Here is a 54,793-nt window from a genome sequence, read left to right on the forward strand (position 1 = left end):
ACAGTTCGTGCGTGACCTGTCGTTCGAGAACATCCTTGCCCAGAAGGGCAGCAACGGCGAAGTGCAGCCCGACGTTCAGGTTCAGGTGAACCTCGACGCCAAGAAGCGTTCGGCCGAGAACCAGTACGAGGTCATCCTCAAGCTGAAGGTCGAGTCGAAGTCCAAGGGCAGCGACGCGATGCTGTTCATCCTCGAAATGGACTATGCCGGCGTGTTCCACATCGAAAACGTCCCGGAAGAGCAGCTGCACCCGTTCCTGCTGATCGAATGCCCGCGGATGATCTTCCCCTTCGCGCGCCGCATCGTCTCGGACGTGACCCGCGACGGTGGTTTCCCGCCGCTGAACCTCGAGATGATCGATTTCGTCGCGCTCTATCGCAACGAGATCGCGCGCCGTCAGCAGGCCGCGGCCAGCGGCGAGCAGAAGCTCGACGCCTGATCGCTCAGCCGCGCGACCAGAGCGCGGCCTCTCCGAGTTTCTCGACAAAGGCGGCGTGAGCCGCCTTTTCTTCGTCGGTGATCCGCGGCGACAGCGGCTCCGGCCGGCGCTGCGGACGCCAGTTGTCATCGCCGCCATCGGATCCGCCGCCCTGGCGCACCGGGCTGAGAACCAGATCGGGCTGCTTGCCGCCGATCAGCTCGAGATAGACATCGGCCAGGATCTCACTGTCCAGCAGCGCGCCGTGCAGCGTCCGCGACGAGTTGTCGATGCCGAACCGCCGGCAGAGCGCGTCGAGCGAAGCCGGCGAGCCGGGAAACTTGCGCCTTGCGATGGCGAGCGTGTCGACGGCGCAATCCTTCGGCAGGAGAGGGCGCTTCGACCAGCCGAGCTCGGCGTTGAGGAATTTGACGTCGAAGGTGGCATTGTGGATCACCAGCTTCGAGTCCCCGATGAATTCGAGAAACTCGTCGACGATCTGCGCGAAAAGCGGCTTGTCACGCAGGAAATCGTCGCCCAGCCCGTGCACCTCGAACGCCTCCTGCGGCATCGAGCGTTCGGGATTGATGTATTGGTGGTAGGTCTCGCCGGTGGGCACGTGATTGTAGAGCTCCACCGCGCCGATCTCGACGATCCGGTCGCCGGTCTCCGGCTCGAAACCGGTGGTTTCGGTGTCGAGTACGATCTCACGCATGTCGCCGCCTTTCGATATCCTGCATCACAGCCTGCACCTGAGCCTTGGCGTGCTCAAACGTGTCGGTTTCGATGACATAATCCGCCCGGGCGGATTTTTCATCATTCGGCATCTGCCGCGCAAGGATCCGCTCGAGATCCTCGGCACTCATACTGCCGCGCGCCATAACCCGCTCGCGTTGAAGATCGGGCGGGATCGAGACGCATGCGACTGCATCCATCGCGGCATCCCCGCCGGTCTCGAAGAGCAGCGGCACGTCAAGCACCACGATACGGGCGGGATGCGCGGCGATGAAATCGGCGCGGTCCTTCTGCACCAACGGGTGCACGATGGCTTCGATCCGGGGCAGGGCGGTCGGATCTTCGGCGATGATCTCGCGCAGCCGGTCGCGCGAGATCGCACCGTCCTCGATCGCGCCAGGAAACTCCGCCTGCATCGGCGCCACCGCGGCGCCGCCTTCGGAATAAAGCCGATGCACTGCCGCATCGGCATCCCACACGGCGCAGCCTTGCTCGGCAAAGAAGCCCGCCGTCGTTGATTTGCCCATGCCGATCGAGCCGGTGAGACCGAGAAGGAAGCGCATCACAGGATCGCGGCGCGGGTCGCGTCGTCGACTTCTGGGCGCTTGCCGAACCAACGCTCGAACCCGGGCACCGCCTGATGGATCAGCATCCCCAGACCGTCGACGCAGGTGCAGCCCTGCTCGCGTGCCACCCGCAAGAGACGGGTTTCGAGCGGCGTGTAGACCAGATCCGTGACCACGGTTCCGGGCTGCAAACCGTCGAGCGGCACCCGCAGCTCCTGCTTGCCGACCATGCCCAGCGAAGTCGAGTTCACCACCAGAGCCGCATCGTCCATCGCGTTTCCGGCCTGAACCCATTCGACAACGCGGATCCGCGCGCCGAATTCCTCACGCAGCTGCTCGGCACGATTGCGGGTGCGGTTCGAGATGCGGATTTCGGGCACGCCGACCTCGAGCAACGAGGCGATCACCGCGCGCGCGGCCCCGCCTGCGCCCAGAACCATCGCCGGTCCGGCCTGCGGATCCCATCCCGGCGCGCCCTGGCGCAGGTTCTCGATGAATCCGTAGCCATCGGTGTTGTCGGCGTGGATCTTGCCGTCCTTGCGGAAGATGATCGTGTTCGCCGCGCCGATCAGCGTCGCCCGGTCCGAGACCAGATCCGCGATCTCCATCACCTTCTCCTTGTGGGGAATGGTGACGTTGACGCCGACAAAGCCCAGATCGGGCAGGGTGCGGAACGCGGTCTCGAGCTTGTCCGGCGCGATATCCATCGGAATGTAGTGCCCCTGAAGCCCGTAGGTCTTGAGCCAGTGGCCGTGCAAAAGCGGCGAGCGGGAATGCGCAACCGGGTGCCCGATGACCCCGGCCAGTGGAATTCGCGTGTCGGTCATGCGGCAATGATCTCCCGGGCCTGCAAAAAGGCGATGAGCTCGAGCAGCGGCAGCCCGAGAATGGTGAAATGGTCGCCCTCGATGCGGGCGAAGAGGCGCACGCCCTCTTCCTCGAGCTTGTAGCCACCAACCGAGTGGCGCACGCTGTCCCAGTTCCGGGCGATGTAATCGTCGAGATAGGCGTCCGAGAAATCGCGCATCACTAGACGAGCGACGCCCACATGACGCCAGATCGGCTCGCCGTCCTGGTAGATCACGGCACCGGAATAGAGGTGATGACGCTCCCCGCGCAGCCGGATGAGCTGTTCGCGGCACGCGTCAGGCGTTTCGGGCTTGGCGAACACCTCTCTTCCCAGCGCAAGGACCTGATCGCAGCCCAGAACGAAGGCGCCGGGGTTCTTCTGCGACACGCGGCGCGCCTTATACTCCGACAGCGCGTCCGCCACGTCGCGCGGCGAGGCACCTTCGGCCGCCAGTGAGTCGCGGATGGCGGATTCATCAACGCGCGCGGGCTCGATTCGGTGCGGAACCGCCGCTTTCCGCAGCAGCTCGGCCCGAATTTCGGACCCGGAGGCCAGGATGAACGGCAGAGTCATGTGGAAAAACCTGTCGAAAGCTTTGGGGTCTTGTCGGGGGATGGTTCTGAGGAAAATCACTCCGACATGCAAGCACGGGGAAAACCCGGCCGTTTCACGGCGCCCCGAGGTGATTCCTGAGTCTGTGGGCATGGATAACTCGCCTTTGGGGATGTACCCCGTGCTCCCCGGCCTGTCCCAGAGTTTTCCCAAGACCGTATATTTCAAACAAGGTTATGATTGTGAACGATAATTCCGTTTAGTTTGCGCACTTCTCGTATCGCGCCCCACAATCTTATCCACAGGCCGTGCCGATCGGGAAAACTTTGAGAGAACTCAATAATCCACCGGACTCGAGGGGGCCTAAACCAAAATCATCCTTTCTCTTTCTTTCTTGAGATAAGGGAGGCCCCCACCTCACGCCCTCGATCTCTCAGCAAGATTGACTCATCGGGCCGCGATGGCTAAATCCGAGTCCGACGCCCGTCCGGGCTGATCACTTCCCAGAGAAAGACAGTTTTGAGGCCGACGAATACGCTTGGCCCGAAAGGATTCAGCATGAGCAGCGAAACGCTCAACCTCTCTGACCTCAAGGCGCAGAGCCCCAAGGATCTGCTCTCGATGGCCGAGGAGCTCGAGATCGAGAACGCCTCGACCATGCGCAAGGGCGAGATGATGTTCCAGATCCTGCGCGAGCGGGCGGATGAAGGCTGGGAAGTGTCCGGTGACGGGGTTCTCGAGGTGCTCCAGGACGGTTTTGGCTTCCTGCGCTCGCCGGAAGCGAACTATCTGCCCGGTCCCGACGACATCTACGTGTCGCCTGAGATGATCCGGAAGTACTCGCTGCGCACCGGCGACACCATCGAAGGCGAAATTCGCGCGCCAGACAACGAAGAGCGCTACTTCGCTCTGGTTGATGTCTCGAAGATCAACTTCGAAGATCCCGAGCGCGCCCGTCACAAGGTTGCCTTCGATAACCTGACGCCGCTCTATCCAGATGAGCGGCTGAAGATGGAGATCGAGGATCCGACCATCAAGGATCGCTCCGCCCGGATCATCGACCTCGTGTCGCCGATCGGGAAGGGCCAGCGCTCGCTGATCGTGGCGCCGCCGCGGACCGGTAAGACGGTTCTGCTGCAGAACATCGCCACCTCGATCGAGAAAAACCATCCCGAGTGCTTCCTGATCGTCCTGCTGATCGACGAACGCCCCGAGGAAGTCACCGACATGCAGCGGTCGGTGAAGGGCGAGGTTGTCTCCTCGACCTTCGATGAACCGGCGACGCGCCACGTGGCAGTGTCGGAAATGGTCATCGAAAAGGCCAAGCGCCTTGTGGAACACAAACGAGATGTTGTGATACTTCTTGACTCGATCACAAGACTTGGCCGTGCCTTCAACACTGTCGTGCCGTCTTCGGGCAAGGTTCTGACCGGTGGTGTCGATGCCAACGCGCTGCAGCGCCCGAAGCGTTTCTTCGGCGCGGCGCGGAACATCGAGGAAGGTGGCTCGCTGACCATCATCGCGACCGCCCTGATCGACACCGGCAGCCGCATGGACGAGGTGATCTTCGAAGAATTCAAGGGCACCGGCAACTCGGAGGTCGTGCTGGATCGCAAGATCGCGGACAAGCGCGTCTTCCCGGCGATCGACATCCTCAAGTCGGGCACCCGCAAAGAGGATCTGCTCATCGACAAGGTCGATCTGCAGAAGACCTTCGTGCTGCGTCGGATCCTCAACCCGATGGGCACCACCGACGCCATCGAGTTCCTGCTTTCGAAGCTCAAGCAGACCAAGACGAACTCGGAATTCTTCGACTCGATGAACAGCTGACGCCGGCCGGGAGGCAGGTTTGGACACCATCTTTGCGCTTGCAAGTGCGCCGGCTAAGGCCGGCGTAGCGGTCATCCGTGTTTCCGGCCCGTCTGCCTGGCGGGCGGCGGAGCAATTGGCGGGTGAACTGCCGAAACCGCGCGAGGCCGTGCTGCGACGGTTGAAGGACCGCGCCGGCCAAGTGCTCGACGAGGCGCTGGTTCTGCTTTTTTCCAAGGGCGCGAGCTTTACCGGCGAGGCTGTCGCGGAATTCCACGTTCATGGCAGCGTCGCCATTCAGCGCGCTGTGTTGCGCGAGCTCGAAGAGATGGACGGGCTGCGCATGGCGGAGGCTGGCGAATTCACCCGCCGCGCGCTTGAGAATGACCGGCTGGATCTGACCCAGGTCGAAGCGCTGGCGGATCTCATCGAATCCGAGACCGAAAGCCAGCGCGTTCAAGCGCTCCGGGTTTTTGCCGGTGCGTTGGGAGAGCGCGTCGAAGACTGGCGCCGCGATCTCGTCCACGCGGCGTCTCTGCTTGAGGTCACCATCGATTTCGCCGACGAAGAGGTCCCGGTCGACGTCTCCGGCGAGGTTCGGGAATTTCTCGCGCGTGTCATCGCTGGTCTGGATCGCGAAATTCGTGGCATGGACGGGGCCGAGCGGATCCGCACCGGTTTCGAGGTTGCCATCGTCGGGGCGCCGAATGTCGGCAAGTCGAGCTTGCTCAATGCGCTGGCAGGTCGCGACGCGGCCATCACCTCGGAAATTGCCGGCACCACGCGCGACGTGATCGAAGTGCGGATGGAGATTGCCGGGCTTCCGGTGACGCTTCTTGATACGGCGGGGCTGCGGGAGACGCAGGATCCCGTCGAGCAGATTGGCATCGCGCGGGCGCGTGATCGCGCCATGACCTCTGATCTGCGGGTGATCCTGAGCGACGAACGCGGTATGCCGGACTTTGACGTGTCGGACGGCGACATCGTGTTGCGCTCCAAAGCTGATCTTGCCGGAGAGGCCGAGGGCATTTCTGCCAAGACGGGGCAGGGGCTTGATGCGCTGATTTCCGAGATTGGCGAACGCCTGTCCGACAAGGTTCAGGCGGCGGGGCTGGCAACGCGGGAGCGTCATCGCGTGGCCTTCCTTGAAGGTCGTATTGCGCTGGAAGACGCCATATCGCTGCTTGCGCGCGGTCCGGACAGCTACGACCTGGCGGCCGAGGAGATTCGGGCGGCAATCCGCGCGCTCGAACTTTTGATCGGTCGCATCGACGTTGAGAATCTGCTAGACGAGATCTTCTCAAGCTTCTGCATCGGTAAGTGAGGAGTGTTTCACGTGAAACATCGTGATTTCGACGTTGTCGTCGTGGGCGGCGGACATGCGGGCGCGGATGCCGCGTCTGCGTCTGCGCGCATGGGGGCACGAACCGCACTGGTGACGCTGACCGAGGCCGGAATTGGCGTCATGTCCTGCAATCCTGCCATCGGAGGGCTTGGAAAAGGCCATCTCGTGCGCGAAATCGATGCGCTTGATGGCGTCATGGGCCGCGTGGCAGATCAGGCTGGTATTCAATACCGCCTTCTGAATCGTCGCAAGGGCCCAGCCGTGCAAGGACCACGCGCCCAGGCGGATCGCAAGCTCTATCGCGAAGCGATGCTGCGTGAGATGAAGGCCACGCCAAATCTCACCATCGTCCAAGGCGAAGTCGTCGACCTGATGATGTCTGGCGACACGGTCGAGGGCGTGATCCTGGACGATGGATCCGAGCTGCGCTGCGGTTCCGTTGTCCTGACCACGGGCACCTTCCTGCGTGGCGTGATCCATATCGGAGATAAAAGCCGCCCCGGTGGGCGCATGGGGGATCGCCCTTCCGTCCGGCTCGCCGAGCGGATCGACCATTTTGGGCTTGAGCTTGGGCGCCTGAAAACCGGCACGCCGCCGCGGCTCGATGGGCGCACCATCGACTGGTCGCAGCTCGAAGAGCAGCCGGGCGATGAAGAGCCGGTGCTGTTCTCGTTCCTGTCCCAGGCACCTGCCGCGCGGCAAATCAGCTGTGGCATTACTCACACGAACGAGCGCACCCACGAGATCATTCGCGACAACCTTGATCGCTCCGCGATGTATGGAGGGCATATCGAAGGTGTCGGGCCGCGCTATTGCCCGTCGATCGAGGATAAGGTCGTGCGCTTCGCCGACAAAACCTCGCACCAGATCTTTCTCGAGCCCGAGGGGCTGGACGATCACACGATCTATCCAAACGGTATCTCGACCTCGCTTCCCGAAGAGGTTCAACTCGATTACGTGCGCTCGATCTTCGGTCTTGAACATGCTGAGATCCTGCAGCCGGGCTACGCGATCGAGTATGATTTCGTAGATCCGCGGTCGCTCGACCTGCGGCTTGCAGTCCGGAATGTCGGCGGGCTTTTCCTGGCTGGTCAGATCAATGGGACCACGGGCTACGAAGAGGCCGCGGCGCAAGGTCTGGTGGCAGGGGTGAACGCCGCGATGGACGCATTGGGGCAGGGGAGTGTTCATTTTGGGCGCTCGGAGTCCTATATCGGCGTGATGATCGACGATCTGACCTCGCGGGGCGTGAGCGAGCCCTACCGCATGTTCACGTCGCGCGCCGAGTTCCGTCTGTCGTTGCGGGCCGACAATGCGGACCAGCGTCTGACGCCCCGCGCCATTGAACTGGGCTGCATCTCTGAAGAGAGGCGTGCTGCGTTCAGTGAAAAGCTCGAAAAGCTGTCCTCTGGTCGAGAACTGCTTGAATCCCGTCAGTTTGCGCCGAAGGATCTTGGAACGATGGGGATCCAGGTGTCTCCGGATGGTCAGAAGCGCAATGGTTTTCAGCTCCTAGCGTTTCCCGATGTCACCATGAAGACGCTCGTGGCCGGCGAACCTGCCTTCGAAGGCATGGACGCAGAAATCGCGCAGCAGCTTGAACGGGATGCGCTTTACGCGAATTACATTGCCCGGCAGCAGAAAGACGTTGATGCCCTGCGTCGCGATGAGGCGATGACCATCCCGCGTGCGTTTGAATTTGCCGCGGTGGAAGGGCTTTCGAATGAGCTGAAGCACAAGTTATCGCTCGCGCGTCCGGAAAATCTCGCTCAGGCGGCGAAGGTTGACGGCATGACGCCAGCGGCACTGTCGCTCCTGCTTCTTCGACTTCGCCGCCATGGACAGGCAAAATCGGCATGAGCCTTCTCGACGCGCGTCTGCCAAAACTCGATGTTTCACGTGAAACACAAGAGCGGCTTCACCATTTCGCATCGATGCTCGAGAAGTGGTCTCCGAAGATCAATCTCGTCGCCAAGAGCACGCTGTCGGACGGATGGAATCGCCATATCATAGATTCCGCCCAGGTCTTTGATCTGCGCCAGCAAGATACCGGGCTCTGGGCCGATCTCGGGGCAGGGGGCGGTTTTCCCGGCCTTGTGGTCGCGATCCTTGCCCATGAGCTCGCACCCGAAATGAAGGTTGCACTGGTGGAGTCGGATCAGCGCAAGGCCGTCTTTCTGCGATCGGTCCTGCGCGAGACGGGTGTCAGCGCCGATGTAAAGGTCGCGCGGATCGAACAGCTCGCGCCGTTGGAAGCAGATATTCTGAGCGCCCGTGCGTTGGCAGACCTTCCGACGCTTTTGTCTTTCGCAGAGCGTCACCTCGCGCCGACAGGGCAGGGGGTGTTCCTGAAAGGTGCAAACTGGGAAAAAGAAGTCGCCGCGGCGCGGGAATCGTGGAAGTTCGATCTCGCACAGCGTACAAGCATTACAGATCCAAATGCAGTCGTTCTGACCATCGGAGAGCTGACACATGTCTGATCCGTCGCGGCCTCGTGCCCCCAAGATTATCGCCATCGCCAACCAGAAAGGCGGCGTCGGAAAGACCACGACGACGATCAATCTTGGCGCCGCATTGGCCGAGAAAGGGCTCAAGATCCTGGTGGTCGACCTTGATCCGCAGGGGAACTCGTCGACCGGTCTCGGGATCGAGCCTGATGACCGCCAATACACGACGTATGAACTTTTGCTCGACGATGTCGCGCTCGACGATGCGATCCTGCCGACGGATCAGGAGAACCTTCATCTGATCCCGGCGACCGTGGACCTCAGTTCGGCGGATATCGAGCTGGTTTCGAACGAGAAGCGCAGCTTTCTACTGCACGACGCCCTGCGCCAGACCGAGATTGACCAGTTCGGGTTCGATTACGTGCTGATCGATTGCCCGCCTTCGCTCAACCTGCTGACGGTCAACGCGATGGTTGCCGCGCATTCTGTTTTGGTGCCGCTGCAAAGCGAGTTTTTCGCACTGGAGGGCCTGTCGCAACTCATGCTGACCGTGCGCGAAATCCGGCAGAGCGCGAACCCGGACCTGCGGATCGAAGGCGTGCTTCTCACCATGTATGACGCCCGCAACAACCTGTCGCGGCAGGTCGAAGATGACGCGCGCGACAACCTCGGAGATCTGGTGTTTTCGACCGTGATCCCGCGGAACGTTCGTGTCAGCGAAGCGCCGTCCTACGCCATGTCGGTGCTGAATTACGACAGCCAGTCGAAGGGCGCAGCCGCCTATCGCGAGCTTGCCGATGAGTTGCTGCGCAAAGACGCGCGGCTCGCCGCCTGAGAATAGAAAAGAAGAAAGAGCAGAGATGGCAGAGAAAAAGGAAGCACGCCGGGGTCTGGGGCGCGGGTTGTCCGCGCTGATGTCGGATGTCGATATTGCACCTGCCCGCGAGCAGGAAAGCATGACGCCGAAGACCCCGGACCGCATGGTCCCAATCGAGAGCCTTGTCCCGAACAAGGATCAGCCCCGCCGCACCTTTACGCCCGAGCAGCTGCAGGAGCTGTCGGAGTCGATCAAGACGAAGGGTATCATCCAGCCGATCATCGTGCGCCCGGCGCCGGGGGCAGCGGAAGGTCAGTTCGAGATCGTTGCCGGTGAACGCCGTTGGCGCGCCGCGCAGATGGCGAAGCAGCACGAAGTCCCGGTCCTCGTGCGCGAGCTCGATGACCAGGAAACGCTCGAAATTGCCATCATCGAAAACATTCAGCGCGCGGACCTGAACGCGATCGAAGAGGCGGCGGGCTACAAGGCGCTGATGTTCCGGTTTGGCCATACGCAAGAGAAGATCGCCGAGGCGCTCGGCAAGAGCCGCAGCCACATTGCGAACCTTCTGCGCCTTCTGAACCTGCCCGACAGCGTTCAGGATTACGTGCGCAATGGCGATCTAAGCGCCGGTCACGCGCGGACACTGGTGACCGCGGAAAATCCCGATGCCATTGCGCGCGAGATTATGGCGAAGAAGCTGTCCGTGCGGCAGGCGGAGGCTCTGGTTCGTGGTGCATCCGAGCCGAAACGGCCGAAGGTATCCTCGTCGGCGCCCCAGGCGGTCGAGAAAGATGCCGACACGCGAGCGCTCGAGGGCGATCTTTCGGCGGCGCTTGGCATGAAGGTCTCGGTGGCTCACAAGCCGGGCACCGAGGGTGGCAAGCTCATGATCTCCTATGAGAGCCTCGAAGAGCTTGATACGCTCTGCATGGTCCTCAGCGCATCGCGCTGAGAGGCGGCAAGCGATAAGAGAAAAGCCCCGGGCCGAATGGCGCCGGGGCTTTTTCATGTCTGATATGGGCGATGTGAGATCAGAGAAGCTCAGCGGTGAGCGTGTTGAGAAGCATCCGGCCCTGTTGCGTTGCGCCGAAGCGCGCCTCATTGCGCCAGATCAGGCCAAGTTCAACAAGCGGGTCGAGAGACAGTGCGGCGGTGCGCTTGGGGTCAATCATCCGAGCACGCTCGAGATCTAGACCCTCGCTAAGTCGCAACCCCATCATGAGGTATTCTGCCCAGACATCTTGCAGCATTAGGGACTCCACCTCCTGATCGGCAGATCCAGCTTCGGCGGCCTTGATCCAATCGCCAGGTGCACGGCGCGCCACGGTGGCGGAGCGCTGGCCGTTGACCGTCACCCGACCATGCGCGCCGGGGCCGATGCCGACGTAGTCACCGCCGCGCCAGTAGACCAGATTGTGACGGGATTCATCGCCTTCACCGGAGTGGTTCGAAACCTCGTAAGCCGGCTTTCCGGCCGCTTCGCAGATCTCCTGCGTGGCGAGGTAGAGGTCGGCGCCAAGATCCTCGCTCGGAAGATCGCGTAGCTTTCCGGCCTGCGCACGATCCCAGAATGCGGTGCCTTCCTCGATTGTCAGCTGGTAGAGCGAGAGGTGATCGGCAGCGAGGTCGAGTGCCTCGCGCAGTTCGACCTCCCAGTCGGACAGGCTCTGACCCTGCCGGCCGTAAATCAGGTCGAAATTGACCCTGTTGAAGGTCGATTTGGCGATCTCGAGGGCGCGCACCGCGTCGTCCACGTCGTGCAACCGACCGAGGCGGCGCAGATCGTCAGGCCGCAGCGCCTGGACCCCGAGCGAGACCCGGTTGACGCCTGCCATGGCGAAGCCTTCGAACTTGTTGATCTCGACCGAGCGGGGATTTGCCTCGAGGGTGATCTCGATGTCATTGGCCCAGGCCCAGTGATCGCGCGAGGCATCAAGCACAGCGCGCACGGTCTCGGGGGCCATCAGCGAGGGGGTGCCGCCGCCGAAATAGATCGAGCGCAGAACCCGCCCCTCGGTCTGGCGACCGTAGCGGGCGAGTTCGCTGACCAGTGCCGCGGCCCAGCGGGTCTGATCCACGTGCGACACGACATGGCTGTTGAAGTCGCAATAGGGGCACTTGGCCTCGCAGAACGGCCAGTGCACGTAGAGGCCGAAGCCTCCGTCTCTCCAGGTCTCAGCCAAAACAGCCCGTCACGAACTTGGCGAAGGCATCGGCGCGGTGGCTGATCTTGTTCTTCTCCCAGCGATCCATCTCGCCGAAGGTGATGTCGTAGCCCTGCGGTTCGAAAACCGGGTCGTAACCGTGGCCTTGATCGCCGCGCATCGGCCAGACCACGCGGCCCTCCATCACGCCGGGGAACACTTCGTCATGGCCGTCGGGCCAGGCCAGCACCAGCGTGCAGCAGAAGCGCGCGGTCCACGGTTCGGGCTTGCCGGAGGCGGTGAGTTCGTCATGCGCGCGGGTCATGGCCATCACGAAGTCGCGGCCATTGCCGGTCTCGGCCCAGTCGGCGGTGTAGACGCCGGGCGCGCCGTCGAGCGCGTCGATGGCGATGCCGCTGTCATCCGACAGCGCGGGCAGGCCGGTGGCCTGTGCCGCGGCGTGGGCCTTGATGCGGGCGTTCTCGACGAAGGTGGTGCCGGTCTCTTCCGGCTCCGGCAGGTCCATCTCGGCCGCGCCGACCACCTCGACACCGTAGGGCTTGAGGAGATCGGCGATCTCCTCAAGCTTGCCGCGGTTGTGGGTCGCGACAAGGAGCTTCTTGCCCTCGAACTTGCGGGTCATGCCGTGGCGGCCTTCTGTGCCTCGACGAGCTGCGCCACGCCGGATTCCGCGAGGTCGAGCAGGGTGCCCATCTGGTCGCGTGAAAAGGTCGCGCCCTCGGCCGACATCTGCACCTCGATGAGCTGGCCGTCGCCGCGCAGGATGAAGTTGCCGTCGACCCCGGCTTCGCTGTCCTCGGGGTAGTCGAGATCGAGCACCGGCTGGCCGGCGTAGATGCCGCAGCTCACCGCCGCCACCGGCGAGATCAGCGGGTCGGTGATCACGTCACCGGCCTTCATCAACTTGTTGACCGCGAGGCGCAGCGCCACCCAGCCGCCGGTGATCGCGGCGCAGCGGGTGCCGCCATCGGCTTGGATCACGTCGCAGTCGACGCTGATCTGGCGCTCGCCAAGGGCCACGCGGTCGACGCCGGCGCGCAGGCTGCGGCCGATCAGGCGCTGGATCTCGACGGTGCGTCCGCCTTGCTTTCCGGTGGTGGCTTCGCGGCGCATCCGCGATCCGGTGGAGCGCGGCAGCATGCCGTATTCGGCGGTCACCCAGCCGAGGCCAGAACCTTTGATGAATGGAGGCACGCGGGGCTCAAGCGAGGCGGTGCAGATCACATGCGTGTCGCCCATCTTGATCAGGCAGGATCCTTCGGCATGTTTCGTGACGCCCGTCTCGATTGAAACGGGGCGCATTTCGCTTAAATCTCGTCCTGACGGTCTCATGGAAGTCCCTTTCTCGGTTGCGCCCGGGATACTGGTGCCCCGCTATCCCCGCAACCCCGATTGACGGCACGGAGGGGGGGCTTTTAATGGCCCAAGGACGCGGAGAGGCACGGATGAAAGAGGGCAACAAGCTATTCGATGAAATGAACGATCGCTCGCGCGAGGTGTTCCGCAAGGTCGTCGAGAGCTATCTTGAATTCGGCGAGCCGGTGGGCTCGCGCACGCTGACGCGGTCGCTGAGCGAGAAGGTCTCGGCGGCGACGATCCGCAACGTTATGCAGGACCTTGAATATCTCGGGCTGCTCGACAGCCCGCATGTGAGCGCCGGGCGGATCCCGACGCAGCTGGGCCTGCGGATGTTCGTCGACGGGCTACTCGAGGTGCGCGACCTTGATCTGTCGGACCGCGAGAAGCTCGACGCCACGCTGGGCCCGGGCGGCGACGACATGGGCGGCATCCTCGACCGCGTCGGCTCGGCGCTGTCGGGCGTCACCCATGGCGCCTCGCTGGTGCTGACGCCCAAGCACGAGGCGCCGATCAAGCATATCGAGTTCGTCAGCCTCGGCCATGACCGGGCGCTGGTGGTGCTGGTCTTTGCCGACGGCCATGTCGAGAACCGGCTGTTCCGTCCGCCGCCGGGCCAGACGCCAAGCTCGATGCGGGAGGCGGCGAATTTCCTCAACGCGCTGATCGAGGGCAAGACGCTCTCGGAGCTGCGCGGGGTGATGGCCGAGCAGATCAAGCACCGCCGGCAGGAGATAGACACGCTGGCCGCCGACCTGATCGAGGCGGGCATCGCCACGTGGGAGAGCGATGCGGACAATTCGGCGCGGCTTATCGTGCGCGGCCGGGCGAATCTGCTTGGCACCGAGGCCGAGACCGAGGAGCTCGACCGCATCCGCAGCCTGTTCGACGATCTCGAGCGCAAGCGGGACATCGCTGAATTTCTGGAACTGGCCGAAACAGGCGACGGGGTGCGCATTTTTATCGGCTCCGAGAACAAACTTTTCTCACTTTCGGGTTCCTCTCTGGTGGTGTCTCCCTATATGAACGCGGATCGTAAGATCATCGGCGCGGTGGGCGTGATCGGCCCGACGCGCCTCAACTACGGCCGGATCGTCCCGATCGTGGATTACACGGCACAGCTGGTCGGCAAGCTGATTGCCGAGCGGAGCTAGAGGTGAAGAATGGCAGACCCGAAGAACGACGAGTTTCTCGATGACATCGAAGCCGCCGAGGCCGAGGCCTACGCGGACGAGGCCGAGGAGATCGACACCGAGGCAGCGGAGATCGATGCGCTGCGCGCCGAGCGCGACGAGTTCAAGGACCGGTTCATGCGGGCGCTGGCGGATGCCGAGAACGCGCGCAAGCGCGCCGACAAGGACCGCCGCGAAGCGCAGCAATATGGCGGCTCGCGTCTCGCCCGCGATCTGCTGCCGGTCTATGACAACCTGCACCGCGCCCTTGGCGTCGCCCGCGAGGAAAACGCCGCCGATGCGCTGATCGAGGGCATCGAGCTGACGCTGCGCGAGCTGACCAACACCTTCTCGAAGCACGGCATGACGACGATCTCGCCGCAGGTGGGGGACAAGTTCGACCCGCAGCAGCACGAGGCGATGTTCGAGGCTCCGGTGCCGGGCACCAAGGCGGGCGAGATCATCCAGGTGTCCGCCGAGGGCTTCTATCTCTACGACCGGCTGCTGCGCCCCGCACAGGTCGGCGTGAGCTCGATGCCGGCGAGCTGATCTCTTCGTTCCCGGCGCGGGAGGGGGGCGCTGCCCCCCATCCGCCTGCGGCGGACTCCCCCCGGGATATTTTCGGCCAGAAGAAAGCCGGGGGTCTTTGAGAGATGTTGTGCGTGAAGCGGTCCCGTCGGGGCCGCTTTTTTCATGTCTCGAGGCTGGCCTTGAGGTCGTAGAGCGCCTGCAGGGCCTCGCGCGGGGACAGGTCGTCGGGGCTGAGGGCGCCGAGTTTTTCTTCCAGCGGCGAGGGACCGACGGGGCGCGCGGGCTGCGGGGCGGCCTCGGCGGCGGCGGAGAACAGCGGCAGGTCGTCGATCAGCGCCTTGGGGGCGGCGCGCTCGCGTTCGCCCTGTTCCAGCGCGTCGAGGATGGTCCGGGCGCGGTCGGTGACGGCGCGGGGCAAGCCCGCGAGCTGCGCCACCTGCACGCCGTAGGAGCGGTCGGCGGCGCCCTCGCGCACCTCGTGCAGGAAGATCACCTCGCCGTCCCATTCCTTGACCGCGACGGTGGCGTTACGCACCCCCTCGAGCTTGCCGGCGAGCACAGTGAGTTCGTGGTAGTGGGTGGCGAAGAGTCCGCGCACCCGGTTCACCCCGTGCAGGTGTTCGAGCGTGGCCCAGGCGATGGAGAGGCCGTCATAGGTGGCGGTGCCACGGCCGATCTCGTCGAGGATGACCAGCGCGCGGTCGTCGGCCTGATTGAGGATGGCGGCGGTCTCGACCATCTCGACCATGAAGGTGGAGCGGCCGCGGGCAAGATCGTCCGAGGCGCCGACGCGGCTGAAGATCTGGCTGACAAGTCCGAGATTGGCCGAGCGGGCCGGCACGTAGGACCCGATCTGCGCCAGTAGCGCGATCAGCGCGTTCTGCCGCAGGTAGGTCGACTTACCGGCCATGTTGGGGCCGGTGAGCAGGGTGACCGAGGCGGCGTCGCCCTGTGCCGAGAGACCGCAATCATTGGCGATGAAGGGGCTGCCGCCCTGTGCTTGAAGCGCGCGTTCGACCACCGGGTGGCGGCCGCCCTCGATGGCGAAGGCGCGGCTCTCGTCGACCTGCGGGCGGCACCAGTCCTGGGCCCGGGCGAGATCGGCCAGGCCGAGGGCGAGGTCGAATTCAGACAGGGCGAGCCCGGTTTCCGACAGCGCGGGCGCCTCTGCGAGAATGGCGTCCCTGAGGCTGGAATAGAGCCGCTTCTCGATGTCCAGAGCCTCGTTGCCGGCATTGAGAATGCGGGTCTCGAGCTCGGTCAGTTCGACGGTGGTGAAGCGCACCTGGTTGGCGGTGGTCTGGCGGTGGATGAAGGTCTCGTTCAGCGGCGGCGACATCATCTTTTCCGCGTGGGTGGCGGTGGTCTCGATGAAGTAGCCGAGCACGTTGTTGTGCTTGATCTTGAGCGCGTTGACCCCGGCTTGCTGGGCGTATTGCGCCTGCATGGCGGCGATCACGCCGCGGCCCTCGTCGCGCAGCTTGCGGGCCTCATCGAGCGCTTCGTCAAAGCCGGGTGCGATGAAGCCGCCGTCGCGGGCGAGCAGCGGCGGTTCGGCCACCAGCGCGGCGTCAAGCAGGGAGAGTAGATCTTCGTGGCCGCGCAGCGCATCGCGGGAGGTGGCGAGAAGCGCAGGCAGGGGGGCCTCGTCGAGCGCTTGCGCGATCTCCTCGGCCTGGGCCAGCGCGTTGCGCACCGCAGCGAGGTCGCGCGGGCCGCCGCGGTCAAGGCCGAGACGCGACAGGGCGCGGTCGAGATCGGGCACCTTGCGCAGCAGATCGCGCAGAGCACTGGCGAAGGGCGTCTCGATGCCCCAGTCGAGCGCATCGAGGCGGGCGGAAATCACCGAGAGCTCGCGCGAGGGGGAAGAGACGCGGCGCTCGAGCAGGCGCGCGCCGCCCGGCGTCACGGTGCGGTCGATCACAGAGAGCAGCGAGCCCTGCCGACCGCCATTCATCGACTGGGTCAGTTCGAGATTGCGGCGGGTGGCGGCGTCGATCTGCAGCAGGCGCGAGCCGGCGTCGCGCTGCGGCGCGCGCAGCAGCGGCAGGCGGCCTTTCTGGGTGATGTCGAGATAATCGACCAGCGCGCCCATCGCCGCCAGCTCGGCGCGCTCGAAGCTGCCGAAACCGGACAGGGTCTGCACGCCGAAGAGGGTGCAGAGGCGGGCTTCGGCGCCGGCGCTGTCGAAGGAGGCGCGGCCCAGCACGGTGGGGTAAATGCCGAGATCACCGAGCACCGCGCGCAGTTCTTCCTCGGCGGCCTCGGAGACCAGCAGCTCGGAGGGCGCAAGCCGCGCCAGCTCGGCCCCGATGCGGGCCTGGCCAAGCGGCATCACGTGGAACGCGCCGGTCGAGATATCGGCCCAGGCCAGCGCCCATGCGTCTCGAACCTTGCCCAAAGCGGCCAGAAAATTGTGCCGCCGCGCCTCGAGCAGCGACTCCTCGGTGAGCGTGCCGGGGGTGACGAGCCGCACCACCTCGCGTTTCACCACCGATTTCGAGCCGCGCTTCTTGGCCTCAGCGGGGCTTTCCATCTGCTCGCAGACCGCGACGCGGAAGCCCTTGCGGATCAGCGTCAGGAGATAGCCCTCGGCCGCATGGACCGGGACGCCGCACATCGGGATGTCGTCGCCCGCGTGCTTGCCACGCTTGGTCAGCGCGATGTCGAGCGCCTCGGCGGCGGCGGCGGCATCGTCGAAGAACAGCTCGTAGAAATCGCCCATGCGATAGAACAGCAGCGCGTCCGGGTGCCCTGCCTTGATCTCGAGATATTGCGCCATCATTGGCGTGACTGCCGTCATGTCGTCCCCCGGGTGACTGCCTGTGTCTGCCTGCTCCGGCGAGACATATCAAAGCGCGCGACCCCGACGAAAGCCGAAATCCGCGCTGTTGAGCCGTGCTTGACCCTGCGCTAAGACAAAGCTCGCCCCTGCGCTGGAGAGAGACGACATGGCCAAGACGAAATATACCCGGGAAGAGGCGCTCGCCTTCCACCTCGAGCCCACCCCCGGCAAGTGGGAGGTGAAGGCCACCGTCCCGATGACCACGCAGCGCGACCTGTCGCTGGCCTATTCCCCGGGCGTTGCCGTGCCCTGCGAGGACATCGCCGAGAACCCCGAGCTGGCCTATGACTACACCAACAAGGGCAACCTCGTCGCGGTGATCTCGAACGGCACCGCGGTGCTGGGGCTGGGCAATCTCGGCGCGCTCGGCTCGAAGCCGGTGATGGAGGGCAAGTCGGTGCTGTTCAAGCGCTTCGCCGACGTGAACTCGATCGACATCGAGCTCGACACCGAGGACCCCGAAGAGATCATCCGCGCGGTAAAGCTGATGTCGCCGACGTTCGGTGGCATCAACCTCGAGGACATCAAGGCGCCCGAGTGTTTCATCATCGAGCAGCGCCTCAAGGAAGAGTGCGACATCCCGGTCTTCCACGATGACCAGCACGGCACCGCGGTGATCTGCGCCGCCGGCCTGATCAACGCGCTGCACCTGAGCGGCAAGAAGATCGAGGAGTGCCGCATCGTGCTGAACGGTGCCGGCGCTGCGGGGATCGCCTGCCTTGAACTGGTCAAGGCGATGGGCGCCAAGCATGACAACTGCATCATGTGCGACACCAAGGGCGTGATCTACCAGGGCCGCAGCGAGGGCATGAACCAGTGGAAATCGGCCCACGCGGCGCGCACCGATCTGCGCACGCTGGAAGAGGCGATGGCCGGGGCGGACGTGTTCCTCGGCGTCTCGGCCAAGGGCGCGGTGACGCAGGCCATGGTCGAGAGCATGGCCGAGAACCCGGTGATCTTTGCCATGGCCAACCCCGATCCCGAGATCACGCCCGAAGAGGCGCATGAAGTGCGGCCCGACGCCATCGTGGCCACCGGACGCAGCGACTACCCCAACCAGGTCAACAACGTTCTGGGCTTTCCCTATCTCTTCCGCGGTGCGCTCGACATCCACGCCCGTGCGATCAATGACGAGATGAAGATCGCCTGTGCCGAGGCGCTCGCCGCCATTGCGCGCGAGGACGTGCCCGACGAGGTCGGCCTTGCCTATGGCAAGCAGCTGGCCTTTGGTCGCGACTACATCATTCCCACGCCGTTCGATCCGCGCCTCATCCACCGCATCCCGCCCGCGGTGGCAAAGGCCGGCATGGAGACCGGCGCCGCGCGGCGGCCGATCATCGACATGGAGGCCTATGAAGAGACGCTTCGGGGCCGCATGGATTCGACCGCACCGATCATCCGCAGCATCAACAACCGGGCGCGTCAGGCGCAGGCGCGGATGATCTTCGCCGAGGGTGACGATCCGCGCGTGCTGCGCGCCGCCGTGATGTACCAGCGCAACGGGCTGGGCAAGGCACTGGTGGTCGGCCGCGAGGACGACGTGAAACAGAAGCTCGAGCAGGCCGGACTGGCCGACGCCTTCCGCGAGCTCGAGATCGTCAACGCGGGCAACACCCGGTATCTCGATACCTACAAGGATTTCCTCTACCAGCGGCTGCAACGTCGTGGTCGCGACCTGAAGGACATCCACCGGATGGCCGCGCGCGACCGTCACGTCTTTGCCTCGCTGATGCTGGCACACGGTCATGCCGATGGTCTTGTCACCGGTGCGACGCGCAAGTCGGCGCACGTGCTCGAGCGCATCAACACCGTATTCGATGCCGACGCCCAGCATGGCGCGGTCGGCGTCACGGCGCTGCTGCTCAATGGCCGGATCGTGCTGATCTCGGATACGCTGGTGCATGAATGGCCCGAGCAGCACGACCTCGCCACCATCGCCGAGCGCGCCGCCGACGTGGCGCGGCATCTCGGCATGGAGCCGCGCGTGGCCTTCGTGTCGTTCTCGACCTTCGGCTACCCGGTTTCGGAGCGGGCGCAGAAGATGCATCTCGCGCCGCAGGTGCTCGACGAGCGCGGCGTCGACTTCGAGTACGAGGGCGAGATGACGGTCGACGTGGCGCTGAACCCGAAGGCGCAGGAGGCCTATCCGTTCCAGCGTCTCACCGGGCCGGCCAACATCCTCGTGGTGCCGGCGCGGCACTCGGCATCGATCTCGGTCAAGCTGATGCAGGAGATGGCGGGTGCCACGGTGGTGGGGCCGATCCTCGCCGGCATCGACAAGTCGATCCAGATCTGCTCGACCAACATGACCGCCAATGACATCCTGAACATGGCGGTCCTGGCAGCCTGCAAGGTAGGCTGACCGCAAAGCACCGGAGGAGGCACGGATGACGATCTACAATCTTGGCTCGATCAACGCGGATCTGGCTTATTCCGTGCCTCACCTGCCGCTGCCGGGCGAGACCCTCGCCGCCTCCGAGATGATCCGGGGGCTTGGTGGCAAGGGCGCCAACATGTCGGTCGCCGCCGCCCGCGCGGCGGGGCGCGTCGTGCATATCGGCGCCGTCGGCAAGGAGGGTGGCTGGGCGGTCGAGCGTCTGATGGAATACGGCGTCGACACCCGCCACATCGCCACGGTCGACGCGGCCACCGGCCATGCGATCATTCTTGTCGACGGGCAGGGCGAGAACTCCATTGTCATCCATCACGGCGCCAACCACGCGATCCCCGAGGAATTACTTGGCCGCGTGTTGGCGGATGCCGATACCGGCGACATTCTCCTGATGCAGAACGAGACCCTGTTGCAGCCCGAGGCGGCGCGCATGGCCCGCAAGCTCGGGCTGCGTGTCGCCTATGCCGCCGCGCCGTTCGAGGCCGAGGCGGCGCTGGCGGTGCTCGATCACACCGACATCCTCGTGCTCAACGCGGTCGAGATGGCGCAGCTCGAGGAAGCGACCGGGCTCGATCTGCCGCGCATGGGTGTGAAGACGGTGATCGTGACCGAGGGGGGGGACGGCTGCCGCATCCACCTTGCAGAGAACGGCTGGAAGCCTGAGCGCTTTGCCGCGCCAAAGGTCAATGCGGTGGACACGACCGGGGCAGGGGACACCTTCACAGGCTACCTGATCGCCGGCATTGACCGTGGCATGCCGCTCAAGCAGGCGGTCGATCTCGCGACCCGCGCCGCGGCGATCATGGTGACCCGCCGCGGCACCGCCGATGTCATCCCCGACCTAAAGGACGTGCAGGACGCCCGTCTGGGCTGAGCCTCAGCCGCCGACGAAGGGCGCGTCGCTGCCCCAGAGCTGGCGGACGCGCTGGTCGCGGCCGCAGGCATCGCGGTAGCGCACATAGGCCTTGGCCTTCGAGATCGGGCCAAAGCGCGACAGGATCAGGTCGTCGGACTTGTAGTAGTCCTGGTGATAGTCCTCGGCCTCGTAGAACCGCGCACCCTGCAGGATCGGCGTGACGATGGACTGCCCGAGCGCCGCCTGTGCCTGGGCCTTGGCCTGCTCGGCGGCGGCCTTTTCCCCGGCATCAGAGACGAAGATCGCTGTGCGGTAGCTTTCGCCCCGGTCGCAGAACTGGCCACCGGCATCGGTCGGATCGACCGAGCGGAAGAACATGTCGTAGAGTTGCCCGGCGCTCACCTGAGCGCTGTCATAGGTGATCTTCACCGCCTCGTAATGCCCGGTGCCGCCGCGGCTGACCTCCTTGTAGGTCGGGTTGGCGGTTGTGCCGCCGGTATAGCCCGAGACCGCGCCCAGCACGCCGCGCACCTTCTCGAAATCGGCCTCGACGCACCAGAAGCAGCCGCCCGCCACGACGATGTCGCGGCGCTCTCCGGCTTCGGCGCGCTGCGACTGCACGCAGAGCCCCATGACGATCAGTGCGGATAGAATGATGCTGCGGAACATGATGCGTCCTCCCTTTGCGCAACAGGCTGCGGCCTGCGCGCTGCGCAATCAATCGCTGCAACGCGATTTCACCGCATGGTGAGCGCGCGTGACCCCTTCCGCCCGGGCCGAAACGCTCCTAGCGTGGCGCTCATGGACAAGGTCACGACACATCAGGCGCAGGACGACGCCCGCAACGAAGAGATCCTCATCTGGGTCAATGGCGCGCTCAAACGCAAGGCGGAGGCGCTGGTCTCGGTCTACGATTCCGGCTTCATGCTGGGCGACGGCATCTGGGAGGGGCTGCGGCTCTATGACGGGCGCTGGAGCTTCATCGACGAACACCTCGACCGGCTGTTCGAGGCGGCGCTGGCCATCGACCTCGACATCGGCCTGACCCGGGCCGAGCTGCTCGATGCGATTGAGGAGACGCGCGCGGCCAACGGCATGGTCACCGACGCACATTGCCGCCTGATGGTGACGCGGGGCATCAAGACACGGCCTTTCCAGCATCCGGGCCTGTCGGTGCAGGGGCCGACGGTGGTGATCCTGATGGAGCACTCGCAGCCTTCGATCCCGCGTCCGATCCGGCTCGCCACCGTGCCGCACCAGCGCGGCCTGCCGATGACGCAGGACCCCAAGCTCAACTCGCATTCCAAGCTCAACTGCATCCTCGCCTGCATCGCCGCCGAGAAGGCCGGTGCCGACGAGGCGCTGATGCTCGACGTGCATGGCTTCGTGAACACCACCAACGCCTGCAACTTCTTCATCGTGCGCAAGGGCGCGGTTTGGACCTCCACGGGTGATTACTGCATGAACGGCATCACGCGGCATAAGGTGATCGACCTCTGCCGCGCCAACGACATCCCGGTGTATGAGCGCAATTACTCGCTGGTCGACACCTACGGCGCCGACGAGGCCTTCCTCACCGGCACCTTCGGGGCGCAGACCCCGGTGGGCGAGATCGACGGCCGCCGCATCGGCACGGGCGAGATGGGCCCGGTGACGAAGCGCCTCCGGGCGCTCTACAAGGAGCTTGTAACGTCATGAAGATTGCCATGTGGTCGGGCCCGCGGAACCTGTCGACCGCGATGATGTACGCCTTCGGCAACCGCGCCGACTTTCATGTCATCGACGAGCCGTTCTACGGGCCTTACCTGCGCATGACCGGGCTGGCGCATCCGATGGGCGACGAGATCATGGCCAGCCGCCCGGAGAGCGGCGAGGCAGTCGCGGCGCAGCTTTCGGGGCCGATCCCGGGGGGCAAGCCGCACGCTTATCACAAGCACATGTGCCAGCACATGATCCCCGGCATGCCGCGCGATTTCATGGCGGATTGCGTCAACGTCTTCCTGCTGCGCCACCCGGCGCGGGTGGTGGCGAGTTTCTCCAAGGGCTACGAGAACCCCACCGCCGCCGATATCGGCTTCGCTTTGCAGGCCGAGCTCTACGAGCATGTCACGTCCCTCGGGCTCACCCCTTACGTCATCGACAGCGCCGACATCCGCCGCGATCCCGAGGGCAAGCTGCGGGCGCTTTGCGAAGCGATCGGGCTGGCGTTCGACCCGGCGATGCTGAACTGGCCCGCTGGCGGCCACGCGCAGGATGGCGTCTGGGCGCCGCATTGGTACGCCTCGGTGCATCGCTCGACCGGGTTTGCCGGGCCGGAAGGACCTTTCCCGGTGCTCGAGGGGCGGGCCAGGGCGCTCGCCGACGAGGCCATGGAGCCCTACGAGAAGATGCGCTCCGCGACGCTGATCTGATTTTTTTTCAGATTTTTTCGATCTTGCTGAAACTCCGACCTCCCGGCCGCCGTGGCTTAGGGCAGATCGGGCAACATTCGGTTGCCTGCCCAAGACACGACAGGAGAGTATGATGAAGAGTTTCGCAATTGCCGCCGCCCTGACCCTGACCGCCAGTTCCGCCTTCGCGGATGACCACATGGCCCCGATGGTCGAGGCGATGGATCAGAGCGTGTCGAACGGCATCGTCAGCGCCGAGAAGGTCGCCGCGAGCGAGAATGGCTGGCTGGTGGTGCACCGCACCGATGCCGAGATGAAGCCGGGTCCCGTGGTCGGCCACGCGCCGCTGCGCGCCGGCGAGACCATGGACGTGGCCGCGATCCTTACCGAAGAGGTGGCGTCGGGCGACATGCTGATGCTGATGGTGCACGCGGAAGCAGGCGGCATGGAAACCGGCGTTTTCGAATACACGCTGGGTGCCAAGGAAGATGGCCCGATCCGTGTCGATGGCGATCTGGTGATGACCACGATCACCGTCGAATGAGTTTTGTGTTCACGAGTAGACGGTTTTCGTAACGAGTGACCGGTACCCGTAACAAGTAACCGAAGGCCGCCCTTCCTGGCTCAACGACGGTCTTCGGTGCCGTCCCCGCACTGGCCGCGGGGGCGGCGTTTTCTTTTACGCCTCAGGCTTTCCTTTCCGCCTCAGGTCAGTGCTTCACGTGTGACAGGGCATCTTTGCCCCGCATAGAGCAAGTTCAGCACCTCTCGGAAACAGCCCGGCGCGCCCGGCACCGCCTCGAAAAGCGTCATGCAGGACCGTACCTTGAGCGCGTCGACGGGGCCTAGGATGTCCTCCGGTGCCGTGTCCTCGTGCCGCAGCAAAAGCTCGGTCGCGTCCCGGAGCCGTGGGCCGAGCACCGGATGTGCGAGATAGTCTGCCGCCTCGTCGCGCCCGGTCAGGCCGAAATGCCGGGCCATCTGCGACCGGCCCAGACTGTCAAGCTGCGGAAACACGTACCAGATCCAGTGCGTGGCCTTCCGCCCATCGCGCAGCTCGGCAAGGATCTGCGGCCAGTGGCGATCCTGCGCCTGAACGAACTCCTGAAGCTCTGCCATGATGCCCTCCGGGCCATTGGGGCGCTGCTCCGCCCGCGCGAGGCGCGGACTCCCCGGGATATTTTCGGCCAGAAGAGGCCATGAGGGAAGCGCCCCTGTCTTCTTCTGGCCAAAAAATATCCCCGCCGGAGGCATGTCCGGCGGGGGCAATCCTTGCAGACCTCCGAGGCTTGGCTCAGCCTTTGAAGCGGCGGTCGCGCGCGGCCAGCAGTTTCAGGCGCAGCGCGTTGAGCTGGATGAAGCCCTTGGCGTCTTCCTGGTTGTAGGCGCCGGCATCGTCCTCGAAGGTCACGTGGGCCTCGGAATAGAGCGAGTGCTCGGACCAGCGCGCCACGGTGCGGGCAACGCCCTTGTAGAGCTTGAGACGGACGGTGCCGGTCACGTGCTCCTGGCTCTTGTCGATCAGCGCCTGCAGCATCTCGCGCTCGGGCGAGAACCAGAAGCCGTTGTAGATCAGCTCGGCATAGCGCGGCATGATCGAGTCCTTGAGGTGACCGGAGCCGGAATCGAGGGTGATCTGCTCGATGCCGCGATGCGCCTCAAGCAGAACGGTGCCGCCCGGCGTCTCGTAGATGCCGCGCGACTTCATGCCGACGAAGCGGTTCTCCACGAGATCCAGCACGCCGATGCCGTGCTTGCCGCCAAGCTCGTTGAGCCGGGTCAGGATCGTGGCCGGCGACATCGCCTCGCCGTTGATCGACACCGCGTCGCCCTTCTCGAAACCGATTTCGATGAATTCGGGCTCATCGGGCGCCTGTTCGACCGGAACGGTGCGCTGAAGCACGTAATCGGGCGCCTCGTCGGCCGGGTTCTCGAGCACCTTGCCCTCGGAGGACGTATGCAGCAGGTTTGCGTCGACCGAGAACGGCGCCTCGCCGCGCTTGTCCTTGGCGATCGGGATCTGGTTCTTCTCGGCGAAGTCGATCAGGCGGGTCCGCGAGGTGAGGTCCCACAGGCGCCACGGCGCGATCACCTTGATGTCGGGGTTGAGCGCGTAGCAGGCCAGCTCGAAGCGCACCTGGTCGTTGCCCTTGCCGGTGGCACCGTGGGCGACCGCGTCGGCGCCCTCGGCTGCGGCGATCTCGACCAGCCGCTTGGAGATCAGCGGCCGCGCGATCGAGGTGCCCAGCAGGTAGAGCCCTTCGTAGAGCGCGTTGGCCCGGAACATCGGGAACACGAAATCGCGCACGAACTCCTCTCGGAGGTCCTCGATATAGACCTCGGACACGCCCAGCATCTCTGCCTTCTTGCGGGCGGGTTCGAGCTCTTCTCCCTGGCCGAGATCGGCGGTGAAGGTGACGACCTCACAGCCATACTCCGTCTGGAGCCATTTCAGGATGATCGAGGTGTCGAGGCCACCGGAATAGGCCAGGACGACTTTCTTGGGCGCGGACATCTGGGTTTTCCTCACGTGCAAACTGGAGCGCGGGTTACCGCCTTTTCGACGCAGGGGCAAGGATCGGGCGTTGACGCCCCCTCGGGCTGTGCTAGCCCTGCCGGGACGCGGCGGAAAAGATGGGCAGGTTCATGGGCTGGAAGATCTTCATGCATTCGGTGCGGATGGTGCTGGACAACCTTGGCCCGGCGCTGCGCGTGTCGGCGGTGCTCTACCTGTTGCAGGCGGCGTCGCAGATCGTGACCTTCATGATGCCGCAGGCCGATCCGATGGGCGGTGATCCCGCCGCGGCGCCGGTGGCGGCCGGAGAATTGCTGATCCTGATGATACTTGCGCTGGTGGCGAGCCTGTGGATCGCCGTCGGCTGGCACCGGTTCGTGCTGACCGGAGAGACGCCGCGCGGCTGGCTGCCAGCGTGGCATGGCTCGGAGATGCTGAGCTATCTCGGCCGGTCCATCGTCATCGGCCTGCTCATCGGGCTTGGCATCGCGGTGATCGGCGGGCTGGCGATGGGCGTGGCCATGGCGGCACCCGGGCTGGTCGGGCTCGTGGCCTTCGGTCTGGTTGGGCTGGCCAGCTACGTGTTCTTCCGCATCGGGTTGATCCTGCCGGCGGCGGCGCTTGGCGAGACCTTGAGCCTTGGCGAATCGTGGAAGGCGACGGCCAAGGACGACAAGGCGATCCTGGTGCTGGCGCTGATCGTCATGGCGGGGCAGTTCCTGATCAGCGTCCCGGCGATGATCGATGGCGACAGCAGCTCGGTGATCAGCCTGATCTATTCCATCGTCGTCAACTGGTTCGCGACGATGATCGGCATTTCCGTGCTGACCACGCTTTATGGGTGTTTTGTCGAGGGACGTGCGCTCGACTAGGCTTGCCTTGTCGGGGGTGATGCGCCAACTCTCGGCCATGGACAGCTTTCAAGACAAGGCTCGCGCCGCCGCGGTGGCGATGCGCGAGGTCTTCCCCGAGACACCGCTTCTGCGCAACGCCCATCTCAGCGAGCGTTTCGGCGCCGATGTCTGGCTCAAGCGCGAGGACCTGAGCCCGGTGCGCAGCTACAAGCTGCGCGGCGCCTTCAATGCCATGCGCAAGCGGCCCGAGGCCGAGCTTTTCGTCGCGGCAAGCGCCGGCAACCACGCGCAGGGCGTGGCCTTCATGTGCCGCCAGTTCGGCAAGAAGGGCGTGATCTTCATGCCGGTGACGACGCCGGACCAGAAGATCCAGAAGACCCGGATGTTCGGCGGGGATGCGGTCGAGCTGGTGATGACCGGCGACTACTTCGACGACACGCTCGCCGCCGCGCAGGCCTTCTGCGCCGAGAAGGGCGGGCATTTCCTGTCGCCCTTCGACGACGAGGACGTGATCGAGGGGCAGGCCAGCGTCGCGGTCGAGACCGAGGGCCAGCTTGGCCGGGTGCCGGATCACGTGGTGATCCCGGTGGGCGGCGGCGGGCTTGGCTCGGGGGTGCTGAGCTATTTCGGCAATGACTGCCAGTACACCTTTGTCGAGCCGCGGGGCGGCGCCTGCCTGCAGGCGGCGCTTCGCGCGGGGCACCCGGTGCCGCTCGAGCGGGTCGACAACTTTGCCGATGGTGCCGCGGTTGCGAAGATCGGCGAGAAGACCTTTGCGCGGCTCAAGGGCGTGGGGCTGGCCAACACGCTGACCATCAGCGAGGACCGGGTCTGCACAACCATGCTCGAGATGCTGAATGTCGAGGGCGTGGTGCTCGAGCCCGCCGGCGCACTGGCGGTGGATGCGCTCAAGGATCTGGGCCAGTCGATCCGCGGGCGCACCGTGGTCTGCGTGACCTCGGGCGGCAATTTCGATTTTGAGCGTCTTCCAGAGGTCAAGGAGCGGGCGCAGCGCTATTCGGGTGTGAAGAAGTACTTCATCCTGCGTCTGCCGCAGCGGCCGGGCGCGCTGAAGGATTTCTTGGGCTTTCTTGGCCCGGAGGACGATATCGCGCGGTTCGAGTACCTGAAGAAATCGGCGCGCAATTTCGGCTCGGTGCTGATCGGGATCGAGACCTCGGACCCGGTGCATTTCGACGAGTTGTTCCGCAAGCTCGACGCGCATGGCTACACCTATCGCGACATCACCGATGACGAGGTGCTGGCACAGTTCCTGATCTGAGCATCCTCTGCGCCGCGCCAGCCCGTGCTCCTGCCACTTGCGGAGGACAGCACGCGACGGGAGCGCCGGGCTCAGGCGGCGATTTGGTTCGGCAGGTCGCGCAGGAAGGCTTCGCGGCTCTGTTCGTAGAGGCCGGCTATGAGGGTCATGTCGATGCCGGCCGTGTCCCCGGCGCTGGCGGTTTTCTCATAGTCATCACAGATCGCCGCAAAGGCTGAAAACCCAAGATTCAGCGCACTGCCGCGGAGCGAATGCAGCGCGGCTTCGGTCTCGGGCGCGCTGTGCAGACGCAGAGGCAGGTCGGCGATGGTGGCTTCGACCTCCTGCAGGAAGAGTGGCACAACCTCGTCGAATTCCGTCACGCCGATTTCATCGCGGAGTTCCGCGACGCGGGGCCAGTCGATCATGGGACACCTCCTTGATCCGGGGTAGCGGGAAAGCGTGAAGAAATCCTTTCGCAGCGCCCTGCCGCCTGTCGGATCGTTGGAAACGAAGCGTTAGGGGGGATCGGCTAGACAGCGGCAACCTGCCCGAGCGAGGACCGCGCTTGCACCCGGACCGCACCGACATTTCCGACCCGAACGCCTCGGGCGCCACGCTGCAGCGCATCCTGCTGGTCGATGACAGCGCCGTGCAGCTCAAGATCCTTGCCGCGATGATGCGACATTGGGGGTTCGAGGTCTGGCAGGCCGAAAGTGGCGCCGAGGCGCTGGCGCTCTGCGAGGAGATCGCCTTTGACGCAGTGCTGTCGGACTGGATGATGCCGGGGATGGACGGGCTCGAGCTTTGCCGCCAGTTCCGGCAGCTGCCGCGCGACAGCTATGGCTACTTCATCCTGCTCACCTCGAAGAACGAGCGCGGCGCCATCGTGCGCGGGCTTGATGCCGGGGCGGATGACTTCCTGACCAAACCCGTCAGTTCGGACGAGCTGCGCGCCCGCATCAATGCCGGCGCGCGGCTCCTGTCGACCCAGCGCCAGCTGGCCGAGACGCTGACCAAGCTGCGCAGGGCCTATGACGCCATCGACCGGGATCTCCGGCAGGCGCGCACCATTCAGGAGGCGCTGGTGCCGAGGCGGTTCCAGCGCTTCCGCACCGCCAGCGTCAGCCTGCTTCTGAAACCCTGCGGCCATGTGGGCGGCGATCTTGTCGGCATGTTCAGCCCCGATCCCACGGGCGTCGGGGTCTATTGCATCGACGTCTCGGGCCACGGCATCACATCGGCGATGATGACCGCGCGGGTGGCGGGCTATCTCGGGGGCGATTTCCCCGATCAGAACATCGCGCTCGAACGGCGGCGCGACAGACAGATGAGCTTCTGTCCTCCGAGGGTGGTGGCGATGCGTCTGAACCAGCGGCTCTCGGCGGATCCCGGGGTTCTTGAGTACCTCACCATGGCCTATCTCACGCTCGAGCTGGGCTCGGGGCTGGTGACGCTGGTGCGCGCCGGTCATCCGCCACCGCTGCTGATCCGCGCCGATGGCAGCATGGAGTTTGTCGGCGTCGGCAGTCTGCCGGTCGGGCTGCTGGCGGATGCCCGCTACGAGGAAACACGGCTGTCGCTGGCGCCGGGCGACCGCATCCTGCTCTATTCCGACGGCATGACCGAAGCGCGGCTGAGTGGTGGTGGCATGCTCGATGATCACGGCCTGATCGCGCTTGTGCGGGAGTGCCTCGCCGCGCGGGGGACCGAGTTTCTCGACGATCTCTATTGGCGGCTGAGCCAGCTCACGCCGCCAGGCCATCCGCTCGAGGATGACGTTTCGGCGGCGCTGGTGGAATATGACGGGCCATGACGGTGCCTAAAGCACGAAGCGCCGCACAAAGTCGCAATCGCCGGGATTGCCGAGGATGTCGGCGGCCAGCTCCGGCGCCACGAAATGCGCGCTGTGGCCGTCCTCGCTCGGGGGGCCGAGCGGGCGCACCGGATGCGCCATGTAGATGATGCAGAGCTTCTCGGCCCAGAGATCGTATTCGGGCATGTAGGTGAAGCGCCGGAACGCGCCGAGGCGGCGCGGCCAGGCGATGCGCCAGCCGGTCTCTTCCATCACCTCGCGGTGCAGCGCCTCGGTCGGCGATTCGCCGGGATCGATGCCGCCTCCGGGCAGCTGGAACTCGGGCCAGGGATCGGTCTGGTGGGTCAGCAGCAGCGCCCCGTCACGGGGCAGGATCGCGTAAGCCCCCGGGCGCAGTGTATATTGCCGCCCGGATTCGGGCGGCTGGCCATAGCGTGCGATCATTGGAGGCCCCCTTGGTTCCTGCCTTGTCCTGCCTATATGGTGCCGGTATGCCAACGCCCGGCAAATAAGGAAACCCCATGACCATCGGCAGCAAACTTGCCTGGGACGACACCGTCCTTCCGTTTCAGCTTGACCTCTCCGACATCCGGGGCCGTGTCGCGCGGCTCGACGGTGTGCTCAACGGCATCCTGAGCCAGCACGACTACCCGGCGCCGGTCGAGGCGCTGGTGGCCGAGATGGCGCTGCTCACGGCGCTGATCGGACAGACGGTGAAGCTGCGCTGGAAGCTCTCGCTCCAGGTCCAGACGCGTGGCGCGCTCCGGATGATCGCCACCGATTACTTCGCCCCCGAAAAGGAGGGCGAACCCGCCCGCATTCGTGCCTATGCCAGCTACGACCCGGAGAAGGTGTCCGACGCGCCCGCGTTCGAGCAGCTCGAGGACGGCTATTTCGCGATCCTGATCGACCAGGGCAAGGGCACCACGCCGTACCAAGGCATCACGCCGCTCGCCGGCGGCTCGCTGGCGGCCTGTGCCGAGGCCTATTTCGCCCAGTCCGAGCAGCTGCCGACGCGGTTTGCGCTGAATTACGGCCGCGCCTTGCAGGCGGATGGCTCGGGCGAGTGGCGCGCCGGCGGCATGATGATCCAGACCATGCCCAAGGCGTCGCCCTTTGCCCAGAGCGGCGAGGGCGGCTCGGGCGAGAATGGTCTTCTGCGCGCCGAGGACCTCGTCGATGGTGACGAGGAAGAGAACTGGCGCCGGGTGAATTTCCACGTCGACACCGTCGACGAGCTGGAGCTGATCGGCCCGGATCTGCCGCCGACCGACCTTCTGGTGCGCCTGTTCCACGAGGAACAGCCGAGGGTCTTCGACGCTCAGCCGGTCCGCTTCGGCTGCACCTGCTCGGAAGACCGGGTGCGCCAGTCGCTGTCGATCTACTCGGCCAACGACATCGAGAAGATGACCACCGAGGACGGGATCGTCACCGCCGATTGCCAGTTCTGCGGCGCGCATTACGAGCTTGATCCCGAAAGCGTGGGGTTCGAGGCAAAAAAGTGAGCCGGACGGAGGATCAGATCGCGGCATTGCGCCGGGCGGTGACGGGGGAGCACACCCCGTCATCGGATTTCGATCTGAACCCCGAAACTGTTCTGCCTCCCAATCGCAAGCTGCGGCCAGCCGGTGTGCTGGCCGCGTTTCTGCCCGGCGAGAACGGGCTCGAGCTACTCCTCACCAAGCGCTCGTCGCGGCTCAAGCATCACCCCGGCCAGATTGCCTTTCCCGGCGGCAAGGTCGATCCAGTCGATGACGGCCCGGTCGACGCCGCGCTGCGCGAGGCGCATGAAGAGGTCGGCCTGCCGCGCGAGGCGGTCGAGCTTCTGGGCACGATGGCGCCGCACGAGACGGTGACCGGCTTCCTCGCAACCCCGGTTCTGGGCCTTGTCAGGGACGCATTCGACCCAATCGCCGAGCCCGGCGAGGTGGCCGAGATCTTCCGCGTGCCCTTCGATCATGTCACCGATCCGGCGCGCTACAGCATTCAGTGGCGACGCTGGCGCGGGCAGCGGCGCTATTATTACACAGCGCCTTTCGGCCCCTATTACATCTGGGGCGCCACCGCGCGGATGCTGCGGGCCCTGGCCGGACGGATCTCGCCGTGACACGGGTCGGGGGGGATTGGCTCAGCTGCGCGTCGACGCAAGAGGTCCTTGCGATGCTGGAGCAGGCCGGGCACGCCGCCTACGCCGTCGGCGGCTGCGTTCGCAACGCGCTCTTCGGGGCACCGGTGGCGGACGTGGATATCGCCACCGATGCCCGCCCAGACACCGTTGTCGCGCTCGCCGTGGCAGCCGGGCTGAAGCCGGTGCCGACGGGGATCGACCACGGCACCGTCACCGTGGTGGCCGAGGGCATCGGCCACGAGGTCACCACCTTTCGTGCCGATGTCGAGACCGATGGCCGACGCGCCGTGGTGCGCTATTCAGACGACATCGCCGAGGACGCGGCGCGGCGCGATTTCACCATGAACGCGCTTTATGCGGATGCACGCGGCGAGGTGCTCGACCCGCTCAACGGCTTGCCGGACCTTGAGGCACGCCGGGTGCGCTTCATCCGCGATGCTGGCGAGCGCATCCGCGAGGATTACCTCCGCATCCTGCGCTTCTTCCGCTTTCACGCCTGGTACGGTGATCCTGACGCCGGCGTCGATGAAGAGGCGCTGGCGGGCATCGCCACCAATCTCGACGGGCTCGCCGCGCTTTCGGCCGAGCGGGTCGGACACGAGATCACCCGGTTGCTCTCGGCTTCTGATCCCGCGCCGTCCGTGGCGGTGATGGAGCAGGTGGGCGTTCTGGCGCGGGTCTTACCCGGCGCCACGTCGCGGATGCTGGCGCCGCTGGTGGCGCTCGAGCAAAGCGCGGCGCTGCCGCCCGATCCGATGCGCAGGCTCGCGGTGCTGGGCTATTTCGACGCCCGCAGCCTGCGGCTATCGAAGGCGCGACAGAGGCATCTCGAGGCATATCAGAGCCTGATCTCCGCCGGCACCGGCTATACCGAGATCGCCTATCGCCACGGCGAGGCGATGGCGCGCGACGTGGCGGCGCTGCGCTCTGCGAGCCTCGGCCAGCCGATGCCGGAAGATCTCGAGGCACAGATCGCCACTGGGGCAGGGGCCACACTGCCGATCCGCCCGCGCGACCTGATGCCGGAGTTCGAGGGCCCGGCGCTGGGCGATGAGCTGCGCGCGCGCGAGCGGCGCTGGATCGAGTCCGGCTTCACCCTGACCAAGGCCGACCTTTTGAAGTGACTGTCCCCACATGACCATCGACCCGCTCTACGGCTTCGTCTTTTTCGGCCTGTTCTCGCCCGGCCCCAACGTGGTGCTGCTCACCGCCTCGGGCGCGCGTTTCGGCATCCGCCGGACGCTGCCGCATCTCTTCGGCGTGGTGCTGGGTGTGGGGATCACCGCCGGGCTGACCGGGCTTGGCATCGCGGCGCTGCTGCAGCAGGCCCCGATGCTGGAGCTGGCGCTGAAGATCGCCGCCAGCGGCTGGATGCTCTACATGGCATGGGGGCTGTGGCACTCGGACCGGCGCAAGGGCAAGGCCGAGCGCGACCGCCCGATGACCCTGATCGAGGCGGTTCTGTTCCAGTGGGTGAACCCCAAGGTCTGGGCGGTGGCGCTGGCGGCGGCCTCGGCCTATCCCGGCACCGCGGGCCCGTGGTGGGAGGCGGTGCGACTCGGCACCGCGTTCTCGGGCATCAATCTCGTCTGTTGCCTGTTCTGGACCAGCGCCGGCGCGCTGCTCACCTACCTGCTCACCACCCCGACCGCGTGGCGGGTCTTCACCCGCATCATGGCGGTCGCTCTAGGCAGTTTTTCCGTCATGGTCTTCCTGTAGGGAATCGGGGAGACTGCGCCCTCAAGCGACAGGATTCCCCAAATGTTCCGCTTCTTCGAGAATCTCGTAGATCCTTACGTGACTTACACCCCGACGGACCGGCCGCCGACGAAGCTGCTGCCGTTCCTGATGGACTATGCCAAGCCGTTCCGGAAGCTGTTCATCTGGGCGACGCTCCTCTCCGTCGCTGTGGCCTCGGTCGAGATCGGGCTGATCTGGGCGATGGGTTGGGTCGTGGATATCCTCTCCGGCGATCCGGCGCAGGTCTGGGAGGCGCACGGCACGACGCTGATCCTGATCGGGCTTTTCATCCTGTTGCTGCGGCCGCTGATCCAGGCGCTCGATGTGCTGGTGCTCAACAACGCCATCATGCCGAGCTTTGGCATCCTGATCCGCTGGCGGGCGCATGCGCAGGTGCTGCGCCAGTCGATCGGCTGGTTCGAGAACGATTTCGCCGGGCGCATCGCCAACCGCATCATGCAGACCCCGCCCGCCGCCGGCGAGGCGGTGTTCCAGGTCTTCGACGCGATCACCTTCTCTCTGGCCTACGTGCTCGGCGCGGCGGTGCTGCTGGCCGATGCCGACCCGCGCCTCCTGCTGCCTCTGCTGCTGTGGTTCGGCGGCTACGTGCTGCTGATGCGCTGGACGATCCGCCGGGTCGGGCCGGCCTCGAAGGCCGCCTCGGATGCGCGCAGCCTTGTCAACGGGCGGGTGGTGGATGCCTATACCAACATTCACTCGGTCAAGATGTTCGCGCAGGACCGGCAGGAGTTGGACTACGCCAAGGAGGCGATCGACGTCGCGCGTGCCACGTTTCAGAAGGAAATGCGGCTCTATACCATCATGGATCTGGCCCTCGTGATGCTGAACGGGCTGCTGATCGTCGGCGTCGTGGGCTGGGGCTTCCTGCTCTGGATGCAGGGCGTGGCGAGTGTCGGCATCGTCGCGGCAGCCACCGCGCTGACGCTGCGGCTCAACGCCATGACCGGCTGGATCATGTGGGCGCTGACCACCCTGTTCCGCCAGCTCGGCGTGGTGGCCGAGGGGATGGAGACCATCGCCCAGCCGATCAGCCTCGTGGACGCGGCTGACGCGAAACCTCTGCGGCTCGAGAAGGGCGAGATCCGGCTCGATCACCTGACCCACCATTACGGGCGCGGCAGCGGCGGGCTCGAAGACATCTCTCTGACCATCAAGCCCGGTGAAAAGATCGGGCTGGTGGGGCGCTCGGGCGCCGGGAAATCGACCCTCGTGAAGCTGCTTCTGCGTTTTTATGACGCCGAGAAAGGCGCCATCCTGATCGACGGTCAGAACGTCTCGGAGGTGCAGCAGGACAGCCTGCGCCGCGCCATCGGCATGGTGCAGCAGGATAGCGCGTTGCTGCACCGCTCGGTGCGCGACAACCTGCTCTACGGGCGGCCCGACGCCACCGAGGCGCAGGTCATTGCCGCCGCCAAGCAGGCGCAGGCGCATGACTTCATCCTGACGCTTCAGGACCCTCAGGGCCGGACCGGATATGATGCCCATGTGGGCGAGCGTGGCGTGAAGCTTTCCGGCGGGCAGCGGCAACGGGTGGCGCTCGCGCGGGTGATCCTCAAGGACGCGCCGATCCTGCTGCTCGACGAGGCCACCTCGGCGCTCGACAGCGAGGTCGAGGCCGCGATCCAGGACACGCTCTACGGCATGATGGAGGGCAAGACGGTGATCGCCATCGCGCACCGGCTCTCGACCATCGCCCACATGGATCGGATCCTCGTGCTTGATGGCGGCCGGATCGTCGAGGAAGGCAGCCATGACGTGCTTTTGCAGCATCAGGGGCTATATGCGCAGTTCTGGGCCCGCCAATCCGGCGGCTTCCTCGATCCAGACACGGAGGCGGCTGAATGAGCCTGTCCGACATCATCGACCCGTTCTCCCGCGCCGAGACGCCGCCGCCGCAGACCCTCGGGCGGTTCATCGGCTGGGCGCTGCGCGGCGCGTGGCCGGTGCTGATCCCGGCGGCGCTGCTCTCGGCCACCGGCGGCGCCTTCGAGGTGCTGACCGCGAAACTGCTGGGCGACGTGATCGACCGCACGCTCGACAGCTCGGCCAGCACGGTCTTTGCCGAGCACTGGCCCTTTCTGCTGTTTTGCGCGGTGTTCTTCATCGTCATCCGCCCGGTGATCGCAGGGCTGTCGGCCTTCGTGCAGTCGGTGGTGATGCAGCCCAACGTGTTCAACCTGATCCTGAGCCGGGTGCACCGCTACACGCTGGGCCATTCCGTCACCTTCTTCGACAACGACTTCGCGGGGCGCATCTCGCAGAAGGAGATGCAGACCGCGCGGGCGCTGAACGACGTGATTTCGGAGGTGGTGCAGGCGATCCTCTTCGCCCTGGCCTCGGTTGTGGGCTCGATCCTGCTGGTCGGCTCGATCGACTGGCGGATCGGCATCGTGCTGGTGGCCTGGGTCGTGGCCTATGGCTTCCTGCTGCGCTTCTTCATGCCGCGCATCCGCACCCGCTCCAAGGCGCGGGCCGCGGCGCGGGCGATGGTGACCGGCCAGCTGGTCGACACGGTGACCAACATTAAGACCGTGAAGCTCTTTGCCCATGACGAGTTCGAAGACCGCGCCGCGCTCGACGCGATGTCGACCTATCGCGACCGTTTCATCGCCTTCGGGCATGTCTCCTCGGCGTTCCGGCTCTGTCTCATGGCGCTGGCGGGCACGCTGCCGGTGCTGCTGATCGGCGGCGCGCTGCTGTTCTGGTCGCAGGGCTTTGTCACCGCCGGCGACATCGCCGCGACCGGCGCGGTGGCGATCCGTCTTAGCCAGATGACCGGCTGGGTCAGCTTCACCCTGATGGGGATCTTTGCCAATATCGGCGAGATTGAGGACGGCATCCGCACCATCACGCCCGCGCATACGCTGCTCGACACGCCCGGCGCAGAGCCGCTTTCGGTTACCGAGGGCCGCATCGAGTTCCGCGAGGTGGGCTTTGCCTATGGCCGCGAGGGTGGCGGCGGCATCGAACATATCGCGCTGGATATCCGCCCCGGCGAGAAGGTCGGCGTGGTCGGTGCCTCTGGGGCGGGCAAATCAACCATGGTGGCGCTGCTCTTGCGGCTCTACGACGCCGAGCAGGGCGGCATCTATATCGACGGGCAGAACATCTCGGAGGTCACGCAGGAGAGCCTGCGCCGGCAGATCGGCATGGTCACGCAGGAAACCGCGATGTTCAATCGCTCGGCGCTCGACAACATCCGCTACGGTCGGCCCGACGCCAGCATGGAGGAGGTCATCGCCGCCGCCGAGAAGGCCGAGGCCCACGAGTTCATCCTGACCTTGCGCGATCACATGGGCCGCGAGGGCTATGAGGCGCATCTGGGCGAGCGCGGCGTCAAGCTCTCGGGCGGGCAGCGCCAGCGCATCGCGCTGGCCCGCGCGATCCTCAAGAACGCGCCGATCCTTGTGCTCGACGAGGCCACTTCGGCGCTCGACAGCGAGGTCGAGGCCAGCATTCAGGAAGCGCTGGAACGGGTGATGGAGGGCAAGACCGTGCTGGCCATCGCGCACCGGCTCTCGACTCTCTCCGAGATGGACCGGATCATCGTGCTCGACCGCGGGCATATTGCCGAAGCGGGCACCCACGAGGCCCTGCTGGCGAAGCGCGGCCTTTACGCCCGCTACTGGGATCGCCAGTCTGGCGGTTTCGTGAATGCCGAGGACGACGCCGGAGAGGCGGCCGAGTGAGGCTTGCCTCGGGCCCCCGGATCGGGGCATGAGGCATGACATGGAACAGGTCACGATAGAACGGCTCGGGCACCAGGGGGACGGCATTGCGCCCGGCCCTGTCTTCGTGCCGGGCACGCTCCCCGGCGAGGTTGTCGAGGGCGAGATAGAGAAGGGCGTCATGGCGGCGCCGCGCATCCTCACGCCGTCGGATCAGCGGGTGAAGGCGCCGTGCCGCCACGCGAAAAGCTGTGGCGGCTGTCAGTTGCAGCACGCGCATGACGATTTCGTCGCCGACTGGAAGGTCGACGTCGTGCGCCACGCGCTCTCCGCCCACGCGCTCGAGGCCCCGTTCCGCCCCATCGCGACCTCTTCGCCGCAGAGCCGTCGCCGCGCCGCGTTTTCGGCCCGGCGCACCAAGAAGGGCGCGCTGGCCGGGTTCCACATGAAGGGCTCGGACGTGATCGTGTCGGTGCCCGACTGCCTGCTGGTCGATCCCAAGCTCGCCGCTGCGCTGCCGCTGGTCGAGGCGCTGGCGGTGCTGGGCTCGAGCCGCAAGGGCGAGCTGTCGGTGCTGGTGACGGCGAGCCTGGACGGGCTCGACGTGGCGGTGAGCGGCGGCAAGCCGCTTGATGCGCAGCTGCAGTCCGACCTTGCCAATCTGGCCCGTGAGCATGACGTGGCCCGCGTTGCCTGGGGCGACGAGGTGGCGCTGACGCGACGTCCGCCAGTGCAGCGCATGGGCCGCGCCGAGGTGGTCCCGCCGCCGGGCGCCTTCCTGCAGGCCACGCCCGAGGGTGAGGCGGCGCTGCTCGCCGCTGTGCGCGAGGCCGTGAGGGGCGCGCGCCACGTGGTCGACCTGTTCGCCGGATGCGGCACCTTCGCGCTGCCGCTTGCCGAGGAGATGAGGGTGCACGCGGTTGAGGGCGACAAGGGCATGACCGCGGCGCTCGACAAGGGCTGGCGCATGGCCGAGGGGCTCAAGCACGTGACCCACGAGGCGCGCGACCTGTTCCGCAACCCGCTGTTACCCGAGGATCTGGAGCGATTCGATGCCGCTGTGATCGACCCGCCGCGCGCCGGGGCCGAGGCGCAGGTGGCCGAACTGGCCCGTGCCGGCATCCCGCGCATCGCGTTCGTGTCGTGCAACCCGGTGACCTTCGCCCGCGACGCCGCGGCGCTCGACGCAGCCGGGTATGTCATCGACTGGCTGCAGGTGGTGGACCAGTTCCGCTGGTCGACTCACGTCGAACTGGTCGCGGCGTTCCGGCTTCAGGGGGCGTGAACGGCGCGCTGGAATTCACGTGTTTGCAACATCTGCCCGCTATCTTGAAAGCTGTTTTTGCGCTATAAGGTCCGCGCAAGAATAATGCCAAAGGCAAATGAGCGAGCGGACAAATGCGAGTATTCAGGCTAGTTTTCCTGATCGTGATGGCGATCGGGCTCGCTGCGTGTAGCAGCAGTAAGTTCCGGACCTATAACGGTCCCGAGGTGACACATGTGGTGGTCAAGAAGAGCCAGCGCAGGATGTATCTCCTCCACCATGACAAGGTGCTGAAGAGCTACGACATCGGGCTGGGCTTCCAGCCGCAGGGTCACAAACAGTTCGAGGGCGACGGCAAGACCCCGGAGGGGCTCTATTTCATCGACCGGCGCAACCCGAACTCGAGCTTCCACCTCAGTCTGGGGATCTCCTATCCCAACCCCAACGACCGCGCCTTTGCGGCGGCGGCGGGCAAGAGCCCGGGCGGCGACATCTTCATTCACGGCGGCCCGCCCAAGGATCGCAAGCGGCTCGGTGGCGGCGACTGGATGACCAAGGGCAACAGCGTCGACTGGACATGGGGCTGCATCGCCGTAAGCGACGATCAGATCGAACATATCTATGCGATGGTGAAGACCGGAACGCCGATCACCATCAGCAGGTGATCGGCAGGGATCGTCGAGCGATCAGAAGTCGTTGCTGGCCACTTCGACCCCGCCCGGGGTCGAAGACAGGCCCGGCGCGCCGGTGACCATGGTCCACCAGATCTTGCCGTTGCTTTCCTGGTACCAGGCAAAGCCCATGTCGCGGGCGGACGGCTCAAGGATCACGTTGCGCGTCGCCGGTTCTTCCATCCACGCGGCGAGTGTCTCGAGCTCGGTCTCGTAGGTCTCCGAGATGTTCTCGCCCACAAGTCGGCCCGCGTAGCCCACCCGCTGCACCCGGTCGATCGGCGAGGAGCCGTCGGAGCCGAAGTGCCAGGGCCGGTTCTGCACCGACATGTCGCGCGCATGGGTCGCCGCCGCCGCGTTGAGCTTGGCATCGAGCTGCAGCGCCGGAGCGCCGGCCGCTTCGCGCAGCGCATTCACCGAATCGAGCATGCTGTACTCGATCTTGGCATCGGAGCCGGCCGGAATCCGGTACACGCGCGGGAGGGGTTTGCCGTCCGGGCCGATCGTCGGTTGAGTGATGGTCGGGCCGCAGGACGCGACCAGCAACGCTGTGGCAACACTGAGAAACGCGCGTCTTTGCATTTTCCTGCCTGAAATTGTTGTTCTGGGTCTCATCCGCAATACCTTTTGGCGCGTCTCTAATCAAACGCACAACCCCGTGAACACGCTGTTCGAAGGGTCTTGGTCAGGCGACTGAGGCTTTACGGCACTAGCGCGGACAAGGTATCATCAAAGTTAATGCCCCGTGAGGGGCTTTTCGTTTTGCAAGACGAGGACATTGGGAAAATGGCACAGAATGCTTTTGGCCGCCGTGGGTTTCTGGCCGGCACCGCAGCGATGATCGCCTCCCCGGCGCTGGCCCAGGATGTGAACACCGGCACGACCGAGATCGAGCGCAACATCTCGACCGCGACCCGCCGCAACATCTCGAGCTTTCGGACGCTGGACTGGCAGCCGTATTTCTCGAACCTGAACAACGGCGCGATCCTTGTGGATATCAGCTCGCGGGCGCTGCACTACTGGCAGGAAAGCGGCGTGTACCATCTGTATCCCTGCTCGGTGCCGCTGACCGAGGACCTGACACGCCGTGGCCGCACCCGGGTCACGCTCAAGGATCCCGAGCCCGATTGGCGCCCGACGCCGTCGATGAAGAAGCGCAACCCGGAATGGCCCGACTATGTCGGACCCGGCCCGGACAACCCGCTCGGCACGCGCGCCATGCACCTGAGCTGGACCTATTACCGCATTCACGGCACCCATGACACGCGCAAGATTGGCCGCCGCTCCTCGAATGGCTGCATCGGCCTCTATAACGAGCATATCGAGGCACTTTACCAGATGGCGACGGTCGGCACCCAAGTGTTGCTTATTTGACGCCCGGATTTGCGCGGGGTGAGCCTGTCAAGAGTGCAAGATTGCATTTTTTCCGATTTGCTGCTTAGACAGGAGAACGAGGTAAGTCTTGGGTGCTTGTCGTGCAAATTCCTTACACGACAGGCGATTATCTGGAGGATAACATGAAAAAACTCGCTCTCGCAGCTGTGCTCGCAGCCACCGCATCGACCGCAATGGCTGGCTCCTACGCCAAGGATGACGTGGTCATGGAACCCGTCGTCGTTGTCGAAGAAGCTCAGCAAAGCTCGTCGTCGGCTGGCATCCTGATCCCGCTGCTGCTGATCGCAGTGGTGGCAGCGGCCGTTTCGGCTGACTGATCGCTTCCAGCGAACGAACAAGGAAAAGGCGGTGCCGATGGCGCCGCCTTTTCCTTTTGCCTGACCGTTTTGCCGGGAAGGGTGCGGCGACTCAGGAGAGCCAGCCGCCGAGGTTTTCCTCGATCACCGCCGCCAGCGCATCCACATGCGCCGGGTCGTCGTTGAGGCAGGGGATGTAGGTGAACTGCTCGCCGCCGGCGTGCTCGAAGGACTCCTTGATCTCTTCATTGATCTCTTCCAGCGTCTCGATGCAGTCGGCCGAGAAGGCCGGCGCGATCACCGCGATCTTCTTCTTGCCCTGCTTGGCAAGCTCGGCCACGTGCTCGACCGTGTAGGGGCGCAGCCATTCCTCCGGGCCAAAGACCGATTGGAAGGTGGTGGTGATCTGGGTGTCGTCCCAGCCCAGCCGCTCGCGCAGCAGGCGCGTGGTTTTCTGGCACTGGCAATGGTAGGGATCGCCCTGCATCAGGTAGCGCTTGGGCATGCCGTGATAGCTCACCACGAGGATGTCGGGCTTGTCCTCGACCGCGGCATAGCCACGCTCGACCGACTGGGCCAGCGCCTCGATATACTGCGGATGCTCGAAATAGGGATCGACCACGCGCGCGGTGGGCTGCCAGGTCTCCTCCATCAGGGCGCGGAAGAACTGGTCGTTCGCAGTGGCCGAAGTGGCCCCGGCATATTGCGGATAAAGAGGAAAGAACAGGATCTTGCGGCAGCCCGCCGATGTCATCGCCTCGACCTTGGACTTGGTCGAGGGGTTGCCGTAGCGCATGCAGAAATCGACCATCACCTGATCGCCGTAGCGCGCCTGCATCTTCGCGGCGATGGCGGCGGTCTGCTGCTTGGTGATCGTCATCAGGGGGCTCTCGTTGAGCTCTTCGTTCCAGATCGACTTGTAGTTCGCGCCCGAGCTGAACGGCCGCTTGCCGAGGATCACGGTCTGCAGCAGCGGCTGCCACTTCCATGCCGGGTAGTCGATCACCCGTTTGTCCGAGAGGAACTCGCTCAGGTAACGCCGCATCGGCCAGTAGGAGTAGTGGTCCGGCGTGCCGAGATTCGCGAGCAGAATGCCCACCTTGGGGGCGGTGACCTTGGGATGGTCTGCCGGGGCGTGCGCCGGGCGCTTGGCTGTGTCGGTGGCGTCGAGCATGGTCCTGTCCTGAGTCTGTCCCTGATAACTTCGCTTAGGTATCGCAAGTTTGGAATGATTCAATCTTCCAGAGGCGTTTCCCGCGTATTCAATGCGTCGGAGAGACGTTGCGCCGCAGAGCCGGGGCGCAGCGGCTTCTGCTGGCTTGCATCCGGGGCCCAGCCGGTGAGGGTGACGATCTCGAAGCTCGCGGGGATACGTCCCTCGGCATCACCGAAGCTCTCGGCATAGAGCGCGGCGGCGCGCAACATCACCGCGCGGCGGGTGGGCCGGCGCAAACGGGCGGAAAGCGCGTTGGTCTCGCCCATGGCGCGCAGGTCGCGCATCAGGTGCAGGGCCGAGGCGTAGCTGGCGGTGAGGGTGAAGCTGTCCGCCACCGGCAGCGCCAGCCCGGCGCGTTGCAGCAGCCCACCGAGATCGCGGATCTCGCCCATCGGCGCGACCCGGGGCGACAGCCCACCGGCGACCTCGATCTCGGCCTGTCCGAGCACCGCGCGCAGCTCGTGCAGGGTCTGACCACCAAAGCACAGCGCCAGCAGCAGCCCGTCCGGCTTCAGCGCCCGGCGCGCCTGCACCAGCTGCCCCACCGGATCATTGGCCCAGTGCAGGCCCATGGCGTGCACCACGAGATCGTGCGCGCCTTCCTCGAGATCGAGCACCTCGTCGTCCGGCAGCAGCTTCAGCCCGGGCAGCATCCCGTCCCAGACCTGCGGGACGGGCGTCACGACGGCGGGAGACGTAAAGGCCCTGTTAACCACGAAGAGGCGATCCTGCACCTCGTCGCGGGCGGCCTCGTGCAGGAACAGGGCCGGATCGCGGGCCGCTCGGGCGCGATGGCGGGTCAGGGCGGTGCGGTCGGTGAGGGGCGCTGGGCTGGACATGGCAGAGTAGGTAGACCGATGCGGGGCACCATGCAAACGCTGCTGCGGATGCTCTACCCGCCGCGCTGCCTGATCTGCGGCGGGCTGGTGGAGAGCGATTTCGGCCTTTGCGCCGCCTGCTGGCGTGACACGCCGTTTCTGTCCGGCCTTGCCTGCGCCACTTGTGGCGTGCCGCTGCCCGGCGTGTCGGACCGGGCGGAGCATTGCGATGCCTGCCTCGCCGCGCCGCCACCTTGGCGGGAGGGAACGGCGGCGCTGGCCTATCGCGACAATGGCCGCACACTGGTTCTGATGCTGAAACACGGTGACCGTCACGACATTGCCGCCGCGGCGGCGGTCTGGATGGCAGCCCGCGCGAAACCACTGGCGGGGCCCGGCACGCTTGTCGTACCGGTGCCGCTGCACCTGCGCCGCCACCTGCGCCGGCGCTTCAACCAGTCGGCGCTGTTGGCACAGGGCATCGCGCAGGCGCTGCACCTAGACTGGTGCCCCGACGCGCTGCGACGCCATCGGCACACGCCGGTGCTCGACGGTCGGGGGCGGGAGGAGCGGTTTCGCACGCTCTCGGATGCGATCTCCCTCGACCCGAAGCGCGGTGGACTGATGCGCGATCGTCCGTTGCTTCTGGTCGACGACGTGATGACCTCCGGGGCGACGCTTTCGGCGGCGACCGAGGCCTGTCTGGCGGCCGGCGCAGGCGATGTTTGCGTCTGCACACTGGCGCGTGTGGTCAAGGACACCTAGATCAGGTCTAAATTCCAGACCTATCGGAAGGATCAGACATGCCAGCGATCGAGATCTACACCACCCCCATCTGCGGCTTCTGCCACGCGGCCAAGCGGCTTCTGACCCAGAAGAACGCCGAGTTCACCGAGATCGACGTGATGCAGGAGCCCAAGCGCCGCTCCGAGATGACACAGCGCGCCAATGGCGGCCGCACGGTGCCGCAGATCTTCATCGGCGAGACCCATGTGGGCGGCTGCGACGAGCTCTACGCGCTCGAGCGCGCGGGCAAGCTCGACGCGCTTCTGGCGGGCTGAGCCTGTGTCGCGGCGGCGACAGTCTCTATTGACCTCCGGGGGCCCGGGGGTCAGAAATGCCGGACCCCGCCTTTGACCCACTGTTCAGATCCAATCGTGCCGGAATGACCGATCCTCAGAATGCGCTTGCCATCTCGCTGTTCAGCGAGCTTCTGATGGCCGATCAGCTGCTTCGCAACCGGCTGACGCGGGTGCTTCCGAACAAGATGGAGATCTCGCATTTCTCGGTTCTGAACCACCTCGCACGGGTGCAGGAAGAGCGTACCCCGGCCCAGCTTGCGCGCAGCTTTCACGTCACCCGCGGGGCGATGACCAACACGCTGACCAAGCTTGAGATCGCCGGTTACGTCCACATCCGCCCCGATTGGGACGATGCGCGGCGCAAGATGGTCTCGATCAGCCCGGCGGGCCAGCGCGCCCGCGAGGCGGCGCTTGCGGCGATGGCGCCGGTGATCGCCGAGATGGTGGGAGAGCTGGGCGCGGAGAAGGTCCGCGCCGCGCTGCCGGTCCTGCGCGAGCTGCGCCTCAAGCTCGAGGCGGATTGAGCCGGGACAGGCTCAGACGAGAACCGGGTGACGGTTCGAGGCGGCGAACTCGGTGATCTGCACTTTCACGACACCGGCACTGACGAACGGATCCTCGGCCATCAGCGCCTCGATCGCGGCAAGCGTTTCGCCGATGGCGATGACGATGCCGCCGGTGCGCGGGTTTTTCGGCCCCGAGCACAGGAAATGCCCGTCGGCATAGCCCTGCTTGACGAAGGCCATGTGCGGCTCCAGCACCGGCTCGATCTGCTCGAAGGGCACGACATACTCGATATCGACCACGAAGAGCGTGTGGCCCTCGGGGATCACGCCCATGCCGCTGCCTCCGGTTTGATCGCCGCGGTCACGTAGTTCACCGACAGGTCGCTGTCCGAGATCTTCCAGCTCCAACTGACCGGGTTGAACACGTAGCCCTTGCGGTCCACCGGCTCGAGCCCCGCCTGCCGCAGCAGGTCGTAAAGCTCGTCGGGCGTGATGAACTTCGACCATTCATGCGTGCCCTTGGGCAGCCAGCGCATCACCCATTCCGCGCCGACAATGGCCATGGCGAAGCTCTTGGGATTGCGGTTGATGGTCGAGCACAGGTGCAGGCCGCCGGGCTTCAGCAGCGCCTGACAGGCCTTGAGATAGGCCGGCGGGCTGGCCACGTGTTCGACCACTTCCATGTTGATCACCACGTCGAAAAGCTCGTTCTCCGCGGCCAGCGCCTCGGCGGTGGTGTGGCGGTAGTCGATCTCAAGCTCCGACTGCTCGGCATGAAGACGGGCAACGGGGATGTTGCGCTCGGCGGCGTCGACGCCCACGACCTCGGCCCCGAGCCGCGCCATCGGCTCGCAGAGCAGCCCGCCGCCGCAGCCGATATCGACGATACGCAGCCCCTCGAAGGGCTTCGTCGCGGTGAGGTCACGGTCATACTCGCCGGCGATCTGCCGGGTGATGTAGTCCAGTCGCACCGGGTTCATCATGTGCAGCGGCTTGAACTTGCCGTTCGGATCCCACCACTCGGCGGCCATGGCCTCGAATTTTGCGATTTCGCTCGGGTCGACGGTTTCGGTCATCGGTCGTTTTTCCCCATGGTCTTTTGGGTGTCGCTGTTAATATAGATGGAACATGGACAAATACCCGGGCCAAAAGCGCGCAGTGCAGTATCTCTACCCGTCCATCGACCCCTTCGATCAACGCATGATCGACATGGGAGACGGACACAAGATCTATGTCGAGCAATGCGGAAATCCACGCGGCATTCCGGTGATCGTGCTGCATGGCGGCCCGGGCGGCGGCTGCTCGCCGGGGATGCGGCGCTACTTCGATCCCCGCGTGTTCCGCGTCGTGCTCTTCGACCAGCGTGGCTGCGGGCGCTCGCGCCCCCATGCCAGCGTCACCGACAACACCACCTGGCATCTCGTCTCCGACATCGAGCGCATCCGCGAGACCCTCGAGATCGAGCGCTTCATCGTTTTCGGCGGCAGCTGGGGCGCGACGCTGTCGCTGATCTACGGCATCAGCCACCCCGAGCGGGTGCGCAACCTCGTGCTGCGCGGGGTGTTCATGATGACTCGCACCGAGCTCGACTGGTTTTACGGCGGCGGCGCCGGCCAGTTCTGGCCCGAGCCCTGGGCCCGCTTCACCGACCTGATCCCGGAAGACGAGCGCGGCGACCTGATCGGCGCCTATCACAAACGGCTGTTCTCGGGTGACATGCGGGAAGAGACCCGCTTTGCCCGCGCCTGGTCGAGCTGGGAGAACGCGCTGGCCTCGGTCTATTCCAACGGCTCGGGAGGCGATGCGCCGGGCGATTACGCCCGCGCCTTCGCGCGGCTCGAGAACCACTATTTCGTCAACGAGGGCTTCCTGGAAGAAGACGGCTGGATCCTCAACAATGTCGATCGGCTGCACGGCATCCCCGGGATCATCGTGCAGGGGCGCTACGACATGATCTGCCCGCCGCAGCGCGCCTGGGAGCTGGCGCAGGCCTGGCCCGACGCCGACCTGCGGATGATCCGCAACGCGGGCCATGCGCTCTCCGAGCCGGGCATCAGTGCCGAACTTGTGCGCGCGATGGACCAGATTGCCGAGCAAGAGGGTTTACAGGGCGGCGCTGGGCTTTAATCTCGGCCAGCCGGAGGCGAGACGACAGGGACTCGCCGGTGCAACGCAGGAAAGACCGACCATCCCATGAGTGGCTTCAAACGCCGTCGCCTGATCCAGACAGCCCTCGCCGCCGCGGTGCTGGGCGCATCCGGTGTTGCCGCCGCACCGGCCCGTTCGGGTGGCACGCTGCGTGCCGGGCTCGGCGGGGCGCACCCGAGCGACAGCTGGGATGCCCGGACCCACTCCGACCTCTTCATGATCGCGGCAGCGCAGGGCGCCGTGTTCGACACGCTGACCGAGGTCGCCGCCGATGGCTCGCTGCGCGGTGAACTGGCCACCGGCTGGGAGGCCAGCGCCGACGCCCGCGTCTGGACCGTGACGCTGCGCGAAGGCGTGCGCTTTCACGACGGCACGCCCTTTGCCGCACGGGACGTGATCGCGTCGCTCAACCTGCATCTCGAGCCCGGCACCGCCTCGGGCGCCCGCCCGCTGGTCGAGACCATCGCCCGGATGGAGCGGCTCTCGGATCATCGCCTGCGCTTCACTCTCGCCGAGGGCAACGCCGACTTTCCCTACCTGCTGGCCGATTACCACCTGCTGATCTACCCGGCGGGCCAGATCGATGCGGCCATCGCCCAGGGCATCGGCACCGGGCTCTACCGGGTCGAGAGCTTCGAGCCCGGCCGGCGCTTCATCGGGCGGCGGGTCGCGGGGCATTACAAGGACGGGCAGGCGGGCTGGTTCGACCAGATCGAGTTCCACGCCATGAACGACGGTGCCGCGCGGGTCGCTGCGCTCAGGAGCGGGCAGGTCGACACGATCAGCCGGGTGGCGCCGCAGCGCGCCGCACGGCTTCAGGCCGAGCCGAGCCTGCGGCTGCAGGACATCCCCGGCAACCAGTATTACGGCTTTGCCATGCAGACCGGCGCCGCGCCATTCGACGCGCTGCAAATCCGGCAGGCGCTGAAACACGCCATCGACCGGCAGGCGATCCTCGACCAGGTGCTGCTGGGGCACGGCCGCATCGGCGCCGACAGCCCGCTGGGGCCCGCCAATCAGTACACCGCCGATCTCGCCGCCCCGGCCTATGATCCCGACCGCGCCCGCCACCACCTCAGGCAGGCCGGGCTGTCGCGCCTGACCCTGCCGCTTTCGGTCTCGGAGGCCGCCTTCGAGGGCGCGCCCGAGGCGGCGGCGCTCTTCGCCGAAAGCGCCCGCGCCGCCGGCATCGAGATCGCCCTGGTGGCCGAGCCGGGCGAGGCCTACTGGTCGGAGGTCTGGGGCAACCGGCCCTTCAGCGCCTGCGCCTGGTCGGGCCGGGTCACCGAGGACTGGATGCTCTCGACCCAAATGCGCGACGGTGCGCCGTGGAACGACACGCAATGGGGCATGGCGCAGAGCCCGCGCTTCCAGTCGCTGCTGCTCGAGGCGCGCGCCGCGCTCGACAGCGCCCGGCGCCGGGCGCTTTATGGCGAGATGCAGCAGATCCTGCGCGACGAGGGCGGGCTCCTTGTGCCGGTCTTCGCCAACCACCTGCAGGCCCATAGCGACCGCGTGGCCACGCCGCGCGACGTTGGCAATCTCTGGGCCATGGACAATGCCCGCTTCGCGGAACGCTGGTGGCGCGCCTGAGCCGCGGGGCACAGGGTCAGAGCCTGTCGGCGTAATCCGACACCAGCAGGTGCAGCGGCGGCTCGTCTTCCTCGATCTCGGAGAAGCGGCCGATCTCCATTTCGAAGATATTGTCTGTCAGGTCGTCATTGACCGTCGAGACCTCGCCGATCAACACGTCGCTGCCCTCGCCCCAGAAGGCGTGCCATGTGGTCGGGAACAGCGTCACCGACTCGCCGGGATCGAGCTTCAGATGCCCGCCCGCCGGCAGCGTCCTCTCCATGCCGTCGCAGAGCACCGTCACCGGCGCGTGGCGGTCGATTCCGCCCTCCGGCGTTGCCGCGAACAGTTCGAGCACCAGCGTGCCGCCGCCACGGTTGATGATGTCCTCGACCTTGATGTCGTGGCGGTGGTTGGGGCTCAGCTGGTCGCGCCGCGAGATCATGATCTTCTCGGCGTAGAGCATGGCGCTGTGCTTGCCGAGATCGGCGTTGAGCCCGTTGCGGGTGGTGAACAGGAACAGCCCCATCCTGTCGAAGTCGCCAGCGCCGTAATCGGTGATGTCCCAGCCCATGCCGCGGCGCTTGATCTCGCCATGCTCGGCGGCGCGCAGCTCGTCGGGCGAGAGATAGGCGAAGGGCGGGAGGCAGAGGCCGTGGCTGCGGATGAAGGCATCGCCTTCGCGGATGATCTCGTTGATGCGCGAGCGTTTCATGCGGCTCCTCCCTGGGCTGTCATCGGGACGATAGCCAGAGCGCCGCGCCGGTGGTAGGGGCCGGAGGCCTCCGGCGGGAGTATTTTTGACGAAGAGAAGGGAGGGGTGGTTTGGCGCGTCGCGGCTCGGAGGGAGCCCGGCCTCGAGCCCGTGGCGGGGGTGGGACGCCTCCGGCGGGAGTATTTGGAACGTAGAGAAGGAGGGCGCGGCTTGGGGGCGCTGGGCTCGGGGGGAGCCCGGCGTGGGGTTTGTGGAGAGGGTGGAATGGTTCCGGGGAGTGTTGGGGGCGTCGAGAAGAGCGGGGGCGCCGCTCTTCTCTGAGGGTGCGAGATGACTTGGCGTCAGAGCACGTAGCGGCTCAGGTCGGCGGAGCGGGTCAGCTCGCCGAGATAGGTCTCGACGAAGGCGTCATCCACCGTGATCTTGTCGCCGGCGCGGTCGGGGGCGGTGAAGGACAGCTCCTCGAAGACCCGCTCCATCACCGTGTAGAGCCTGCGGGCGCCGATGTTCTCGACGCTCTCGTTGACCTGCGCCGCGATGCGGGCGAGCGCGTGGATGCCGTCTTCGGTGAACTCGACCGTGACCTCCTCGGTGGCCATCAGCGCGGTGTACTGGCGCGTCAGGGCGTTGTCGGTCTCGGTCAGGATGCGGACGAAATCATCCTCGGTGAGTGCCCGCAGGTTGACCCGGATCGGCAGACGGCCCTGAAGCTCGGGCAGCAGGTCCGATGGCTTGGCGATGTGGAAGGCGCCCGAGGCGATGAACAGGATATGGTCGGTCTTGACCGGGCCGTGCTTGGTCGAGACCGTCGTGCCCTCGATCAGCGGCAGCAGGTCGCGTTGCACGCCCTCGCGGGAGACATCGCCGCCGCGGGTTTCCTGCCGCGCCGCAACCTTGTCGATCTCGTCGAGGAAGACGATGCCGTTCTGCTCCACCGCCTCGAGCGCGGCCTTCTTGACCACCTCGTCGTCGAGCAGCTTGTCGGCCTCTTCCTGGATCAGGATCTCGTAGCTTTCCGCCACCGTCAGCTTCTTGCGCGTGGTGCGACCGCCGAACGCCTTCCCGAACATCTCGGAGAGGTTCATCATGCCCATGCCGCCCTGACCCGGCTGGCCGGGGATCTCCATCATCGGGAAGGGCGAGGCGGTCTCGGCCACGTCGAGCTCGATCTCGGTGCCGTCGAGCTCGCCGTTGCGCAGCTTCTTGCGGAACATCTCGCGCGTGGACTCGCGCGCATCGGTGCCGGCGATGGCCTCGATCACCCGCTCCTCTGCGGCCTTGTGGGCGGCGGCCTTCACATCCTCGCGCATGTGCTCGCGGGTCAGCGCGATCGAGCTGTCGACCAGATCGCGGATGATCTGCTCGACATCGCGGCCGACATAGCCCACTTCGGTGAACTTGGTCGCCTCGACCTTGATGAACGGCGCCTTGGCGAGCTTGGCCAGTCGGCGCGAGATCTCGGTCTTGCCGACGCCGGTGGGGCCGATCATCAGGATGTTCTTCGGGTAGACCTCGTCGCGCAGGTCCTCGCTGAGCTGCTTGCGGCGCCAGCGGTTGCGCAGGGCCACGGAGACGGCGCGCTTGGCGTCCTGCTGGCCGATGATGAAACGGTCGAGTTCCGAGACGATCTCGCGGGGGGTCAGGTCGGTCATGATGGTCCTTTCGCGGCGTCTCAGGCCGAAATGGTCTCTACGGTGAGATTGCCGTTGGTGTAGACGCAGATGTCTGCGGCGATGGCCATGGCGCGGCGGGCGATCTCTTCCGCCGAGCGCTCGCTGTCCATCATGCCGCGCGCCGCTGCGAGGGCGAAATTGCCGCCCGAGCCGATGGCGGCGATGTCATGCTCGGGCTCGAGCACGTCGCCGGCGCCGGTGATCACGTAAAGCTCGCGCCCGTCGGTGACGATCAGCATCGCCTCGAGCTTCTGCAGGTACTTGTCGGTGCGCCAGTCCTTGGCAAGCTCGACGCAGGCGCGCTGCAGCTGGCCCGGGGTCTTCTCAAGCTTGGCCTCGAGCCGCTCAAGCAGGGCAAACGCATCCGCGGTGGAGCCTGCAAAGCCGCAGACCACGTCCGAGCCGCCCGGCGACAGGCGCCGCACCTTGCGGGCCGAGCCCTTGATCACGGTCTGGCCAAGGCTCACCTGCCCGTCGCCCGCGACCACCACCTGTCCGCCCTTGCGGACGCCGATGATCGTGGTGCCATGCCAGCCGGGAAATTCCTGATCGGCCATGTTTCGTCTCCTTCTCGTGCTGGGCGCCATATGGGGGCTGGACATTGCCGCGACAAGGCGATGCCCTTGGATCGGACATAGAGCAGGGGCGAGCGGATGGAAATGCGGGGCGGAGATCTCGAGGCGGCGGCGCTGGCGCTCTGGCCGGATCTGGCGCGCCAGATGGGCGAGGAGGCCGGGCTCTGGCGGGCCGCGCCGCTGGCCCGGCGCGAGGATGCGCGGGTCGCAAGGGTGTTGCTCAGGCTCGACGGGCCGGAGGGTCGGCGGCTGGTGCTGAAGCATCAGGCGCGGCCGGTCGTTCCTGACAAATTCGCGGACGGCATCGCCGCGCATGTGGCGGTGCAGGAGGTCTGGCCCGAGGGTCTGCCCGTCTTGCAGGCGGTGGATCTAGAGCGGCAGGCCTGCGTGATGGAGTACCTTCCCGCGCGGCCGCTCTCGGTGCTTTTGGAGGGCGCCCCGCTCGAGACTCAGGCGGCGCTGCTGCGTCGGGCCGGGGCGTGGATGGACGGGTTTCACCGGGCCTTGCACGGCGAGGCGCGGGTGTTCCAGCCGAAATTCACCATCCACTTCCTGCGCTCGGTGATGGGCGAGCTGCGCGCGGGGGAGCGACGGGTGGCGGAACCGGAGCGCTTCCTCGTCTGCGCCGAGGCGCTGTGCGCCATGCAGCCAGACTTCGAGGGGCAGGAGACGGTGACGGCGCAGACCCATGGCGATCTGCACCAGCGCAACCTCGTGCTGGACGAGACGCGCTGCTGGGGCGTGGATTTCGCTGGGGGCAGGGTGGTGCCGGTCGGGCATGACATCGCGCGGCTGCTGACCGACTACGCCATCCTGCACGCGCCGAAAGAGGCGATCCCCAAGGGGCAGGTGCTGCCGCCGCAGGCGCAAAGCGCCTTTTTCGAGGGCTATGGGCTTGTTGGTCCCGGTGACCCATCGGTGCAGCTCTTGCTGCGCAACCGGGTACTGGCGGAGTGGTGGGGGCTTCCGGCGCGCGAGGCAGAGCGGAGCCGGGCGCAGGCCCGCCGGTTCGGGCGGTTGATGGCGTTGGTCGACCGGGTGTTCGGCTGATGCTGCCCGTGTGACCGTCCCGGACCGAACCCGAAACGAAAAATGCGCCCCGCAGGGAGGCGCATTTTCCTGTGTCTGACGGTCAGGTCGCGATTACATCGCTTCCTTGATCCAGCTTTCGAGCGAGGCCTTCGGCGCAGCGCCGGTGCGGTTCGAGATCACCTCGCCGTCCTTGAACAGGAACAGCGCGGGGATGCCGCGCACGCCGAGCTGGGCGGCAACAGCCTGATCGTGGTCGACGTTGATCTTGGCGACCTTGACCTTGCCTTCGTATTGCTCGGACAGCTCTTCGAGCGCCGGGCCGATCTGCTTGCACGGGCCGCACCATTCGGCCCAGAAATCGACCACGACGGGAATGTCGGAGTTCTTCACTTCCTCGTCGAAGGTCGCGTCGGTGACGGGAACGGTGGCCATGATTCTCTCCTTAACGGGTTTGGCAGCCGGTAACTTGAGGCGCGAAGGTAGGTATGGCCCGGCAAGAGGTCAAGCCGTTGTAGCGCGAGCCAGCGCGGCAGACACAAGATCGTGTGGCAGTGCCATGTAGCTTTGCGTCGCTGTCCAGATCAGCGCCGTTTCCACCTCGCGCCCGGGCCAGATCTGCGCCAGTGCCGCCGCATAGGCCCCCATCTGTCGCAACAGCCCCTCGGGCACCTCTGCCGGCGTCGCGGGCACGGTGCGGTTCGACTTGAAGTCCACCGCGATCACCTTGTCCGGGGTGACGAGCAGCCGGTCGATGATGCCGTGGATGCGCCCGACAGGCTCTATACTCGCCGAAATCGGCACCTCGGCAAGGCTGCCGGGCGCGAAGAACGGCCCGAGTTCCGGGGTCTCGAGCACCGCGATCGCCTCCTCGGCCAGCCGATCGGTCTCTTCCGGCAGCTCCTCGACGATCGCCAGCACATGCGGCACCGCGTCGGGGCGCGCCGCCGGTGGCAGGGCCGAGAGGTGTTCGAGCAGAAGGTGCAGCGCGGTGCCTCTGAGCATCGCCTCTTCGGTGTCGTCGCCGTCTTCGCCGCCAAGCGCCTTCGGGCCTCCGAGACCAGACGGCGAGACCGCCTCTGCCACCGCTTCAGGCACCGCTGCCGGATGGCGGAACACGTCCGGCAGGTCCACCTCGATGCGGGGCGTCTCTTCGACCCTCTCATGCGGCAGGTCGCTCCAATCGGCGCGGCCCAGCGTCAGCCCCTCGCCGCTGCCCCAGCCGCCGAAGCCGAACTCGGTGGGCTCGGCGCCCGAGCGCTCCATGCCGATCCGCACCTGATCGTACCAGGCGTTGCCCTGGCTGCCGAGCTTGCCGGCGGCGGCGACCACCAGCCACTTCTCGGCCCGGGTCAGAGCCACATAGAGCAGCCGGTCACGCTCGCGCTGGTCGGCCTCCTTGGCCTCGGCCAGCGCCTGCGCCTGAACCTGCGGCTGCCGGTCGGCGCTGGCTTTCCAGACCGTGCCGGTCTCGCCCTCGAGCAGGCTGTCGCGGATCTGGCTGTTGGGCTCGGCGCAATCGGGCAGGATCACGATCGGCGCCTCGAGCCCCTTGGCACCATGCACCGTCATCACCCGGATGCGGCTGCCGGCGCTGTCGGGGGCGCGCTTGATCTCGAGATCGTCGGTCTGCAACCATTCGAGGAAGCCGGTCAGCGAGGGCACCTCGGTCTGCTCGTAGGCCAGCGCCTGCGCGAGCAGCGCGTTGATGCCGTCCTCGGCCTCTTCGCCCAGCCGGCCGAGCAGCCGCTTGCGCCCGTCATGGCGGGTCAGGATACGCTCGATCAGGTCGTAGGGGCGCAGGAAATCGGTCTCGCTGCGCAGATCGTCGAGCACCGACATCACGCGCGGCACTGCGTCTCTGTTCCGGCGCAACTCGGCCCAGAGATAGCCCTTCCGGCCCTGCGCCAGCGTGAAAAGCTGCTGCTGCGTCAGGCCAAAGAGCGGCGAGCGCAGCGCGGTGGCGAGCGAGAGGTCATCCTCGGGCGTGGCGAGGAACGCCAAGAGCGCGCCGATGTCCTTCACCGCCAGTTCCGACATCACCTTGAGGCGGTCGGCCCCGGCAATCGGCAGGTTGTGCTGCTTGCAGGCGCGGATGATCTCGGAGAACAGCGTGCCGCGCCCGCGCACGAGGATCAGGAAATCGCCGGCATGGGCGGGGCGCGTCTTGTAGCTGCCGCTATGGCCGATCTCTTCGGGCAGCGGCGTGCCGATGGTGCGGTCAATGAAGCCCGCGATGCGGTTGGCAAGGATCACCGCGTGGTGGCGCTGGCCGATGCGGTCGACCGGCTCGTACCAGTCGGCCTCTTCCTCGTCGTCCTTGGTGGGCTCCACATGGGGCCAGAGATCGACCCGGCCGGGCATCTCGGACTTGAAGGCGCGGTGTTTCTGATCCTGCGAGAACCCCGCCGCCTCGCGCCGGTCGAAGGTGTTGTCGACCAGCCGCAGGATCGGCTCGGCGGACCGGAAGCTGTATTCCAGCATCATCCGGCTGAGCGGGGCCTCGGTGCGTTGCAGGCGCTCGGCGAACTCGTCGCACATGCGGTCGAACTCGCGCGGGTCGGCGCCCTGGAAGGAGTAG

56 protein-coding genes (2 of these 56 cut by a window edge) are annotated in these 54,793 nt (G+C 65.8%); 33 read left to right on the forward strand and 23 right to left on the reverse strand.

What is annotated here, in order from left to right:
• On the forward strand, positions 1-439 hold the 3' portion of the coding sequence (gene secB, locus R2601_RS06880; RefSeq protein WP_007795604.1) for a protein-export chaperone SecB. Its footprint begins 71 nt before the window's first position; only the last 439 of its 510 coding nucleotides appear in the window; the start codon falls outside the window, past its left edge; it ends in the stop codon at positions 437-439.
• Between the two features lie 4 nt (positions 440-443).
• Here the strand turns inward: secB and dnaQ are convergent, their stop codons facing one another.
• From dnaQ to R2601_RS06900, 4 genes are read right to left on the reverse strand one after another with little or no spacing between them, the layout of a single operon-like run.
• Complete coding sequence (gene dnaQ / locus R2601_RS06885) at positions 444-1,133, reverse strand: DNA polymerase III subunit epsilon (protein ID WP_007795606.1); 690 nt, start codon at positions 1,131-1,133, stop codon at positions 444-446.
• On the reverse strand, positions 1,126-1,716 hold the full coding sequence (gene coaE, locus R2601_RS06890) for a dephospho-CoA kinase (RefSeq protein WP_007795610.1): 591 nt from the start codon (positions 1,714-1,716) through the stop codon (positions 1,126-1,128). Before coaE ends, dnaQ begins: the two co-directional genes overlap by 8 nt.
• Positions 1,716-2,546 (reverse strand): shikimate dehydrogenase, encoded by an 831-nt coding sequence (locus tag R2601_RS06895; protein WP_007795612.1) that lies wholly within the window; start codon positions 2,544-2,546, stop codon positions 1,716-1,718. The genes coaE and R2601_RS06895 overlap by 1 nt, the downstream gene beginning before the upstream one ends.
• On the reverse strand, positions 2,543-3,142 hold the full coding sequence (locus R2601_RS06900; RefSeq protein WP_007795614.1) for a Maf family protein: 600 nt from the start codon (positions 3,140-3,142) through the stop codon (positions 2,543-2,545). Before R2601_RS06900 ends, R2601_RS06895 begins: the two co-directional genes overlap by 4 nt.
• Positions 3,143-3,679: 537 nt before the next feature.
• Between R2601_RS06900 and rho the strand changes: the two genes are divergently transcribed.
• From rho to R2601_RS06930, 6 genes are read left to right on the forward strand one after another with little or no spacing between them, the layout of a single operon-like run.
• Positions 3,680-4,951, forward strand: a complete 1,272-nt coding sequence (rho, locus tag R2601_RS06905) for a transcription termination factor Rho (RefSeq protein ID WP_007795620.1) — start codon at positions 3,680-3,682, stop codon at positions 4,949-4,951.
• Positions 4,952-4,970: 19 nt separating this feature from the next.
• Positions 4,971-6,254 carry a tRNA uridine-5-carboxymethylaminomethyl(34) synthesis GTPase MnmE gene (gene mnmE / locus R2601_RS06910; protein WP_040544445.1) on the forward strand — a complete coding sequence of 428 codons (1,284 nt, stop codon included), beginning with the start codon at positions 4,971-4,973 and terminating at the stop codon, positions 6,252-6,254.
• Between the two features lie 12 nt (positions 6,255-6,266).
• A complete protein-coding gene (mnmG, locus tag R2601_RS06915; RefSeq protein ID WP_007795624.1) occupies positions 6,267-8,135 on the forward strand; it encodes a tRNA uridine-5-carboxymethylaminomethyl(34) synthesis enzyme MnmG in 1,869 nt (622 codons plus the stop codon).
• On the forward strand, positions 8,132-8,755 hold the full coding sequence (gene rsmG / locus R2601_RS06920; RefSeq protein WP_040544447.1) for a 16S rRNA (guanine(527)-N(7))-methyltransferase RsmG: 624 nt from the start codon (positions 8,132-8,134) through the stop codon (positions 8,753-8,755). Before mnmG ends, rsmG begins: the two co-directional genes overlap by 4 nt.
• Positions 8,748-9,557 (forward strand): ParA family protein, encoded by an 810-nt coding sequence (locus tag R2601_RS06925; protein WP_007795634.1) that lies wholly within the window; start codon positions 8,748-8,750, stop codon positions 9,555-9,557. Before rsmG ends, R2601_RS06925 begins: the two co-directional genes overlap by 8 nt.
• A gap of 25 nt (positions 9,558-9,582) precedes the next feature.
• Positions 9,583-10,494 (forward strand): ParB/RepB/Spo0J family partition protein, encoded by a 912-nt coding sequence (locus tag R2601_RS06930; protein WP_007795636.1) that lies wholly within the window; start codon positions 9,583-9,585, stop codon positions 10,492-10,494.
• Between the two features lie 79 nt (positions 10,495-10,573).
• Here the strand turns inward: R2601_RS06930 and hemW are convergent, their stop codons facing one another.
• The 3 genes from hemW to rph are packed head-to-tail and all read right to left on the reverse strand — an operon-like array spanning position 10,574 to position 13,039.
• The gene (hemW, locus tag R2601_RS06935) at positions 10,574-11,725 is read right to left on the reverse strand and encodes a radical SAM family heme chaperone HemW (protein WP_007795639.1); all 1,152 of its coding nucleotides are present in this window, start codon (positions 11,723-11,725) and stop codon (positions 10,574-10,576) included.
• Positions 11,718-12,329, reverse strand: a complete 612-nt coding sequence (rdgB, locus tag R2601_RS06940) for an RdgB/HAM1 family non-canonical purine NTP pyrophosphatase (protein WP_007795642.1) — start codon at positions 12,327-12,329, stop codon at positions 11,718-11,720. Before rdgB ends, hemW begins: the two co-directional genes overlap by 8 nt.
• Positions 12,326-13,039, reverse strand: a complete 714-nt coding sequence (gene rph, locus R2601_RS06945) for a ribonuclease PH (protein ID WP_007795646.1) — start codon at positions 13,037-13,039, stop codon at positions 12,326-12,328. The genes rdgB and rph overlap by 4 nt, the downstream gene beginning before the upstream one ends.
• Positions 13,040-13,152: 113 nt before the next feature.
• On the opposite strand from rph, the gene hrcA reads away from it, so the two are divergent.
• Both hrcA and R2601_RS06955 read left to right on the forward strand, forming a co-directional pair.
• The gene (gene hrcA / locus R2601_RS06950) at positions 13,153-14,217 is read left to right on the forward strand and encodes a heat-inducible transcriptional repressor HrcA (protein WP_007795648.1); all 1,065 of its coding nucleotides are present in this window, start codon (positions 13,153-13,155) and stop codon (positions 14,215-14,217) included.
• A 9-nt stretch (positions 14,218-14,226) separates the two neighbouring features.
• Positions 14,227-14,784, forward strand: coding sequence for a nucleotide exchange factor GrpE (locus R2601_RS06955; protein ID WP_007795650.1), 558 nt, complete (start codon positions 14,227-14,229; stop codon positions 14,782-14,784).
• A 142-nt stretch (positions 14,785-14,926) separates the two neighbouring features.
• Here R2601_RS06955 and mutS read toward each other — a convergent pair whose 3' ends face one another.
• Positions 14,927-17,569 carry a DNA mismatch repair protein MutS gene (gene mutS, locus R2601_RS06960; RefSeq protein ID WP_040544451.1) on the reverse strand — a complete coding sequence of 881 codons (2,643 nt, stop codon included), beginning with the start codon at positions 17,567-17,569 and terminating at the stop codon, positions 14,927-14,929.
• 148 nt (positions 17,570-17,717) lie between these two features.
• Here mutS and R2601_RS06965 point away from each other — a divergent pair, with 148 nt between their 5' ends.
• Positions 17,718-19,973: an NADP-dependent malic enzyme gene (locus tag R2601_RS06965; protein WP_007795656.1), complete on the forward strand. Its 2,256-nt coding sequence runs from the start codon at positions 17,718-17,720 to the stop codon at positions 19,971-19,973.
• Between the two features lie 25 nt (positions 19,974-19,998).
• A complete protein-coding gene (locus R2601_RS06970; protein ID WP_007795658.1) occupies positions 19,999-20,877 on the forward strand; it encodes a ribokinase in 879 nt (292 codons plus the stop codon).
• A 3-nt stretch (positions 20,878-20,880) separates the two neighbouring features.
• Here R2601_RS06970 and msrA read toward each other — a convergent pair whose 3' ends face one another.
• On the reverse strand, positions 20,881-21,528 hold the full coding sequence (msrA, locus tag R2601_RS06975; protein WP_007795661.1) for a peptide-methionine (S)-S-oxide reductase MsrA: 648 nt from the start codon (positions 21,526-21,528) through the stop codon (positions 20,881-20,883).
• A 132-nt stretch (positions 21,529-21,660) separates the two neighbouring features.
• Between msrA and R2601_RS06980 the strand changes: the two genes are divergently transcribed.
• From R2601_RS06980 to R2601_RS06990, 3 genes are all read left to right on the forward strand, one after another.
• On the forward strand, positions 21,661-22,557 hold the full coding sequence (locus tag R2601_RS06980) for a D-amino acid aminotransferase (protein WP_007795669.1): 897 nt from the start codon (positions 21,661-21,663) through the stop codon (positions 22,555-22,557).
• A complete protein-coding gene (locus R2601_RS06985) occupies positions 22,554-23,270 on the forward strand; it encodes a sulfotransferase-like domain-containing protein (RefSeq protein WP_007795671.1) in 717 nt (238 codons plus the stop codon). Before R2601_RS06980 ends, R2601_RS06985 begins: the two co-directional genes overlap by 4 nt.
• A gap of 112 nt (positions 23,271-23,382) precedes the next feature.
• Entirely contained in the window at positions 23,383-23,793 is a 411-nt protein-coding gene (locus R2601_RS06990; RefSeq protein ID WP_040544454.1) for a DUF7282 domain-containing protein, read from the forward strand.
• A gap of 161 nt (positions 23,794-23,954) precedes the next feature.
• Here R2601_RS06990 and R2601_RS06995 read toward each other — a convergent pair whose 3' ends face one another.
• A complete protein-coding gene (locus tag R2601_RS06995) occupies positions 23,955-24,368 on the reverse strand; it encodes a DUF1810 domain-containing protein (protein WP_040545194.1) in 414 nt (137 codons plus the stop codon).
• Positions 24,369-24,543: 175 nt separating this feature from the next.
• Entirely contained in the window at positions 24,544-25,764 is a 1,221-nt protein-coding gene (locus R2601_RS07000; protein WP_007795677.1) for an argininosuccinate synthase, read from the reverse strand.
• Positions 25,765-25,895: 131 nt separating this feature from the next.
• On the opposite strand from R2601_RS07000, the gene R2601_RS07005 reads away from it, so the two are divergent.
• On the forward strand, positions 25,896-26,636 hold the full coding sequence (locus R2601_RS07005) for a hypothetical protein (RefSeq protein ID WP_007795679.1): 741 nt from the start codon (positions 25,896-25,898) through the stop codon (positions 26,634-26,636).
• Positions 26,637-26,673: 37 nt separating this feature from the next.
• Complete coding sequence (gene ilvA, locus R2601_RS07010) at positions 26,674-27,900, forward strand: threonine ammonia-lyase IlvA (protein ID WP_040545195.1); 1,227 nt, start codon at positions 26,674-26,676, stop codon at positions 27,898-27,900.
• Between the two features lie 71 nt (positions 27,901-27,971).
• Here the strand turns inward: ilvA and R2601_RS07015 are convergent, their stop codons facing one another.
• Positions 27,972-28,307: an Hpt domain-containing protein gene (locus R2601_RS07015; protein WP_007795689.1), complete on the reverse strand. Its 336-nt coding sequence runs from the start codon at positions 28,305-28,307 to the stop codon at positions 27,972-27,974.
• Positions 28,308-28,447: 140 nt separating this feature from the next.
• On the opposite strand from R2601_RS07015, the gene R2601_RS07020 reads away from it, so the two are divergent.
• Positions 28,448-29,695, forward strand: coding sequence for a PP2C family protein-serine/threonine phosphatase (locus tag R2601_RS07020; RefSeq protein ID WP_007795692.1), 1,248 nt, complete (start codon positions 28,448-28,450; stop codon positions 29,693-29,695).
• Between the two features lie 6 nt (positions 29,696-29,701).
• Here the strand turns inward: R2601_RS07020 and R2601_RS07025 are convergent, their stop codons facing one another.
• Positions 29,702-30,139, reverse strand: a complete 438-nt coding sequence (locus tag R2601_RS07025) for an NUDIX hydrolase (protein WP_007795695.1) — start codon at positions 30,137-30,139, stop codon at positions 29,702-29,704.
• 77 nt (positions 30,140-30,216) lie between these two features.
• Here R2601_RS07025 and hslO point away from each other — a divergent pair, with 77 nt between their 5' ends.
• The 8 genes from hslO (at position 30,217) to R2601_RS07065 (ending at position 39,181) form a co-directional block, all read left to right on the forward strand.
• The gene (hslO, locus tag R2601_RS07030; RefSeq protein ID WP_007795698.1) at positions 30,217-31,200 is read left to right on the forward strand and encodes an Hsp33 family molecular chaperone HslO; all 984 of its coding nucleotides are present in this window, start codon (positions 30,217-30,219) and stop codon (positions 31,198-31,200) included.
• Positions 31,197-31,802, forward strand: coding sequence for a CoA pyrophosphatase (locus R2601_RS07035; protein ID WP_050768408.1), 606 nt, complete (start codon positions 31,197-31,199; stop codon positions 31,800-31,802). Before hslO ends, R2601_RS07035 begins: the two co-directional genes overlap by 4 nt.
• A 53-nt stretch (positions 31,803-31,855) precedes the next feature.
• Entirely contained in the window at positions 31,856-32,947 is a 1,092-nt protein-coding gene (locus R2601_RS07040; protein ID WP_007795705.1) for a CCA tRNA nucleotidyltransferase, read from the forward strand.
• 10 nt (positions 32,948-32,957) lie between these two features.
• Positions 32,958-33,542: a LysE family translocator gene (locus R2601_RS07045; protein ID WP_007795708.1), complete on the forward strand. Its 585-nt coding sequence runs from the start codon at positions 32,958-32,960 to the stop codon at positions 33,540-33,542.
• 42 nt (positions 33,543-33,584) lie between these two features.
• Positions 33,585-35,429: an ABC transporter ATP-binding protein gene (locus tag R2601_RS07050; protein WP_007795712.1), complete on the forward strand. Its 1,845-nt coding sequence runs from the start codon at positions 33,585-33,587 to the stop codon at positions 35,427-35,429.
• The gene (locus R2601_RS07055) at positions 35,426-37,273 is read left to right on the forward strand and encodes an ABC transporter ATP-binding protein (RefSeq protein WP_007795715.1); all 1,848 of its coding nucleotides are present in this window, start codon (positions 35,426-35,428) and stop codon (positions 37,271-37,273) included. The genes R2601_RS07050 and R2601_RS07055 overlap by 4 nt, the downstream gene beginning before the upstream one ends.
• Before the next feature lie 40 nt (positions 37,274-37,313).
• Positions 37,314-38,537: a class I SAM-dependent RNA methyltransferase gene (locus R2601_RS07060; protein WP_007795718.1), complete on the forward strand. Its 1,224-nt coding sequence runs from the start codon at positions 37,314-37,316 to the stop codon at positions 38,535-38,537.
• A 113-nt stretch (positions 38,538-38,650) separates the two neighbouring features.
• Positions 38,651-39,181, forward strand: coding sequence for a L,D-transpeptidase family protein (locus tag R2601_RS07065; RefSeq protein WP_040544460.1), 531 nt, complete (start codon positions 38,651-38,653; stop codon positions 39,179-39,181).
• Positions 39,182-39,202: 21 nt separating this feature from the next.
• Here R2601_RS07065 and dalA read toward each other — a convergent pair whose 3' ends face one another.
• Positions 39,203-39,769 (reverse strand): divisome-associated lipoprotein DalA, encoded by a 567-nt coding sequence (dalA, locus tag R2601_RS07070; RefSeq protein WP_040544463.1) that lies wholly within the window; start codon positions 39,767-39,769, stop codon positions 39,203-39,205.
• 204 nt (positions 39,770-39,973) lie between these two features.
• On the opposite strand from dalA, the gene R2601_RS07075 reads away from it, so the two are divergent.
• Together R2601_RS07075 and R2601_RS07080 are read left to right on the forward strand one after the other, a co-directional pair.
• Entirely contained in the window at positions 39,974-40,561 is a 588-nt protein-coding gene (locus R2601_RS07075; RefSeq protein ID WP_007795726.1) for a L,D-transpeptidase, read from the forward strand.
• Between the two features lie 143 nt (positions 40,562-40,704).
• On the forward strand, positions 40,705-40,899 hold the full coding sequence (locus R2601_RS07080; RefSeq protein WP_040545198.1) for a hypothetical protein: 195 nt from the start codon (positions 40,705-40,707) through the stop codon (positions 40,897-40,899).
• A 91-nt stretch (positions 40,900-40,990) separates the two neighbouring features.
• Here R2601_RS07080 and hemH read toward each other — a convergent pair whose 3' ends face one another.
• Positions 40,991-42,052, reverse strand: a complete 1,062-nt coding sequence (gene hemH / locus R2601_RS07085) for a ferrochelatase (RefSeq protein WP_007795733.1) — start codon at positions 42,050-42,052, stop codon at positions 40,991-40,993.
• A 59-nt stretch (positions 42,053-42,111) separates the two neighbouring features.
• Positions 42,112-42,933: a methyltransferase domain-containing protein gene (locus R2601_RS07090; protein WP_007795736.1), complete on the reverse strand. Its 822-nt coding sequence runs from the start codon at positions 42,931-42,933 to the stop codon at positions 42,112-42,114.
• A gap of 30 nt (positions 42,934-42,963) precedes the next feature.
• On the opposite strand from R2601_RS07090, the gene R2601_RS07095 reads away from it, so the two are divergent.
• The 3 genes from R2601_RS07095 (at position 42,964) to R2601_RS07105 (ending at position 44,518) form a co-directional block, all read left to right on the forward strand.
• On the forward strand, positions 42,964-43,677 hold the full coding sequence (locus tag R2601_RS07095; protein WP_110740048.1) for a ComF family protein: 714 nt from the start codon (positions 42,964-42,966) through the stop codon (positions 43,675-43,677).
• Between the two features lie 38 nt (positions 43,678-43,715).
• On the forward strand, positions 43,716-43,973 hold the full coding sequence (gene grxC, locus R2601_RS07100; protein ID WP_007795742.1) for a glutaredoxin 3: 258 nt from the start codon (positions 43,716-43,718) through the stop codon (positions 43,971-43,973).
• Positions 43,974-44,077: 104 nt separating this feature from the next.
• The gene (locus R2601_RS07105) at positions 44,078-44,518 is read left to right on the forward strand and encodes a MarR family winged helix-turn-helix transcriptional regulator (RefSeq protein WP_007795745.1); all 441 of its coding nucleotides are present in this window, start codon (positions 44,078-44,080) and stop codon (positions 44,516-44,518) included.
• A 12-nt stretch (positions 44,519-44,530) separates the two neighbouring features.
• On the opposite strand, the gene R2601_RS07110 is transcribed toward R2601_RS07105, so the two are convergent.
• Both R2601_RS07110 and ubiG read right to left on the reverse strand, forming a co-directional pair.
• Complete coding sequence (locus tag R2601_RS07110; protein ID WP_007795748.1) at positions 44,531-44,833, reverse strand: YciI family protein; 303 nt, start codon at positions 44,831-44,833, stop codon at positions 44,531-44,533.
• Complete coding sequence (ubiG, locus tag R2601_RS07115) at positions 44,824-45,576, reverse strand: bifunctional 2-polyprenyl-6-hydroxyphenol methylase/3-demethylubiquinol 3-O-methyltransferase UbiG (RefSeq protein WP_007795751.1); 753 nt, start codon at positions 45,574-45,576, stop codon at positions 44,824-44,826. The genes R2601_RS07110 and ubiG overlap by 10 nt, the downstream gene beginning before the upstream one ends.
• Positions 45,577-45,628: 52 nt before the next feature.
• Here ubiG and pip point away from each other — a divergent pair, with 52 nt between their 5' ends.
• A complete protein-coding gene (gene pip, locus R2601_RS07120; protein ID WP_007795755.1) occupies positions 45,629-46,627 on the forward strand; it encodes a prolyl aminopeptidase in 999 nt (332 codons plus the stop codon).
• Between the two features lie 66 nt (positions 46,628-46,693).
• Positions 46,694-48,241 (forward strand): ABC transporter substrate-binding protein, encoded by a 1,548-nt coding sequence (locus R2601_RS07125; protein WP_007795758.1) that lies wholly within the window; start codon positions 46,694-46,696, stop codon positions 48,239-48,241.
• A 16-nt stretch (positions 48,242-48,257) separates the two neighbouring features.
• Here R2601_RS07125 and R2601_RS07130 read toward each other — a convergent pair whose 3' ends face one another.
• From R2601_RS07130 to hslV, 3 genes are all read right to left on the reverse strand, one after another.
• Positions 48,258-48,935, reverse strand: coding sequence for a D-lyxose/D-mannose family sugar isomerase (locus tag R2601_RS07130; RefSeq protein ID WP_007795760.1), 678 nt, complete (start codon positions 48,933-48,935; stop codon positions 48,258-48,260).
• Positions 48,936-49,276: 341 nt separating this feature from the next.
• Positions 49,277-50,587 carry an ATP-dependent protease ATPase subunit HslU gene (gene hslU, locus R2601_RS07135; RefSeq protein ID WP_007795762.1) on the reverse strand — a complete coding sequence of 437 codons (1,311 nt, stop codon included), beginning with the start codon at positions 50,585-50,587 and terminating at the stop codon, positions 49,277-49,279.
• 20 nt (positions 50,588-50,607) lie between these two features.
• Positions 50,608-51,165, reverse strand: a complete 558-nt coding sequence (hslV, locus tag R2601_RS07140) for an ATP-dependent protease subunit HslV (RefSeq protein ID WP_007795765.1) — start codon at positions 51,163-51,165, stop codon at positions 50,608-50,610.
• 96 nt (positions 51,166-51,261) lie between these two features.
• Here hslV and R2601_RS07145 point away from each other — a divergent pair, with 96 nt between their 5' ends.
• The gene (locus R2601_RS07145) at positions 51,262-52,233 is read left to right on the forward strand and encodes a phosphotransferase (RefSeq protein ID WP_007795767.1); all 972 of its coding nucleotides are present in this window, start codon (positions 51,262-51,264) and stop codon (positions 52,231-52,233) included.
• Positions 52,234-52,326: 93 nt separating this feature from the next.
• Here the strand turns inward: R2601_RS07145 and trxA are convergent, their stop codons facing one another.
• Positions 52,327-52,647 (reverse strand): thioredoxin, encoded by a 321-nt coding sequence (gene trxA / locus R2601_RS07150; RefSeq protein WP_007795770.1) that lies wholly within the window; start codon positions 52,645-52,647, stop codon positions 52,327-52,329.
• A gap of 69 nt (positions 52,648-52,716) precedes the next feature.
• Positions 52,717-54,793, reverse strand: partial view of a double-strand break repair helicase AddA gene (gene addA, locus R2601_RS07155; protein WP_007795772.1) — the 3' portion only. 1,301 nt of this gene lie beyond the right edge of the window; 2,077 of the gene's 3,378 nt are visible here — the last part of the coding sequence; its start codon lies beyond the right edge, outside the window — the gene reads right to left on this strand; the stop codon is at positions 52,717-52,719.

The sequence above is a fragment of the Salipiger bermudensis HTCC2601 genome (genome assembly GCF_000153725.1).
GTDB lineage: Bacteria > Pseudomonadota > Alphaproteobacteria > Rhodobacterales > Rhodobacteraceae > Salipiger > Salipiger bermudensis.

What these genes read in the sequence shown, in the direction of transcription:
- dnaQ (WP_007795606.1), bottom strand. Translation starts at nt 1,133, where the DNA reads ATGCGTGAGATCGTACTCGACACCGAAACCACCGGTTTCGAGCCGGAG.
- coaE (WP_007795610.1), bottom strand. Translation starts at nt 1,716, where the DNA reads ATGCGCTTCCTTCTCGGTCTCACCGGCTCGATCGGCATGGGCAAATCA.
- R2601_RS06895 (WP_007795612.1), bottom strand. Translation starts at nt 2,546, where the DNA reads ATGACCGACACGCGAATTCCACTGGCCGGGGTCATCGGGCACCCGGTT.
- R2601_RS06900 (WP_007795614.1), bottom strand. Translation starts at nt 3,142, where the DNA reads ATGACTCTGCCGTTCATCCTGGCCTCCGGGTCCGAAATTCGGGCCGAG.
- rho (WP_007795620.1), top strand. Translation starts at nt 3,680, where the DNA reads ATGAGCAGCGAAACGCTCAACCTCTCTGACCTCAAGGCGCAGAGCCCC.
- rsmG (WP_040544447.1), top strand. Translation starts at nt 8,132, where the DNA reads ATGAGCCTTCTCGACGCGCGTCTGCCAAAACTCGATGTTTCACGTGAA.
- R2601_RS06925 (WP_007795634.1), top strand. Translation starts at nt 8,748, where the DNA reads ATGTCTGATCCGTCGCGGCCTCGTGCCCCCAAGATTATCGCCATCGCC.
- R2601_RS06930 (WP_007795636.1), top strand. Translation starts at nt 9,583, where the DNA reads ATGGCAGAGAAAAAGGAAGCACGCCGGGGTCTGGGGCGCGGGTTGTCC.
- rdgB (WP_007795642.1), bottom strand. Translation starts at nt 12,329, where the DNA reads ATGACCCGCAAGTTCGAGGGCAAGAAGCTCCTTGTCGCGACCCACAAC.
- rph (WP_007795646.1), bottom strand. Translation starts at nt 13,039, where the DNA reads ATGAGACCGTCAGGACGAGATTTAAGCGAAATGCGCCCCGTTTCAATC.
- hrcA (WP_007795648.1), top strand. Translation starts at nt 13,153, where the DNA reads ATGAAAGAGGGCAACAAGCTATTCGATGAAATGAACGATCGCTCGCGC.
- R2601_RS06955 (WP_007795650.1), top strand. Translation starts at nt 14,227, where the DNA reads ATGGCAGACCCGAAGAACGACGAGTTTCTCGATGACATCGAAGCCGCC.
- mutS (WP_040544451.1), bottom strand. Translation starts at nt 17,569, where the DNA reads ATGACGGCAGTCACGCCAATGATGGCGCAATATCTCGAGATCAAGGCA.
- R2601_RS06965 (WP_007795656.1), top strand. Translation starts at nt 17,718, where the DNA reads ATGGCCAAGACGAAATATACCCGGGAAGAGGCGCTCGCCTTCCACCTC.
- R2601_RS06970 (WP_007795658.1), top strand. Translation starts at nt 19,999, where the DNA reads ATGACGATCTACAATCTTGGCTCGATCAACGCGGATCTGGCTTATTCC.
- msrA (WP_007795661.1), bottom strand. Translation starts at nt 21,528, where the DNA reads ATGTTCCGCAGCATCATTCTATCCGCACTGATCGTCATGGGGCTCTGC.
- R2601_RS06980 (WP_007795669.1), top strand. Translation starts at nt 21,661, where the DNA reads ATGGACAAGGTCACGACACATCAGGCGCAGGACGACGCCCGCAACGAA.
- R2601_RS06985 (WP_007795671.1), top strand. Translation starts at nt 22,554, where the DNA reads ATGAAGATTGCCATGTGGTCGGGCCCGCGGAACCTGTCGACCGCGATG.
- R2601_RS06990 (WP_040544454.1), top strand. Translation starts at nt 23,383, where the DNA reads ATGAAGAGTTTCGCAATTGCCGCCGCCCTGACCCTGACCGCCAGTTCC.
- R2601_RS06995 (WP_040545194.1), bottom strand. Translation starts at nt 24,368, where the DNA reads ATGGCAGAGCTTCAGGAGTTCGTTCAGGCGCAGGATCGCCACTGGCCG.
- R2601_RS07000 (WP_007795677.1), bottom strand. Translation starts at nt 25,764, where the DNA reads ATGTCCGCGCCCAAGAAAGTCGTCCTGGCCTATTCCGGTGGCCTCGAC.
- R2601_RS07005 (WP_007795679.1), top strand. Translation starts at nt 25,896, where the DNA reads ATGGGCTGGAAGATCTTCATGCATTCGGTGCGGATGGTGCTGGACAAC.
- ilvA (WP_040545195.1), top strand. Translation starts at nt 26,674, where the DNA reads ATGGACAGCTTTCAAGACAAGGCTCGCGCCGCCGCGGTGGCGATGCGC.
- R2601_RS07015 (WP_007795689.1), bottom strand. Translation starts at nt 28,307, where the DNA reads ATGATCGACTGGCCCCGCGTCGCGGAACTCCGCGATGAAATCGGCGTG.
- R2601_RS07025 (WP_007795695.1), bottom strand. Translation starts at nt 30,139, where the DNA reads ATGATCGCACGCTATGGCCAGCCGCCCGAATCCGGGCGGCAATATACA.
- hslO (WP_007795698.1), top strand. Translation starts at nt 30,217, where the DNA reads ATGACCATCGGCAGCAAACTTGCCTGGGACGACACCGTCCTTCCGTTT.
- R2601_RS07040 (WP_007795705.1), top strand. Translation starts at nt 31,856, where the DNA reads ATGCTGGAGCAGGCCGGGCACGCCGCCTACGCCGTCGGCGGCTGCGTT.
- R2601_RS07045 (WP_007795708.1), top strand. Translation starts at nt 32,958, where the DNA reads ATGACCATCGACCCGCTCTACGGCTTCGTCTTTTTCGGCCTGTTCTCG.
- R2601_RS07050 (WP_007795712.1), top strand. Translation starts at nt 33,585, where the DNA reads ATGTTCCGCTTCTTCGAGAATCTCGTAGATCCTTACGTGACTTACACC.
- R2601_RS07055 (WP_007795715.1), top strand. Translation starts at nt 35,426, where the DNA reads ATGAGCCTGTCCGACATCATCGACCCGTTCTCCCGCGCCGAGACGCCG.
- R2601_RS07060 (WP_007795718.1), top strand. Translation starts at nt 37,314, where the DNA reads ATGGAACAGGTCACGATAGAACGGCTCGGGCACCAGGGGGACGGCATT.
- R2601_RS07065 (WP_040544460.1), top strand. Translation starts at nt 38,651, where the DNA reads ATGCGAGTATTCAGGCTAGTTTTCCTGATCGTGATGGCGATCGGGCTC.
- dalA (WP_040544463.1), bottom strand. Translation starts at nt 39,769, where the DNA reads ATGCAAAGACGCGCGTTTCTCAGTGTTGCCACAGCGTTGCTGGTCGCG.
- R2601_RS07075 (WP_007795726.1), top strand. Translation starts at nt 39,974, where the DNA reads ATGGCACAGAATGCTTTTGGCCGCCGTGGGTTTCTGGCCGGCACCGCA.
- R2601_RS07080 (WP_040545198.1), top strand. Translation starts at nt 40,705, where the DNA reads ATGAAAAAACTCGCTCTCGCAGCTGTGCTCGCAGCCACCGCATCGACC.
- hemH (WP_007795733.1), bottom strand. Translation starts at nt 42,052, where the DNA reads ATGCTCGACGCCACCGACACAGCCAAGCGCCCGGCGCACGCCCCGGCA.
- R2601_RS07090 (WP_007795736.1), bottom strand. Translation starts at nt 42,933, where the DNA reads ATGTCCAGCCCAGCGCCCCTCACCGACCGCACCGCCCTGACCCGCCAT.
- R2601_RS07095 (WP_110740048.1), top strand. Translation starts at nt 42,964, where the DNA reads ATGCAAACGCTGCTGCGGATGCTCTACCCGCCGCGCTGCCTGATCTGC.
- grxC (WP_007795742.1), top strand. Translation starts at nt 43,716, where the DNA reads ATGCCAGCGATCGAGATCTACACCACCCCCATCTGCGGCTTCTGCCAC.
- R2601_RS07105 (WP_007795745.1), top strand. Translation starts at nt 44,078, where the DNA reads ATGACCGATCCTCAGAATGCGCTTGCCATCTCGCTGTTCAGCGAGCTT.
- R2601_RS07110 (WP_007795748.1), bottom strand. Translation starts at nt 44,833, where the DNA reads ATGGGCGTGATCCCCGAGGGCCACACGCTCTTCGTGGTCGATATCGAG.
- ubiG (WP_007795751.1), bottom strand. Translation starts at nt 45,576, where the DNA reads ATGACCGAAACCGTCGACCCGAGCGAAATCGCAAAATTCGAGGCCATG.
- pip (WP_007795755.1), top strand. Translation starts at nt 45,629, where the DNA reads ATGGACAAATACCCGGGCCAAAAGCGCGCAGTGCAGTATCTCTACCCG.
- R2601_RS07125 (WP_007795758.1), top strand. Translation starts at nt 46,694, where the DNA reads ATGAGTGGCTTCAAACGCCGTCGCCTGATCCAGACAGCCCTCGCCGCC.
- R2601_RS07130 (WP_007795760.1), bottom strand. Translation starts at nt 48,935, where the DNA reads ATGAAACGCTCGCGCATCAACGAGATCATCCGCGAAGGCGATGCCTTC.
- hslU (WP_007795762.1), bottom strand. Translation starts at nt 50,587, where the DNA reads ATGACCGACCTGACCCCCCGCGAGATCGTCTCGGAACTCGACCGTTTC.
- hslV (WP_007795765.1), bottom strand. Translation starts at nt 51,165, where the DNA reads ATGGCCGATCAGGAATTTCCCGGCTGGCATGGCACCACGATCATCGGC.
- R2601_RS07145 (WP_007795767.1), top strand. Translation starts at nt 51,262, where the DNA reads ATGGAAATGCGGGGCGGAGATCTCGAGGCGGCGGCGCTGGCGCTCTGG.
- trxA (WP_007795770.1), bottom strand. Translation starts at nt 52,647, where the DNA reads ATGGCCACCGTTCCCGTCACCGACGCGACCTTCGACGAGGAAGTGAAG.